Annotated in this window: 52 protein-coding genes and 1 tRNA gene (2 of these 53 running past the window's edge); 29 read left to right on the forward strand and 24 right to left on the reverse strand. The window is 58.4% G+C overall.

The window, feature by feature from the left end:
* On the forward strand, nucleotides 1-447 hold the 3' portion of the coding sequence (locus tag FN806_RS20490) for a COG4223 family protein (RefSeq protein ID WP_185956697.1). 804 nt of this gene lie to the left of the window's left edge; only the last 447 of its 1251 coding nucleotides appear in the window; the start codon falls outside the window, past its left edge; the stop codon is at nucleotides 445-447.
* Between the two features lie 10 nt (nucleotides 448-457).
* A complete protein-coding gene (locus FN806_RS12215) occupies nucleotides 458-1954 on the forward strand; it encodes a heme biosynthesis protein HemY (RefSeq protein WP_142637496.1) in 1497 nt (498 codons plus the stop codon).
* Here the strand turns inward: FN806_RS12215 and FN806_RS12220 are convergent.
* From FN806_RS12220 to FN806_RS12230, 3 genes are read right to left on the reverse strand one after another with little or no spacing between them, the layout of a single operon-like run.
* On the reverse strand, nucleotides 1951-2985 hold the full coding sequence (locus FN806_RS12220) for an ABC transporter substrate-binding protein (protein WP_142637498.1): 1035 nt from the start codon (nucleotides 2983-2985) through the stop codon (nucleotides 1951-1953). The two genes, FN806_RS12215 and FN806_RS12220, sit on opposite strands and share 4 nt — an antisense overlap.
* The gene (locus tag FN806_RS12225; RefSeq protein WP_142637499.1) at nucleotides 2982-4379 is read right to left on the reverse strand and encodes a sensor histidine kinase; all 1398 of its coding nucleotides are present in this window, start codon (nucleotides 4377-4379) and stop codon (nucleotides 2982-2984) included. The genes FN806_RS12220 and FN806_RS12225 overlap by 4 nt, the downstream gene beginning before the upstream one ends.
* Nucleotides 4372-5043 carry a response regulator transcription factor gene (locus FN806_RS12230; protein WP_142637501.1) on the reverse strand — a complete coding sequence of 224 codons (672 nt, stop codon included), beginning with the start codon at nucleotides 5041-5043 and terminating at the stop codon, nucleotides 4372-4374. The genes FN806_RS12225 and FN806_RS12230 overlap by 8 nt, the downstream gene beginning before the upstream one ends.
* A gap of 147 nt (nucleotides 5044-5190) precedes the next feature.
* Here FN806_RS12230 and FN806_RS12235 point away from each other — a divergent pair, with 147 nt between their 5' ends.
* From FN806_RS12235 to FN806_RS12255, 5 genes are all read left to right on the forward strand, one after another.
* Nucleotides 5191-6159 (forward strand): Bug family tripartite tricarboxylate transporter substrate binding protein, encoded by a 969-nt coding sequence (locus tag FN806_RS12235; protein WP_142637503.1) that lies wholly within the window; start codon nucleotides 5191-5193, stop codon nucleotides 6157-6159.
* Between the two features lie 86 nt (nucleotides 6160-6245).
* Nucleotides 6246-6677, forward strand: a complete 432-nt coding sequence (locus FN806_RS12240) for a tripartite tricarboxylate transporter TctB family protein (protein ID WP_142637505.1) — start codon at nucleotides 6246-6248, stop codon at nucleotides 6675-6677.
* A gap of 10 nt (nucleotides 6678-6687) precedes the next feature.
* Entirely contained in the window at nucleotides 6688-8226 is a 1539-nt protein-coding gene (locus tag FN806_RS12245; protein ID WP_142637508.1) for a tripartite tricarboxylate transporter permease, read from the forward strand.
* A 144-nt stretch (nucleotides 8227-8370) separates the two neighbouring features.
* Nucleotides 8371-8823 carry an SRPBCC family protein gene (locus FN806_RS12250; RefSeq protein WP_142637510.1) on the forward strand — a complete coding sequence of 151 codons (453 nt, stop codon included), beginning with the start codon at nucleotides 8371-8373 and terminating at the stop codon, nucleotides 8821-8823.
* A gap of 91 nt (nucleotides 8824-8914) precedes the next feature.
* Nucleotides 8915-9889 (forward strand): hypothetical protein, encoded by a 975-nt coding sequence (locus tag FN806_RS12255; RefSeq protein WP_142637512.1) that lies wholly within the window; start codon nucleotides 8915-8917, stop codon nucleotides 9887-9889.
* A gap of 41 nt (nucleotides 9890-9930) precedes the next feature.
* Here FN806_RS12255 and nadC read toward each other — a convergent pair whose 3' ends face one another.
* The 3 genes from nadC to nadA are packed head-to-tail and all read right to left on the reverse strand — an operon-like array spanning nucleotide 9931 to nucleotide 13409.
* Nucleotides 9931-10785: a carboxylating nicotinate-nucleotide diphosphorylase gene (gene nadC, locus FN806_RS12260; protein WP_142637514.1), complete on the reverse strand. Its 855-nt coding sequence runs from the start codon at nucleotides 10783-10785 to the stop codon at nucleotides 9931-9933.
* On the reverse strand, nucleotides 10782-12350 hold the full coding sequence (locus tag FN806_RS12265; protein ID WP_142637517.1) for an L-aspartate oxidase: 1569 nt from the start codon (nucleotides 12348-12350) through the stop codon (nucleotides 10782-10784). The genes nadC and FN806_RS12265 overlap by 4 nt, the downstream gene beginning before the upstream one ends.
* A 6-nt stretch (nucleotides 12351-12356) precedes the next feature.
* On the reverse strand, nucleotides 12357-13409 hold the full coding sequence (nadA, locus tag FN806_RS12270) for a quinolinate synthase NadA (RefSeq protein WP_142637519.1): 1053 nt from the start codon (nucleotides 13407-13409) through the stop codon (nucleotides 12357-12359).
* Nucleotides 13410-13984: 575 nt separating this feature from the next.
* Here nadA and FN806_RS12275 point away from each other — a divergent pair.
* The 10 genes from FN806_RS12275 to FN806_RS12320 all read left to right on the forward strand — a co-directional run bounded on the left by FN806_RS12275 (nucleotide 13985) and on the right by FN806_RS12320 (nucleotide 24977).
* On the forward strand, nucleotides 13985-15928 hold the full coding sequence (locus tag FN806_RS12275; RefSeq protein WP_185956699.1) for an AMP-binding protein: 1944 nt from the start codon (nucleotides 13985-13987) through the stop codon (nucleotides 15926-15928).
* Between the two features lie 78 nt (nucleotides 15929-16006).
* On the forward strand, nucleotides 16007-16825 hold the full coding sequence (locus FN806_RS12280) for an ABC transporter ATP-binding protein (RefSeq protein ID WP_142637523.1): 819 nt from the start codon (nucleotides 16007-16009) through the stop codon (nucleotides 16823-16825).
* A gap of 77 nt (nucleotides 16826-16902) precedes the next feature.
* A complete protein-coding gene (locus FN806_RS12285) occupies nucleotides 16903-17889 on the forward strand; it encodes a branched-chain amino acid ABC transporter permease (protein WP_142637525.1) in 987 nt (328 codons plus the stop codon).
* Nucleotides 17890-17891: 2 nt separating this feature from the next.
* Nucleotides 17892-18149, forward strand: coding sequence for a hypothetical protein (locus FN806_RS12290; protein WP_142637527.1), 258 nt, complete (start codon nucleotides 17892-17894; stop codon nucleotides 18147-18149).
* Between the two features lie 3 nt (nucleotides 18150-18152).
* The gene (locus FN806_RS12295; RefSeq protein ID WP_142637529.1) at nucleotides 18153-19229 is read left to right on the forward strand and encodes a branched-chain amino acid ABC transporter permease; all 1077 of its coding nucleotides are present in this window, start codon (nucleotides 18153-18155) and stop codon (nucleotides 19227-19229) included.
* Nucleotides 19230-19302: 73 nt separating this feature from the next.
* Nucleotides 19303-20586, forward strand: coding sequence for an ABC transporter substrate-binding protein (locus tag FN806_RS12300; protein ID WP_142637531.1), 1284 nt, complete (start codon nucleotides 19303-19305; stop codon nucleotides 20584-20586).
* Nucleotides 20587-20694: 108 nt separating this feature from the next.
* Entirely contained in the window at nucleotides 20695-21528 is an 834-nt protein-coding gene (locus FN806_RS12305; RefSeq protein ID WP_142637533.1) for an ABC transporter ATP-binding protein, read from the forward strand.
* 19 nt (nucleotides 21529-21547) lie between these two features.
* Complete coding sequence (locus tag FN806_RS12310) at nucleotides 21548-22768, forward strand: phenylacetate--CoA ligase family protein (RefSeq protein ID WP_142637535.1); 1221 nt, start codon at nucleotides 21548-21550, stop codon at nucleotides 22766-22768.
* Nucleotides 22769-22887: 119 nt separating this feature from the next.
* On the forward strand, nucleotides 22888-24555 hold the full coding sequence (locus FN806_RS12315; RefSeq protein ID WP_142637537.1) for an ABC transporter permease: 1668 nt from the start codon (nucleotides 22888-22890) through the stop codon (nucleotides 24553-24555).
* 71 nt (nucleotides 24556-24626) lie between these two features.
* Nucleotides 24627-24977, forward strand: coding sequence for a DUF2794 domain-containing protein (locus FN806_RS12320; protein ID WP_142637539.1), 351 nt, complete (start codon nucleotides 24627-24629; stop codon nucleotides 24975-24977).
* On the opposite strand, the gene FN806_RS12325 is transcribed toward FN806_RS12320, so the two are convergent.
* From FN806_RS12325 to FN806_RS12335, 3 genes are all read right to left on the reverse strand, one after another.
* A complete protein-coding gene (locus FN806_RS12325; protein ID WP_142637541.1) occupies nucleotides 24974-25711 on the reverse strand; it encodes a C40 family peptidase in 738 nt (245 codons plus the stop codon). The two genes, FN806_RS12320 and FN806_RS12325, sit on opposite strands and share 4 nt — an antisense overlap.
* On the reverse strand, nucleotides 25708-27090 hold the full coding sequence (locus FN806_RS12330; protein ID WP_142637543.1) for a leucyl aminopeptidase family protein: 1383 nt from the start codon (nucleotides 27088-27090) through the stop codon (nucleotides 25708-25710). The genes FN806_RS12325 and FN806_RS12330 overlap by 4 nt, the downstream gene beginning before the upstream one ends.
* Nucleotides 27091-27153: 63 nt before the next feature.
* Entirely contained in the window at nucleotides 27154-27543 is a 390-nt protein-coding gene (locus tag FN806_RS12335; RefSeq protein WP_142637609.1) for a hypothetical protein, read from the reverse strand.
* A gap of 144 nt (nucleotides 27544-27687) precedes the next feature.
* Here FN806_RS12335 and FN806_RS12340 point away from each other — a divergent pair, with 144 nt between their 5' ends.
* The gene (locus tag FN806_RS12340; RefSeq protein WP_142637545.1) at nucleotides 27688-28338 is read left to right on the forward strand and encodes a carbonic anhydrase; all 651 of its coding nucleotides are present in this window, start codon (nucleotides 27688-27690) and stop codon (nucleotides 28336-28338) included.
* 104 nt (nucleotides 28339-28442) lie between these two features.
* Nucleotides 28443-28979 carry an SRPBCC family protein gene (locus FN806_RS12345; protein WP_142637547.1) on the forward strand — a complete coding sequence of 179 codons (537 nt, stop codon included), beginning with the start codon at nucleotides 28443-28445 and terminating at the stop codon, nucleotides 28977-28979.
* A 92-nt stretch (nucleotides 28980-29071) separates the two neighbouring features.
* Here the strand turns inward: FN806_RS12345 and FN806_RS12350 are convergent, their stop codons facing one another.
* The 4 genes from FN806_RS12350 to FN806_RS12365 form a co-directional block, all read right to left on the reverse strand.
* On the reverse strand, nucleotides 29072-30409 hold the full coding sequence (locus tag FN806_RS12350; protein WP_142637549.1) for a metal-dependent hydrolase family protein: 1338 nt from the start codon (nucleotides 30407-30409) through the stop codon (nucleotides 29072-29074).
* Nucleotides 30410-30588: 179 nt separating this feature from the next.
* Nucleotides 30589-31611 carry an aspartate-semialdehyde dehydrogenase gene (locus FN806_RS12355; RefSeq protein ID WP_142637551.1) on the reverse strand — a complete coding sequence of 341 codons (1023 nt, stop codon included), beginning with the start codon at nucleotides 31609-31611 and terminating at the stop codon, nucleotides 30589-30591.
* A gap of 111 nt (nucleotides 31612-31722) precedes the next feature.
* Nucleotides 31723-32757, reverse strand: a complete 1035-nt coding sequence (locus FN806_RS12360; RefSeq protein ID WP_142637552.1) for a glycosyltransferase family 4 protein — start codon at nucleotides 32755-32757, stop codon at nucleotides 31723-31725.
* Nucleotides 32758-32780: 23 nt separating this feature from the next.
* The gene (locus FN806_RS12365) at nucleotides 32781-33953 is read right to left on the reverse strand and encodes an MFS transporter (RefSeq protein WP_142637554.1); all 1173 of its coding nucleotides are present in this window, start codon (nucleotides 33951-33953) and stop codon (nucleotides 32781-32783) included.
* Between the two features lie 141 nt (nucleotides 33954-34094).
* Here FN806_RS12365 and FN806_RS12370 point away from each other — a divergent pair, with 141 nt between their 5' ends.
* Complete coding sequence (locus tag FN806_RS12370; protein ID WP_142637556.1) at nucleotides 34095-35237, forward strand: DUF3095 domain-containing protein; 1143 nt, start codon at nucleotides 34095-34097, stop codon at nucleotides 35235-35237.
* Here FN806_RS12370 and FN806_RS12375 read toward each other — a convergent pair.
* The gene (locus FN806_RS12375) at nucleotides 35234-36001 is read right to left on the reverse strand and encodes an aldolase/citrate lyase family protein (protein WP_142637558.1); all 768 of its coding nucleotides are present in this window, start codon (nucleotides 35999-36001) and stop codon (nucleotides 35234-35236) included. The two genes, FN806_RS12370 and FN806_RS12375, sit on opposite strands and share 4 nt — an antisense overlap.
* Before the next feature lie 9 nt (nucleotides 36002-36010).
* Nucleotides 36011-37423, reverse strand: coding sequence for a pyridoxal phosphate-dependent decarboxylase family protein (locus FN806_RS12380; RefSeq protein WP_142637560.1), 1413 nt, complete (start codon nucleotides 37421-37423; stop codon nucleotides 36011-36013).
* Between the two features lie 228 nt (nucleotides 37424-37651).
* Here FN806_RS12380 and hpaR point away from each other — a divergent pair, with 228 nt between their 5' ends.
* The gene (gene hpaR / locus FN806_RS12385; RefSeq protein ID WP_142637561.1) at nucleotides 37652-38104 is read left to right on the forward strand and encodes a homoprotocatechuate degradation operon regulator HpaR; all 453 of its coding nucleotides are present in this window, start codon (nucleotides 37652-37654) and stop codon (nucleotides 38102-38104) included.
* A gap of 616 nt (nucleotides 38105-38720) precedes the next feature.
* Nucleotides 38721-39419: a fumarylacetoacetate hydrolase family protein gene (locus FN806_RS12390; protein WP_142637611.1), complete on the forward strand. Its 699-nt coding sequence runs from the start codon at nucleotides 38721-38723 to the stop codon at nucleotides 39417-39419.
* Here the strand turns inward: FN806_RS12390 and FN806_RS12395 are convergent.
* On the reverse strand, nucleotides 39412-40626 hold the full coding sequence (locus tag FN806_RS12395) for a winged helix-turn-helix domain-containing protein (RefSeq protein WP_142637563.1): 1215 nt from the start codon (nucleotides 40624-40626) through the stop codon (nucleotides 39412-39414). The two genes, FN806_RS12390 and FN806_RS12395, sit on opposite strands and share 8 nt — an antisense overlap.
* A gap of 3 nt (nucleotides 40627-40629) precedes the next feature.
* The gene (locus FN806_RS12400; RefSeq protein WP_142637565.1) at nucleotides 40630-41655 is read right to left on the reverse strand and encodes a LacI family DNA-binding transcriptional regulator; all 1026 of its coding nucleotides are present in this window, start codon (nucleotides 41653-41655) and stop codon (nucleotides 40630-40632) included.
* A gap of 115 nt (nucleotides 41656-41770) precedes the next feature.
* On the opposite strand from FN806_RS12400, the gene FN806_RS12405 reads away from it, so the two are divergent.
* Nucleotides 41771-41847, forward strand: a tRNA-Arg gene (locus FN806_RS12405).
* Nucleotides 41848-42278: 431 nt separating this feature from the next.
* Here FN806_RS12405 and FN806_RS12410 read toward each other — a convergent pair.
* The 4 genes from FN806_RS12410 to FN806_RS12425 all read right to left on the reverse strand — a co-directional run bounded on the left by FN806_RS12410 (nucleotide 42279) and on the right by FN806_RS12425 (nucleotide 46978).
* Complete coding sequence (locus FN806_RS12410) at nucleotides 42279-42566, reverse strand: HU family DNA-binding protein (RefSeq protein WP_142637567.1); 288 nt, start codon at nucleotides 42564-42566, stop codon at nucleotides 42279-42281.
* A gap of 130 nt (nucleotides 42567-42696) precedes the next feature.
* A complete protein-coding gene (locus tag FN806_RS12415; RefSeq protein ID WP_142637569.1) occupies nucleotides 42697-44160 on the reverse strand; it encodes an AMP nucleosidase in 1464 nt (487 codons plus the stop codon).
* Nucleotides 44157-45959: an adenine deaminase gene (ade, locus tag FN806_RS12420; protein WP_142637571.1), complete on the reverse strand. Its 1803-nt coding sequence runs from the start codon at nucleotides 45957-45959 to the stop codon at nucleotides 44157-44159. Before ade ends, FN806_RS12415 begins: the two co-directional genes overlap by 4 nt.
* Nucleotides 45960-46102: 143 nt before the next feature.
* On the reverse strand, nucleotides 46103-46978 hold the full coding sequence (locus FN806_RS12425) for a LysR family transcriptional regulator (protein ID WP_142637573.1): 876 nt from the start codon (nucleotides 46976-46978) through the stop codon (nucleotides 46103-46105).
* Nucleotides 46979-47094: 116 nt separating this feature from the next.
* Here FN806_RS12425 and FN806_RS12430 point away from each other — a divergent pair, with 116 nt between their 5' ends.
* A complete protein-coding gene (locus FN806_RS12430; RefSeq protein ID WP_142637575.1) occupies nucleotides 47095-47850 on the forward strand; it encodes a class II aldolase and adducin N-terminal domain-containing protein in 756 nt (251 codons plus the stop codon).
* 12 nt (nucleotides 47851-47862) lie between these two features.
* A complete protein-coding gene (locus tag FN806_RS12435; RefSeq protein ID WP_142637577.1) occupies nucleotides 47863-48852 on the forward strand; it encodes a sterol desaturase family protein in 990 nt (329 codons plus the stop codon).
* On the opposite strand, the gene FN806_RS12440 is transcribed toward FN806_RS12435, so the two are convergent.
* A complete protein-coding gene (locus tag FN806_RS12440) occupies nucleotides 48849-49790 on the reverse strand; it encodes a GlxA family transcriptional regulator (RefSeq protein ID WP_142637579.1) in 942 nt (313 codons plus the stop codon). The genes FN806_RS12435 and FN806_RS12440 overlap by 4 nt on opposite strands.
* A 77-nt stretch (nucleotides 49791-49867) precedes the next feature.
* On the opposite strand from FN806_RS12440, the gene FN806_RS12445 reads away from it, so the two are divergent.
* From FN806_RS12445 to FN806_RS12455, 3 genes are read left to right on the forward strand one after another with little or no spacing between them, the layout of a single operon-like run.
* Nucleotides 49868-51028 (forward strand): acyl-CoA dehydrogenase family protein, encoded by a 1161-nt coding sequence (locus FN806_RS12445; RefSeq protein ID WP_142637581.1) that lies wholly within the window; start codon nucleotides 49868-49870, stop codon nucleotides 51026-51028.
* Nucleotides 51025-53043, forward strand: coding sequence for an acetate--CoA ligase family protein (locus tag FN806_RS12450; RefSeq protein WP_142637583.1), 2019 nt, complete (start codon nucleotides 51025-51027; stop codon nucleotides 53041-53043). The genes FN806_RS12445 and FN806_RS12450 overlap by 4 nt, the downstream gene beginning before the upstream one ends.
* Entirely contained in the window at nucleotides 53040-53819 is a 780-nt protein-coding gene (locus FN806_RS12455) for a carnitinyl-CoA dehydratase (protein WP_142637585.1), read from the forward strand. Before FN806_RS12450 ends, FN806_RS12455 begins: the two co-directional genes overlap by 4 nt.
* A 6-nt stretch (nucleotides 53820-53825) precedes the next feature.
* On the opposite strand, the gene FN806_RS12460 is transcribed toward FN806_RS12455, so the two are convergent.
* Nucleotides 53826-54458, reverse strand: coding sequence for a class I SAM-dependent DNA methyltransferase (locus tag FN806_RS12460; protein WP_142637587.1), 633 nt, complete (start codon nucleotides 54456-54458; stop codon nucleotides 53826-53828).
* Nucleotides 54459-54547: 89 nt separating this feature from the next.
* Between FN806_RS12460 and FN806_RS12465 the strand changes: the two genes are divergently transcribed.
* Nucleotides 54548-55393: an SDR family oxidoreductase gene (locus FN806_RS12465; RefSeq protein WP_142637589.1), complete on the forward strand. Its 846-nt coding sequence runs from the start codon at nucleotides 54548-54550 to the stop codon at nucleotides 55391-55393.
* A 4-nt stretch (nucleotides 55394-55397) separates the two neighbouring features.
* On the opposite strand, the gene FN806_RS12470 is transcribed toward FN806_RS12465, so the two are convergent.
* A protein-coding gene (locus tag FN806_RS12470; RefSeq protein WP_142637591.1) for a GMC family oxidoreductase crosses the window boundary here: on the reverse strand, nucleotides 55398-56793 show its 3' portion. Its footprint extends 224 nt past the window's final position; only the last 1396 of its 1620 coding nucleotides appear in the window; its start codon lies beyond the right edge, outside the window — the gene reads right to left on this strand; its stop codon occupies nucleotides 55398-55400.

The raw sequence follows: 56793 nt of genomic DNA on the forward strand, positions 1-56793 counted from the left end.
CATGAACAGTTGAATACGGGTCAACCTTATGGCGACCTGATTGCAGAACTGAAGGCCGCAGGCGTAACCGTTCCCGAGGCGCTGGCAGCACCGGCAACCGAAGGTGTCGCGACGATTGCAGCACTTCAGGACAGCTTTGCGCCCGCTGCGCGCACGGCGCTGGCCGATGCGCGGGACGCGGACAAGGGCACCGGAATTGTCGCGTTTTTGCAGCGCCAGACGGGTGCACGTTCGGTTACCCCGCAAGAAGGTGACAGCCCCGATGCGGTCTTGTCGCGGGCTCAAGCCGCTTTGTCGGGCGGAGATGTCTCTGCTGCCCTGGATGAGCTGAAATCCCTGCCCGATGCAGCCAAAGCTGCATTTGAAGGGTGGGAACAGGCGGCCCAGACGCGGGTTTCTGCTGTGGATTCTGCAAATGCGCTTGCCTCAAGCGCGAACTCGAACTGAGGGGCCTGCTATGCTGTGGTCACTGTTTAAGATCCTTGTTTTTGTTGCGATTGTCGGCTTGTTGGCTCTTGGCGCCGGGTTCCTTATGGAAACCAAAGGCGGGGTGCAGATCACAGCGGGTGGCACGGAATACACGCTTGCTCCGCTTCAATCGGTCATTGCGCTAGGCGTGATGATCATTGCGATCTGGCTGTTCTTCAAGCTGCTGACCCTGCTGATCGCCACGCTGAAATTCCTCAATGGGGATGAAACAGCCCTGTCGCGTTATTTCGACCGCAGCCGGGAACAGCGCGGATATCAGGCATTAACCGATGGGATCATGGCGCTTGCCTCGGGTGAGGGGCGGATCGCGATGAACAAGGCCGCCAAGGCCGAAAAGCTGCTGAACAAACCCGAGCTGACCAACCTGCTGGTGGCCCAGGCCGCCGAGATGAATGGCGATACCCAAAAGGCATCTGAAACCTATAAGAAACTGGTGACGAATAATGCCACGCGTTTTGTGGGGGTGCGCGGTATCATGAAGCAGAAGCTGGCCGAAGGCGATGATGACACCGCCCGGAAGCTGGCCGAAAAGGCATTGGCCATCAAGCCACGCCATCAGGAAACGCAAGATATCCTGCTGGGCCTGCAGACCAAGTCGCAGGATTGGGCTGGGGCGCGATCAACGCTGACCGCCAAGCTGAAATCCGGGCATTTGCCGCGCGATGTGTTCAAGCGCCGCGATGCGGTGCTCGCTTTGTCCGAGGCAAAGGGCATTCTGGACGAAAACTCGACCGTAGAACAGCAGGAACAGGCAATCGAGGCCAACCGCCTTTCCCCTGATTTGGTGCCTGCCGCAGCGATGGCTGCCCGTGCCTATATCGAAAAAGGCAAGCCGCGTGCCGCAACGAAGATTCTGAAAAAGGCATGGGAGGCACAGCCACATCCCGATCTGGCCCATGCTTTTGCCGATATTGCACCGGATGAATCACCGGCCGAGCGCATCAAACGCTTTGCGACGTTGACCCGCATACACTCGCAGAATCCGGAAACCTGTCTGATTCTGGCCGAGTTGAACATCGTCGCCGAAGATTTCCCCGAAGCCCGCCGCGCGCTGGGGGATGTGGTCGAAAAACAGGCTGATGCCCGCGCCTACACGCTGATGGCAGCGATTGAACGCGGCGAAGGGGCCTCGGATGTGGTTGTGCAGGGCTGGCTGGCAAAGGCGTTGAACGCGCCGCGCGGGCCGCAATGGGTCTGCGACAACTGCCATGACATTCAGCCGGAATGGGGTCCGGTCTGTCAGAACTGCCACAGCTTTGACACGCTCAGCTGGCAAACGCCTCAAACTCCAGAGATCGCCTCGGCCACCGGTGTTCACATGCTGCCGCTGATCGTTGGCGCGCTTGAGGACAAGGCCGACACCGATATGGATGAGGTCGACGAGGCCGATGAGCCTGAGGTTATTGAGGCAGAGATCGAACCGGTTCGGCCTGATATCGAACCTGCCATCGACGAAAAGACCTAACGCGCACTTTCCACGTCGAAGGCGTCGTTCCACAGCTTAAACAGCTCGGCCCGTCGGTTCTGATCTCTGGCAACCAATAGGGCCGGCGACAGGGCGATGAACCTTCGGGCGCTGGGCGTTAACCCCGTATCGGCTGTGTCCATCTGGGCGACGAGACCCGAAGTTGCCAGCAGGGTTTGCGCCTGTGGCGACAGGAGAAAATCCAAGAATTCCGTGGCGGCTTGTTTGTTCCGCGCCTGGCGCGGGATCATCAGGGCGCGTGACAGGACCAGAGTATAGTCTTCTGGCAGGATCACCCCAATGCCCGGGGCCTTGGCATTGGCAACATAAGACCCCAAAACGTTATAGGCGATCAAAAAGCGCCCATTGGCCACATCGCGGATGATTTCCGCAGAACAGCAAGTGGCCACCGCGTCGATACGTGCAAAACCTTCGATCAAAGAGCCGAAAGTCGTGGCCTCAAGGCTGTCTCCATAGGCAAACAGATAACCCAGACCCGAGGCCGCGATGTCATAGGTTGCCACGCGCCCACGCAGTAGATCCGGCTGGGTTCGCATCATGTCCAGCAGGGCGAACCGGCTGCGTGGGACGTTCTGATCCTGTAACAAGGTCTTGTTGTAGACGATGACGGCGGGTTCGGTGGTGATCCCCCACAGCTCATCCCGCCAGCGTCGCGCGGCGGGCAGGGCATTGGTAAGGTCGGATTGAAACCGGTGTCCGCAGGCCGAATTCACCAGCCAGACCATCTGTTGAATCGCGGATGAGAACACGATGTCTGCAGGATTCTCACCTGATTTACAGACCGTGCGGCTGTGTTGGAACAGAGCGTTAGATCCCCATTGTTCATAAGTGACCTGCAGATTGGGGTTCAGCGCCGTAAATCGTTCGAGCACGGGGGCGATGATCGCAATGTCGGTGGTTGACCGGATCAACATCGGATCCTGACCTGCGCCGAATTCTGCGATGGCTTCTTGGGCGCGCGAAAGCGAAGGAATCAAACTCAGCGCTACAAGGGCTAGGGCTCGGATCATGTGCTGCTCTCATCTGTTCTGGCCGGGAAACTCAGCGCAGCGCGAAACCCGGTTTCATCCCGCCCCATCTCGACTCGGCCGTCAAAGGCCTCAGCGGTGGATTTCACGATGGACAGGCCCAGGCCGGTGCTATCCTCGCCCGAACCTGTGCTGCGATTGAACCGGTCCCCCAGCTGATCGGCGATTATGGTCGCAGGCCCGGACCCCTGATCGCGCACCCACAGAACAGCGCGCGCGCCCTCTTGCGCGGCGCCAATACGGACGGGTGGCAGACCATGACGCAGAGCGTTGCCAAGCAGGTTCTTGGCGGCTTCGCCGATCGAAAAGGCATCGCCATTCACAAGAACTGGCGTATCGCCGATTTCCAGACGCACCTCGATAGTGGGGGCCATCAATTCATGATCGCTGTGTTCCAGCACGTCCAGCGCCACTTCGCGCAGGTCGACGGGCAGCCGCGGGGCGCTGTCGATACGGTGGATCACCATGGCGCGCGACAGCAACTGATCCAGCAGCGTGCCCAGTGACCGGGTGCGCCCCAGCAGCCGATCCAGCGCGCGTGTCCGGGCCGGAGGGTCGGGATCATCCTGCGCAATCTCGGCCTGCACCCGAATCGCGGCCACGGGTGTGCGCAGTTGATGGGCGGTGTCGGCAATCAGGTTTCGCATCGTGTCCACTTGCCGATCCAGCCGCCCCATGAACCGGTTCATTGCGCTTAGCATCACCTGCAATTCGCGTGGCAACCCGTCGCTGGCCATCGGTGTCAGGTCATAAGGATCGCGACGGGTCAGGTCATCGGACAGCGCCTCAAGCGGGCGCAGGGCCGAGCGGGTGACAAACCACGACATGATCAGCAGCAACATTCCGGCCACCGCCATGGGCAGCAAGGCATCGCGCATCAGGCCCACGGTCATGGATTGGCGCGCGCGCAGGGTTTGGCCGACCAGAATTTCCACCTCGCCCGAGAAATCGCGCTCGGCAAACAGGCGGGTAACGCGGACGAAACGGGCGGGTTCCCCGTTCAGATCAGAGGCGAAATAGACCGGCGTGGTGCCGGTTTGTGGCGGCACCTCAATCACGGTGTCCCGGTCCAGCCCGGTGATGAAGGGGCCATCCGGCACCTGTACCGCATAGAAAATCCGGTCATCCGGCGCCTGTGCCAACAGTTGAAAGGCCGAGACTGGAAGATCGACAAAGGGTTGGCCATCTTGAATGCGAACGGATTCGGCAATGTCACTGGCCGCGCCCAGCAGCAGCCGGTCATAGGCCTGCCGCGCAGCAAGGCGACCATTGGCCCAGATCGACAGACCAACCAGAAACCCGCCCAGAATCAGGATCAAAACCACCGCGCTTAGAACGCGGGCCGTCAGGCTGTGGGGCAGGCGCAGCCTAGTCATTCAGACCGATCCGATACCCCACCCCACGCTGGGTGGTAATGCTGATGGCGCTGCCGGTGAATTTTTTGCGGAGCCGTGCGATATACAGCTCGATCGCGTTTTCCCCCACATCGGCGTCTTCGAACCCGTAAAGCGAGTTATACAGCCGTGATTTCGACAGATACTGACCTTCGTGCCGGATCAGGGCGTCCAGGACCGCCGCCTCGCGCGCGGTTAGGTTCAGGCGTTTACCGTTCAGCGTGGCGCTGCGATCCTTGGCGGCATAGATCAGCGGACCCAGCGTGATCTGTTCGCTTTTGCGATCGGCATCGCGCCGGACAAGGGCGCGCAACCGCGCCTCAAGCTCGCGCTGGTCAAAAGGCTTGCCCAAATAATCGTCGGCACCTTTGTCCAAAGCGGCGACACGATCTTCGACCGAAGTCAGTGCTGTCAGCATTAGCACTGGGGTGCGGTCGCCGCTGTCTCGGATTTTGCCCAGAAAGTTCAGGCCGGACCCGTCAGGCAGGTTTATATCCAAAAGCATCGCGTCATAGGTTTGAACTGCGCGGAAATCACCTGCGGATTCGACAGTGGTCGCCAGATCGCAGACAACGCCCGACCGCGCCAGATGGGCTATTACGCCTTCGGCCAGATCTACGGCATCCTCGATCATCAATACGCGCATTGTCCCCCCGCGCCCTGCCCTGAATTTCTGTGACAGGTTCGTGACAGCATTATTCTGTAAACAGTACCAGCCCGCAAGGACAGTCCCTTGCAGGAACAGGTTTCGGTTGCAGGACGCAGCCCAAAAAGACCAGAGGAGGAGACACGAATGAAACTGTTTGGAACAAGCGGCGCGATTGCGGCTGCTGTTTTTGCCCTGTCCGGCGTGAGCGCCAGCGCACAGGAATGTATTGCCCCGGCCAACCCCGGCGGCGGTTGGGATTTCACCTGCCGTCAGGTCGGTAAATCTCTGCAGGATCTGGGTCTGATCGACCAGACCATGCAGGTTGTGAACCTGGCCGGCGGCGGTGGCGGTGTTGCCTTTGCCGAGGTCGTCAACAAGCGCGGCGAGGATAATGAGCTGATCGTAGCGGCCAGCGCAGCCACGGCGACCCGCCTGGCGCAGGGCGCCTATCCAGGCAACACCATGGATCAGGTGCGTTGGCTAGCGGCCATCGGTGCGGATTATGGCGTGATCGCCGTTGCAGCCGATAGCGCGGTTAACACGCTGCCCGACCTGTTGGATCAGATCAAATCCGATCCGACGTCTGTGTCCGTGGCGGGCGGTTCCGCCGTGGGCGGTTGGGATCACCTGAAGGTTCTGATCGCGGCCAATGCCTATGGCATCGAGGACGTACGGTCGGTCAAATACATCGCCTTTGATGGCGGCGGCGAAGCTGTGACCCAGCTGTTGGCTGGTTCGGTTCAAGCCTTTACCGGTGACATCTCGGAAGCCAAGGGTTTTGTCGACTCGGGCGATATCAAAGTCATCGCCGTATTGGCGCCTGAACGTCTGCCCGGCGAATTCGCCGATTTTCCGACGGCCAAGGAGCAGGGCATTGATGCCATCGGCGCAAACTGGCGCGGGTTTTACGCCCCTGGCGGAATGAGCGATGAGGCCTATGGCGATTGGGTTGGTAAGATCGGTGATCTTTACGCCTCGGATGAATGGAAAGAGGTCATGGCCGCCAATGGTCTGGCCCCGCTGGACCTGCAAGGCGCAGCTTTCCAGGATTTTGTTGCGCAATCCGTGGGTCAGATCCAGACCATCTCGAAAGAGATCGGGATCATCAAATAAGACCAGCACTCACCTGAGAGCGGGGTGTCGCGCCGGGCGCGCGGCACCCCGACCAGACCCATACTTCCCTTACATAGGAGATACCCATGAGTGATCGCATATTCGGGGTCTTCGGCATTCTTCTTGCCATCGGCTTTGCCCTGTCAGCGCTGGCGATTGAAGAGAGCTTTCTGTCAGACGCGGTTGGCCCCAAGGCCTTTCCACTGATTGTCGCCGCCATCCTTGGCCTGTCCAGCGCGGTCATCGCGTTGCGCCCGGATGCCGAGCCCGAGTGGCCCGCGCTGGGCCGGCTGGTCGAAGTCGGCGCCGCTGTAGTCGTGATGATCTTCTATGCCGAGCTGTTGCCGGTTCTGGGATTTGTAATCTCTACCGCCTTTGCTGCGGCTTACCTGGCTTGGCGGCTGGGATCTGGTCCGATCGAAAGCGTAGTGGTCGGAATCGGTACTTCTGTCGGTATCTACGTCATCTTCCATCTGGTTCTGGGCCTGTCACTGGCTCGCGGACCATTGGGTTTCTAAGGGGAACGTCATGGAAACTCTTGCATCCCTTGGCGATGGATTCGCTATCGCGCTGACATGGCAAAACCTGTTGCTGGCCCTGTTGGGTTGTTTTCTGGGCACGATCATGGGCGCGTTGCCCGGTCTGGGACCGTCGAACGGCGTGGCCATTTTGATCCCTCTTGCGTTCACGCTGGGGCTGGGCGCGACGCCGTCTCTGATCCTGCTGACCAGTGTTTATTATGGGGCAATGTATGGCGGGAGAATCTCATCGATCCTGCTGAACATCCCTGGGGACGAGCCTGCGATGATGACCTGCTTGGACGGGCATCCGATGGCCAAAAAAGGCCTTGCGGGCGAGGCGCTCTCGCTGTCCGGTATCGCCTCATTCATTGGTGCGTTTCTGGCCACATGGGGCCTGATCTTTCTGGCGCCGCAGCTGGTCAAGATCGCGTTGCTGTTTGGACCGGCTGAGTATTTCGCCCTGTTCGCGCTGGCCTTCATGACGCTGGGCGGCGTGTCCTCGACCAATCAGGCGAAATCGGCTTTTGCCGCTGCGCTGGGCCTTGGGTTGGCGACCATTGGTGTCGATACCCAGACCGGCGTGCCTCGGTTCACCTTTGGCGAAGTGCACCTGTATGATGGGCTGGATTTCCTTGTCGCCATTGTCGGCCTGTTTGCACTGTCCGAAGTGTTCATCTTTCTGGAAAACCGTCATGGCGGATCGGATGCCGCTGGGCGCAAGTTGAATATCGGGCGGCTTTACCCGCCGATGTCGATGATCAAGCAATGCATGCCGACCATGCTGCGCACCTCATTCCTGGGCTTTCTGGCGGGGGTTCTGCCGGGGGCCGGGGCGTCTTTGGGCTCGTTTATTTCCTATTCGATGGAGAAACGGTTGGTCGACAAGGACAACACATTTGGCACCGGTGATCCGCGTGGCGTCGCCGCGCCCGAGGCCGGCAACAACGCCGCCGCCGGGGGGGCCTTGGTGCCGATGCTGGCGCTGGGCGTGCCGGGGTCAGGGACCACCGCCGTGCTGCTGGCGGTTCTGTTGGCGCTGAATATCACGCCCGGACCGCTGCTGTTCACCCAGAACCCGGATGTGGTCTGGGGCCTGATTGCGGCACTGTTCATTGCCAACTTTATGTTGCTCGCGATGAATATCCCGATGGTGGGCCTGTTCACCCGCGTCCTGATGGTGCCCTCGCGTATCCTGATGCCCGTCGTGGCGATGGTCAGCTTTGTGGGTATTTACGGCATCTCGGGGTCCAGCTTTGATCTGCTGGTGATGATCGGGTTCGGTGTCATGGGCTGGGTTCTGCGCAAGCTGGACGTGCCGCTGGTGCCGATCATTCTGGGCACGCTGCTGGGCAACTCGATGGAGAATAACCTGCGCCGTGCGGTCACCATCGACAATGGCAACTGGTGGACGCTGGTTGACAGCCCGCTGGCCATCGGCTTGTGGTCCATTGCCCTGATCGGATTTGTTCTACCTCTGATTGTAGGCGCGCGTGTCAAAGCCAAGATGCATCAGCGCCGCGACGAAGAGGGCGCGATCAGCGACTGACCGCATTGGGCGTCACCGCAAACCGGTGGCGCCCGATTAGGTAAGATTTGGGGTCGCGTATCCTGATCTGAAACAAAAAATTGAAACATTTGGCAAAAACCGCGTTATTGATAGGCACAAAGCTGTTGTGCGAAGGATGCCAGAATGGAACTCAGTGACGAAATCCGCATCGCTGCCCCGCGGGACGTGGTGTATGAGGCGCTGAACAACCCCGATATCCTGCAGGAATGTATCCCCGGCTGCGAAGAGCTGACCCAATCTTCGCCGCAAGACCTTGAGGCAAAGGTGGTTCTGAAAATCGGTCCGGTGAAAGCGCGGTTCGCGGGTCAGGTCACGCTGGATAAATCCAAGGCACCGGACGGATTTTCGCTGCAGGGCGAGGGCAAGGGCGGGGCTGCGGGGTTTGCCAAGGGCGGTGCCGATGTGACCCTGACCGAAGACGGGTCCGAGACGGTTCTTGCCTATACTGCTAAGGTGGATGTCGGCGGCAAGATCGCCCAGCTTGGCAGCCGTTTGATTGCCGGGACTGCCAAGAAACTGTCGGGGAAATTCTTTACCCGGCTCGGAGAGATCGTCTCAGAACAATCCGGCAGCTAGCCAGTTTCGCGCATTTCAGTTGACGGCGACCTCATTCGGCGCAATCACAAGAAAAACTGGCGGGCCAAACCCGAAGCAGGAGGCCAGAGTGATGGATTACGCGCAGCTGGAACGTCTTGAGAAGCGGGTTTCACTCAAGCCCAATGACCGACAGGCCATCCGGCAGCTTGTGACGATGCTGGAATACTCCAACCTACCGAAACAGCATCTGGGCGCCTACAGCAAAGCGCAGCTTGAGGTGACGGGCGGGTTGAAAAAGGGCTGGCAGGCAGCCCTGGTCGACACCGGACGGCAGACCGCCGCCTATTCTGGTTGGATGAAAGCCCTGGACACACAGAATATCCAGTTGGCTGTGCCCATCGCCCAGATCTATGTGGGTCAAACCATCACCATCAATGGCGAGCATGGGAATTGCGGCCAACGCCTGAATTTCTTTGAAGAAACCAAGGTGATTTGTGGACTGTGCCACGAGTGCTACAAGGTGCAGATCCTGCCAGAGAACCTTGAGGGGATGTTTCAGGTCTATTTCTTGCTGCTCAACCTGCAGCTGCCCAGGGACAATGCCAGAAAAAGCATGATTGAGCTGCGCGAAGCGGTCAAGTTTCCCTATAAGGCGTATATCTATTGTGAGTCGATCGCAGAGGCGAAAGAGTGTCTTGCGATTTTCCGTGCCGCACAGGTGGAATTTGAGATCACCGGGGTTCATTCGAAAATATCCCACGGATGTTCTGAATACAGTATGGAATACCCCGAATTTAAGTATTCCGAGGGTGCGGGGGACGACTTTGAAACACCATCCGATTGGAGCGGGATCGAAGAGGCGTATTTCACGGACATTCCGATGCCTGCCCCGGAAAGACCAAGCAATTCCAAACCGATCCTCAGCTTGCGGGACGTTTTTGCCTTTCGGACATGGGTCAGGTTCGCTGAGCTGATCGGTGATAAATCCTGCGAAAAATATGGAACACGTCTCGGCCCGGAGCTGCCTCAGCCCTTCGTCAAGCGTGTACAGGGGCAGGCGCGGGACCGGCACAGGGAAATGGTGGAGCTTTCTGCACAGGGTTAGCAGCTGTAGCCCATGTGCCAGTGCTGACGCGCGACCGTGGTCTAGACCGGAAAGTCCAATCCCAAATCCACGGTGCGCGCCGAATGGGTCAATGCACCTGAAGAGATATAGTCAACACCCGTTGCCGCGATTGAGGCGATGCGATCCAGCTTCACATTGCCCGAGGCTTCGGTCTTGAGCCTGCCATCCACCATCGCCACCGCCTCGCGCAGCATGTCATTGTCCATATTGTCTAACAGGACGACCGAGGCGCCTCCGACCTCAAGCACTTGGGCCAGTTGGTCCAGACGGTCGACCTCGATCTCGACGGCCATCATGTGGCTGGCATGGGCCTTGGTGGCCTCCAGCACCTGACGCACCCCGCCAGCGGCTGCGATGTGGTTGTCCTTGATCAGGATCGCATCTGACAGAGAGTATCGGTGGTTGAACCCGCCGCCATGCAGCACGGCCAGTTTTTCAACCAGACGCAGGCCGGGGGTTGTTTTGCGGGTGCAGGTGACGCGGGCATTTGTGCCTTTAGTTTCAGCCACGAAGCCGGCGGTCTTTGTGGCGATCCCGGTCAGGCGACCGGCAAAGTTCAGGGCCACCCGTTCGCCCGACAGGATTGAGGCGGCCGATCCCTTGATGGTCATCAGCGTATCGCCTGCCTTACAGGGTTGGCCATCGGCAATATGCGTGGTGATGTCCAATGAGGGGTCGATCAGGCGAAACGCCAGCGCCGCGACTTGCATGCCGGACACGACCGCATCCTCGCGCGCGTTCAGGCAAGCATCATAGGTGGTATCCGCCGGGATCACCGCGCGGGTGGTGACGTCGCCATAGCTGCCAAGATCTTCCATCAGGGCAATGCGGATCATCGGTTCAAGGACAAGATCGGGAACGGTAGAGAAGCTCATGATTGCTCCTTGCAGGCCTGCGCGCGGATGGCGAGTGCTTGGGAAAGGTACATTTCGGATCGTTTGCCGGGTCCGGCCGAGGGGTCGGGGAAATCGGATCGTTCATGCGCGCCGCGGCTTTCTTCGCGCGCCAAAGCGCCCGCCGCGATTAAAGTGGCGGTGGCGCACATGTTCAGGAAAGACGGGTTGTCGCTGTTTGCTGCCTCTAGCCGCGCGATGATGCCAAGCGCTTTGATCAGGCCCTTGCGATCACGGATAACGCCAACATAGCGGGTCATGGTCTGGCGCAGCTCTGTCACGGCGGCAGGGTCAGATGGGGTGCCGCCGTCCTGAAAGGTGATTTCCAGCGGCGGCGTCGCGCTAGGTGTTGGCAGGGTCCGGGCGATGCCTTCCGCGCAGATGCGGGCGTAGACCAGCGCCTCAAGCAGACCGTTCGAGGCCAGACGGTTGGCACCGTGCAACCCGGTCGAGGATGCCTCACCGCAGACCCATAAGCCGTCGATACTGGCGCATCCGCTGGTTTCGGTCGCGATGCCACCCATGTGGTAATGCGCAGCGGGGGCAACGGGGATGGGTTCCTGCGCCGGGTCGATGCCATTGCGGGCGCAATATTCGGCGACCGAGGGGAACTGTGCCTTGATCGCCTCGCCCAGAACCTCGCGCGTGTCCAGCATGGGACGGTTGCCCGCCTGAACCTGCGCATAGATGGCGCGGGCGACGACGTCGCGCGGGGCAAGCTCGGCATCCGGGTGGATGGCCTGCATGAACCGCGCGCCATGACGGTTGATCAAAATGGCCCCTTCACCGCGCAGCGCTTCGGTCGCCAGCGGCGCGGGGTCTTCACCTACATCCATCGCGGTGGGGTGGAACTGGACAAATTCGGCATCCGCAATCAGCGCCCCCGCGCGTGCCGCCATGCCAATCACCTGCCCGCGAATACGCGGCGGGTTGGTTGTCAGCGCATAGAGCCCGCCTGACCCGCCCCCGGCCAGCAAAACCGCAGCCCCGCGCAGCATCACCGGGGCTGACCCGCCATTATCCGCACGCTGAATGCTGACGCCGGTAACGCGCCCGTCTTCGACGTCCAGCCCAAGGGCCATGGTGCCCTCCAGAACCTGGATCGACGGGGTTTCGTGCACCTGTTCGATCAGGGCGGCCATGATCTGCGCGCCTGCCTGATCGCCCTTGACCCGGACGACACGGGCAAAGCTGTGCGCGGCCTCGCGCGACAGCACGTAATCGCCGCCCGCGGTCCGGTCGAAAGGCGTGCCCAGCGTGGTCAGGTCCAGAATATAGTCGCGCGCCTGACGCGTCACCAATTCAGCCACCTGCGGATCAACGGTGCCCGCACCGGCATTCACGGTGTCGTCCGCGTGGCTTTCCGGGCTGTCATCAGCGTCCATCGCCGCAGCCACTCCCCCCTGCGCCCAGGCAGAACTAGCACCCTCGCCCAACGCTTCAGGAGAGATCATCACCACCGGATGCGGGGCCAGTTTCAGCGCAGCATAGAGCGCGCCCAGCCCGGCGCCCACGATGATAACGCGGTCGGTGGTGAGGGTTTCCATCTCGGATCAGAGACCCAGCTTTCGCGACAGGTCGATCATCGCCTGCACCGAATGGCGCGCTTTTTCCGCGATCTCGGCGTCAACCTCGACCTGACCTTCCATCGTGTGCAGCACATAGAGGATTTTTTGCAGCGTGATCTTCTTCATGTAGGGGCACATGTTGCAGGGGCCGACAAAGTCGACCTCGGGCAGTTCATCGGCGATGTTCGAGGCCATCGAGCATTCGGTGATCAGCATCGCCTTTTCGGGCTTTTCGGTGCTGACATACTTAATGATCCCGCTGGTCGAGCCAGAGAAATCGGCCTCGGCCACCACTTCGGGCGGGCATTCCGGGTGGGCAATCAACCGTGTGCCCGGATTCCATTTGCGAAAATCGCGCAGGTCCTGGGCGGTGTATTGTTCATGCACGATGCACGAGCCCGGCCAGTACACGATGTTCTTGCGGCTTTCATTTGCCACGTTCTGCGCCAGATATCGATCCGGCGTCATGATGACGGTGTCGGATTCCATCGCATCGACGATCTGAACGGCGTTGGACGATGTACAGCAGATATCGGACGCGGCTTTCACCTCGGCGGTGGTGTTCACATAGGAGACGACCGGCGCGCCGGGGTATTTGGCGCGCATCTCGTCGATTCCCTCGGCGGTGATGCTTTCGGCCAGCGAACAGCCTGCGGCCATGTCCGGCATCAGCACGATTTTCTCGGGGCTCAGGATTTTCGAGGTTTCGGCCATGAAATGCACGCCCGCCTGTACGATCACGTCGGCTTCGACGTCGCTGGCCTTCATCGCCAGTTGCAGACTGTCACCCACAAAATCCGACACGCCATGGAAAATTTCAGGCGTCATGTAGTTATGGCCCAGAATGACCGCGTTCCGCTCTTTTTTAAGCGCATTGATCGCCTTGATATAGGGCGCATAGATCGCGAAATCCGGCGGCGTCACCACCCGGTCCATCCGGGCATAGGTCTCCTGCATTTCCTCAACCAATTCGGTCGAAGGTGTCAGGTCATAATGCTGTGAAAGCACATTGGTGATGCTCTGGTGAGTGACATTCATCTCGGCAGTCCTGCCTTGCGTATTGGGGTGGGAAAGGGGTCGGAATTCGTGCTGCCCGACCGTCCAAGAAAACGGTTGATTTCAAAGGCGCACGCCTCTGATCGCACAATTCGAGCGGTTTTGGTCATGCGATCTGGATCATTCCGCATAACCGATGCCTTCGGTCGATACACATGCATAGCAAATCGGCATGAAAAACCGCTCTGAATATCCTACTCAGTTGCGGGATGCATACGGTGAATTCCAGGCGCGGTAAACATACAAAACCCCAAGCCAATACCGGTATACGTGGATGAATGCGCTTACCTGCTGCAAATTTGCAGTTCGCGGAACAGTTTGTGGTCATCTCGGGTCGGGTCTCTGACGAGGTGTATGACCCGGGCGGCACGGCCCAACTTGTTACATTTCGTAAGAATTGAGAAAACATCAGGCAAAACTTGACGCTGATCGTGTCGACGTCCCTTAATCGGGGCGTTGGCGTCCGGGCCAGACCCGGACCCGCCATTTCCGGCCCGGGGAGGGGCCGGGTGGGGAGGAGAAAAAGATTGACTCAGACGCAGTCAGGCGCTGAAGGGATGCAGTCTCTTCCGGCGCTGCTACACCGCAATGTGACTCAGTTCGGGGATGCCCCGGCCTATCGCGAAAAGGAATTCGGGATCTGGCAATGCTGGACCTGGGCCGAGGCGGCCAAGGAAATCCGCGCCATTGCGCTGGGGTTTCTTGAGATTGGCGTTGAGAAGGGCGACCATATCGCCGTCATAGGCCGGAACCGCCCGGCGCATTACTGGTCGATGGTTGCGGCCCAAATGGTGGGTGCGATTCCGGTGCCGCTCTATCAGGACGCGGTCGCCGAAGAGATGACATATGTGATGGAACATTGCGGTGCGAAATATGTCGTCTGCGGTGACCAGGAACAGGTCGATAAGGTCATCGAGATTCAGGAAAAAGTTCACCAGATCAAACACATCCTCTACACTGACAAGCGTGGCATGCGGAAATATGATCATTCCCAGATGAACGCGCTGGACGACATCAAGGCCGAAGGCAGCGCAGGTCATGCTCGCTTTGATGCCGAGCTGGACGCGCGTATCGCTGCGATCACCTATGACGACACTTGTGTGATGCTGTATACCTCGGGCACCACCGGCAAGCCGAAAGGCGTGGTGCTGTCGAACCGCAATGTGATCGAAAGCGCCAGAAACTCATCCGATTTTGATCACCTGACCCGGAATGAGGACATCCTGTCCTATCTGCCAATGGCTTGGGTAGGTGATTTTATCTTTTCCATCGGTCAGGCCTATTGGTGCGGGTTCTGTGTAAACTGCCCCGAAAGCGCTGACACGATGATAACCGACCTGCGCGAGATCGGTCCGACCTATTTCTTTGCCCCGCCGCGGGTATTTGAAACGCAGCTGACCAACGTCATGATCCGGATGGAAGATGCGGGCAAGCTGAAGCAGCGTATGTTCCACCATTTTATGGCCCATGCCAAAAAGGTGGGTGGGTTACTGCTGGATGGCAAAGCGGTTGGGTTTGGTGATCGGATCAAATACGCGCTGGGCAATCTGCTGGTCTATGGGCCGCTGAAGGATACGCTGGGGTATGGCCGGTTCCGGGTCGGTTATACGGCAGGCGAGGCGATCGGGCCTGAGATTTTCGATTTCTACCGCTCGCTGGGGATTAACCTGAAGCAGCTTTATGGGCAGACCGAGGCGACGGTCTTCATCACCGTGCAGCCCGATGGCGAGGTGCGCGCCGATACGGTTGGTGTGCCCGCGCCAGATGTCGAGCTGAAGATCGCCGAAACGGGCGAGATCTACTATCGCTCGCCAGGTGTGTTTGTCGAATATTACAACAACCCGGACTCGACCGCCTCGACCAAGGATGCCGAGGGTTGGGTGGCCACGGGTGATGCCGGGTTCATTGAGGAAAGCAGCGGTCATCTGCGGATCATCGACCGCGCCAAGGACGTCGGAAAAATGGTCGATGGCTCGATGTTTGCGCCGAAATATGTTGAGAACAAGCTGAAGTTCTATCCCGATATTCTTGAGGTCGTGCTGTTCGGCAATGGCAAGGATCGCTGCGTGGCGTTCATCAATATCGACCTTACCGCCGTGGGGAACTGGGCCGAGCGCAACAACGTTGCCTATGGGTCCTATCAGGAACTGACGGCACATCCGCAAGTGTTAGAGACAATCAAGTCCCATGTGGAAGCGGTCAACAAATCGGTCGCCGCCGATGAAATGCTGTCGGGCTGTCAGGTGCATCGCTTTGTGGTGCTGCACAAGGAACTGGATGCGGATGACGGTGAGATGACCCGAACCCGCAAAGTGCGCCGGGGCTTTGTCGAAGAGAAATTCCACGACATCATCACCGCCCTTTACGACGGGTCTTCAAGCGTTTCGACCACTACCGAGGTGACCTATGAGGACGGCCGCAAGGGCTCGATCAGTGCCACACTTGAGATCGTGGATGCGCCGGTTGTAACGGTCACGCAACACAAGGTAGCGGCGGAATGAAGTCCGGTCCTGCGCCGCTCGACCTATGGTCATCGCCCGCCCGCCATTCCGTGTATTGCGTAAGTCAAGGAGGGGCTGATGTTGGATAGTTCCGAAGGATATGTCACCGAAGACGGCCGCAAGATCGGCGGCGTCGTGATGGAGATGAAGAACATCACTCTGCGCTTTGGCGGTGTGGTGGCGATCAAGGATATCTCGTTCGACATCCGTGAGGGTGAGATCCGCGCCATTATCGGTCCAAACGGGGCGGGTAAGTCCTCGATGTTGAACGTAATCTCGGGGTTCTATGTCCCACAAGAGGGCGAGGTCTGGTTTCACGGGGCCAAGCGCCCTCCAATGCGGCCCTATGAGGTCGCGCGGCAGGGGATTGCGCGAACATTCCAGAACATCGCCCTGTTCGAAGGCATGAGCGTTTTGGACAACGTCATGACCGGGCGCCTGAACTATATGAAGACCAATATCCTGCAGCAGGCTTGGTGGAAGGGTAAGGCCGAGGCCGAAGAGACCGAAAACCGAGAGGCAGTCGAACGGATCATCGACTTTCTCGAAATCCAGCATATCCGCAAGACGCCCGTTTCACGCCTGCCCTACGGCTTGAAAAAGCGGGTCGAACTGGCCCGGGCGCTGGCCGCTGAACCCAAGCTGTTGCTGCTGGATGAGCCGATGGCCGGGATGAATGTTGAAGAGAAAGAAGACATGAGCCGCTTTATCCTCGACGTGAATGATGAATTCGGCACCACCATCGCCCTGATCGAACATGACATGGGCGTGGTGATGGATCTGAGCGATCGGGTGGTCGTGATGGATTACGGCAAGAAGATCGGCGACGGAACGCCTGATGAGGTGCGCAACAATCAGGAAGTCATCGATGCCTATCTGGGGGTGAGCCATGACTGATCTACGGAACGGGCTGAGAAAATTCGACGAATTTTCCGGGATGACGCGCCAGATGAAATCTGTTCGGAGGACATAGGATGCCTGAACAACTCGTATTTGCGATGGAAGTCATCCTCAACGGTCTTATGGCCGGGGTGCTCTATGCGCTGGTCGCGCTGGGCTTTGTGCTGATCTACAAGGCGTCAGGGATTTTCAATTATGCGCAAGGGGTTATGGCCCTGTTTGCCGCGATGACTCTTGTCGGAATCATGAACGGGCAGGTGCCGTTTGCACATCTGATCAATGCGACTTTCGGGACGCATATCCATTACTTTGGCTGGAGTGTCCCTGCGCTGCTGGCGATTATTCTGACTATGGCGGTGATGGTTCTGTTGGCTTGGGCGGTGCAGCGGTTCGTGATGCGCCATCTGGTTGGCCAAGAGCCGATCATCCTGTTCATGGCCACCATCGGGCTGGCCTATTTCCTTGAGGGCGTGGCCGACCTGATGTGGGGGTCCGAGATCAAGACGCTGGATGTAGGCCTGCCGCAGGGCATCAACCTCTGGCTCGATGAGGCGACCTTTAACGTCTTCGGCTATGGGTTCTTCATCGACAATCTGGACATTGTGGCAACGGTAATTGCGGCGCTGCTGGTGGCAGCGCTGGTTGTGTTCAGCCAATATACCAAGCAGGGCCGGGCGATGCGCGCTGTGGCGGATGACCATCAGGCGGCGCTGTCGGTGGGGATTTCGCTGAATTTCATCTGGATCATGGTCTGGTCTGTGGCCGGGTTCGTGGCTCTGGTCGCGGGCATCATGTGGGGCACCAAGTCTGGCGTGCAGTTCTCACTGTCGCTGATCGCGCTCAAAGCGTTGCCGGTGCTGATGCTGGGCGGGTTTACCTCGATCCCCGGAGCCATCGTCGGAGGGTTGATCATCGGTGTGGGTGAGAAACTGTTCGAGTTCGCCATTGGCCCGATGGTTGGCGGTGCGACCGAGAACTGGTTTGCCTACGTGCTTGCGCTGATCTTCCTTGTGTTCCGGCCGCAGGGCCTGTTCGGCGAGAAGATCATCGAAAGGGTGTAGTCATGACCAAGCTCATCGCCATTCTCAACGTGATCGCATGGGCCGGGTTCTGGGCGTTTGGGTATATCGCCCTGACCTCGGACGATCTGACCGACAGCCAACTGACGATCGCCGCGATCCTGGCTTTTGCCGGGTTGGTCACGGGTGTCATGGCCTACATGAAACTTGCGCGCGCCTCAGAGGCGAGCGGATATGCCAAAGGCTCCAGCCAACTGAACACTGCTGCCCGCGACCGGGCGCAGGAAGAATGGGGAAAGTAAGACATGTTTTATCGCGAGGCCGGAGATTTCAAAACCTCTTACGTGGAAGACAGCCAGACCTTTCCGATCAAATTTGACCGGTATCGGTACTATGTGGTGCTGGCAGTGGCATTTGGGATCATTCCATTCATCATCAATGACTACTGGGCGAACGCGCTGCTGCTTCCGTTTCTGATCTATGCGATCGCCGCCATCGGTTTGAATGTATTGGTTGGCTATTGCGGGCAGGTGTCGCTGGGTACCGGTGGGTTCATGGCTGTGGGGGCCTATGCCTGCTACAAGCTGATGACGGCCTTTCCCGAAGTCAGCATGTTCATCCATGTCATCCTTGCGGGCGGGATCACCGCCATTGTCGGTGTTCTGTTCGGATTGCCTTCGCTTCGGATCAAAGGGTTCTATTTGGCCGTGGCCACGCTTGCGGCGCAGTTCTTTCTGGTGTGGCTGTTCAACCGTGTGCCGTGGTTCTACAACTACTCGGCATCTGGGCAGATCAACGCGCCCGAGCGGGATGTGTTCGGCATCATCATCACAGGCCCGAATGCTCCGGCCTGGGCAACCTATCTGTTCTGCCTGATCTTCCTGACCTTCTGCGCCATCATTGCACGGAACCTGACTCGGGGAACGACCGGCAGGACATGGATGGCGATCCGCGACATGGATATCGCGGCCGAGATCATCGGGGTAAACCCGCTCAAGGCAAAACTGACCGCCTTTGCTGTCAGCTCATTTTTTGTGGGTATCGCGGGGGCGCTATTCTTTGCGGTCTATCTGGGCGCGGTTGAGGTTGGCGAAGTCTTTGGCATCCAGAAATCGTTCCTGGTCCTATTCATGGTCATTATCGGCGGATTAGGGTCTATCTTCGGCTCCTTCGCCGGGGCAGCTTTCTTGGTATTGCTGCCGGTTGTTTTGAAGGTGGTCGGTGTCGATCTACTGGGCTGGCCCACTGATATCGTTGCGCATCTCAATCTGGTGATCGTCGGCGCACTCATCATCATGTTCTTGATTCTGGAACCGCATGGGCTGGCGCAGCTTTGGCGTGTGGCGAAAGAGAAACTCAGACTCTGGCCGTTTCCGCACTGACGGGCAGGCCCAAAGACAAGACGGGTGCAAAGCCCGAATTCAACATCGGACCAATCAAGGGAGGAGACACCCGATGAAGACGAAACTGGCAACCCTGGCGCTGGGCGCCATGATGGCCGCAGGTCCGGCCATGGCCGACCTTGTGTTCCCGTCGCTCAGCTATCGGACGGGACCATATGCGGCAGGCGGTATCCCGTTTGCTGACGGCTATGCCGATTATTTCACACTGCTCAACGAGCGTGATGGCGGCATCGGAGGTGTTTCGGCCAATGTGATCGAATGCGAAACCGGCTATAACACCGAAAAAGGCGTGGAATGCTATGAATCCACAAAGGGCGAAGGCGCCTTGGTATATCAGCCATTGTCGACCGGCATTACATACCAGCTGATCCCAAAAGTGACCGCAGATGGCATTCCGCTGCACACGATGGGCTATGGCCGGACCTCTGCTGCGAACGGCAAGGTATTCAGCCACGTGTTCAACTATCCGGCCAACTACTGGAACGGAGCGTCGGGCGCGATCAACTATCTGCTGAGCGAAAACGATGGTGACCTGAACGGTAAGAAAATCGCACTGGTCTATCACAACTCGGCCTATGGCAAGGAACCGATCCGCACGCTGGAGACTCTGGCTGAAAAGCACGGGTACGACCTGACGCTGCTGCCTGTTGACCACCCCGGTCAGGAACAGAAATCGCAGTGGCTGCAAATTCGCCGCGAAAAGCCTGATTATGTAATCATGTGGGGCTGGGGCGTGATGAACCAGGTCGCGGTGCAGGAAGCTGCGAACATCCGCTTCCCGATGGAAAACTTCATCGGTGTCTGGTGGTCTGGCGCTGAATTTGACGTGCAGCCCGCGGGCGACAAGGCAAACGGCTATAAGGCACTGACCTTTACCGGGCTGGGCATGGACTATCCGGTCTATGAAGATCTGCAGAAATACGTGGTGGATGCAGGCAAAGCGGCGGGTGCGGGCGATCAGCTTGGCTCGGTTCAGTATAACCGCGGTCTCTATGCCGCCATGCTGGCCGCTGAAGCTGTGAAGACTGCGCAGGGAATCCATAATACCGCTGATATCGACGCATCCATGATGCGCGATGGTATGGAGGCGCTGGAAATGACCAACGCCAAGATGGAAGCGCTGGGCATGACCGGTTTCGGGCCTGAATTCTCGGTCTCGTGCGAAAATCACGGCGGACCCGGCCTTGTCGGCGTTGTGCAGTGGGATGCTGCGGCCGGAACCTGGAACCCGGTTCAGGACTTCCAGCCGACCGATGCAGATGTGATCAACACGTTGATCGAAGAAGATTCTGCAGCCTATGCAGCGGAAAACAACATCACACCCGGGTGTGAATAAATGGCTGGCCCCGGTCTTGATCCGGGGCCGCGAAACTGACCAGAGCGGCGGGCAGCCGCCGCTCTATCCCAACGGTCCCTCTCGGGACAGGCATGAGGACACGCGCTGATGCTGGATGCGGCACAAACCACTGACGTGCAGGAGGAAACCCTGCTTGAGGTCAACAATATCGAGGTGATCTACAATCATGTGATCCTTGTGCTGAAAGGCGTCAGCCTAACGGTGCCCAAAGGGGGCATTACGGCCCTGCTGGGCGGCAACGGGGCAGGCAAGACCACCACACTCAAGGCTGTGTCGAACCTGCTGCATTCGGAACGGGGCGAAGTCACCAAGGGATCAATCAAGTATCGCGGGACCAGCGTGCATGAAAGTGAGCCTGCCGATCTGGTGCAAAAAGGCGTCATCCAGGTGATGGAGGGTCGCCATTGTTTCGAACATTTGACGGTCGAGGAAAACCTGCTGACCGGCGCCTATACCCGCAAAGATGGTAAGGCCGCGATCCAACAGGATCTGGACCTTGTTTACACCTATTTCCCACGTCTGAAGGAACGCCGCCGCAGCCAGGCGGGTTACACGTCGGGCGGAGAGCAACAGATGGTTGCGATGGGTCGGGCGCTGATGTCGCGGCCCGAGACGATCCTGCTGGATGAGCCGTCCATGGGACTGGCCCCGCAGCTTGTCGAAGAGATTTTCGGCATCGTCCAAGATCTGAACGAAAAAGAGGGCGTCTCGTTTCTGCTGGCCGAGCAGAACACCAATGTGGCGCTCAGGTTCGCACATTACGGCTATATTCTTGAATCCGGCCGCGTGGTGATGGATGGCCCAGCTGCCGAACTGCGCGAAAACCCCGATGTTAAGGAATTCTATCTGGGCATGTCGGATGACGGCCGTAAAAGCTTCCGCGATGTGCGCTCATACCGCCGCCGCAAGAGGTGGCTGTAGGCGGATGGAGGATTTGGCGATGACGAAATTCTACGATGCGCTAGAAACCCGCTCGGCCGACCAGCGCGCCTCTGAACAGGCTGAGGCGTTGCAGGTACAGATCAGGCGCGCGAACTCGGCTCCGGGGTTTGCAGCGCATATGGCGGATGTTGATACAGCAGCTGTAAAGTCGCTGGACGACCTTGTTAAGCTGCCAGTTCTGCGCAAGTCCGATATGGCTAAGGCGCAGGCGTCGCGCCCGCCCTTTGGTGGGTTTACCGTCAAACCGGCCCGGCATTTCCATCATGTTTTCCAGTCGCCCGGCCCGATCTATGAGCCCGGCAGCACCGATCACGACTGGTGGCGGATGGGGCGGTTCCTGCACGCAGCAGGTGTCGGGCCCGGAGACATCGTTCAGAATTGCTTTGGCTATCACCTGACCCCTGCGGGCATGATCTTTGAAAGTGGTGCGCGGGCGGTGGGGGCTGCGGTGCTGCCTGCCGGCACAGGCCAAACCGAACTGCAGGTAACCGCCGCGCGCGATGTCGGCTGCACCGCTTATGCGGGCACACCGGATTACCTCAAGGTCATATTGGACAAGGCCGATGAGATGGGCGTGGCACTGGATTTCGTGACTGCCGTTGTTGGCGGCGGTGCTTTGTTCCCGTCTTTGCGTCAGGAGTACGCCAATCGCGGTATCGCCTGTCTGCAATGCTATGCCACCGCCGATCTGGGCAGCATCGCTTATGAAAGCCCCGCGATGGACGGGATGATCATTGATGAGCATGTCATCGTCGAGATCGTCACCCCCGGAACCGGAAACCCGGTCGCGCCGGGTGAAGTGGGTGAGGTTGTCGTGACCTCACTGAACCCCGATTATCCGCTGATCCGGTTTGCCACCGGTGATCTGTCGGCGGTTCAACCTGGTCAGTCACCTTGCGGTCGTACCAACATGCGCATCAAGGGCTGGATGGGACGCGCGGATCAGACAACCAAGATCAAGGGTATGTTCGTGCGCCCTGAACAGGTCGCGGCGCTGGTCGACAAGCATGATGAAATCGTCAAGGCGCGCGTCATTGCCGCCCGCCAGGGTGAGATGGACACGATGACGGTTCAGATCGAAAGCGCCGGCGGAAATGACTTGGCTTATGCGAAATCCGTCGTCGAGGTGCTGAAGCTGAAAGGCGCGATCGAAGTCGTGGCGCCGGGATCGCTGCCGAAAGATGGTTTGGTGATCGAGGATCAGCGCGTCTACGAATGAAGGCTGTGCAATTCTGCGGCAGCATGTTTCGCAGATTTGTTTCGCTGCCCACTGGTGTTTCCGAGCGTTTTGGTCGATTAAAGACGGACTCTGCGCCTTAGCCAGTTAAAGCCGGGATCATGGCCGATATCGAAATCTCTGAGCACGGACGGCGCAACCGCGGCGCTGTAGGTACACGCCTCGTCGGCGTAGTGGCCTGCCTTGTGGCGGCAGCCTGTCTGTTGCCGATGTTTGCGGTTGTTCTGGCCGCTACGACGGGCGGCACGGATACGGTTTCGCATCTCCTGGAAACTGTTCTGCCCGGCTATGCTATGACGACGCTGATACTGGTCGTGCTGGTGGCCACGGGCACGTTTTCCATCGGCGTGGGCGCAGCTTGGCTCGTGACGATGACGCGGTTCCCTGGCGTGCGCATTCTGGAAATTGCGTTGGTGCTGCCGCTGGCCTTTCCGGCCTATGTGCTGGCCTATGCCTATACATTCATTCTTGATCACCCGGGCATTGTCCAGACCACCCTGCGTCAGGTAACGGGCTGGGGCCCGCGCGACTATTGGTTCCCCGAGATTCGGTCGACCGAGGGTGCGGCGGTGATGTTGATCTTGGTCTTGTATCCTTACGTCTACCTGTTGGCCCGGGCCGCTTTTCTGCAGCAGAGTGCAACGGCCTTTCTGGCAGCGCGCGCGTTGGGCAAAAGTCCGTGGCTGGCCTTTTGGCACGTGTCGCTGCCAATGGCGCGTCCCGCGATTGCGGGTGGCGTGCTGCTTGCCATCATGGAAACCATCGCCGATTTCGGCACCGTGGCCTATTTCGGGGTGCAGACATTTGCCACGGGTATCTATACCAGTTGGTTTTCGATCGGTGATCGGGTGGGTGCGGCGCAGCTGGCGCTCTGCCTTCTGGGCTTTGCGCTGGTCATGGCCGTGGCAGAACGGATGCAGCGCGGGAAGGCCAAATACTATCAGGCAGGCAAAAGCCACGCCTCGCTACCATCCGCCCGGCTGAAGGGCTGGCAAGCGGGCGCGGCTTTTGCCCTGTGTGCCATACCGGTGCTGTTCGGATTTCTGTTGCCGGTGTTCATTCTGGTTCAGATGGGGATGGAGTCCGAACAGAACCTTCTGTCACGGCGCTATCTCGGGTTCATTCAGAATTCGCTGACGCTGGCCGGTGTGGCGGCGTTTGTTACGGTCTTTGCGGCCATCAGCGTTGGGTTCTTCCAGCGATTGCGGCCGGGGAGGGTGTCCTCTGGTGCCGGGTACATGGCGCGGCTGGGCTATGCGGTTCCAGGCGGTGTGATCGCCGTCGGGCTGATGGTGCCTTTTGCCAGTTTCGATAACGCACTGGATGCATGGATGCGGCAGAATTTCGACCTGTCGACCGGGTTGCTTGTTACCGGTTCGATCTGGCTGTTGGTAGCCGCTTATATGGTGCGGTTTCTGGCCGCCGCGCTCAGCGCATATGAGGGAGGGCAGAGCACGGTGCATGCCAATATGGATGCGGCCTCGCGGTCTTTGGGGCAGACGCCGCTAGGGACGTTGCGCCGGGTGCATTTGCCGATTCTGACGCCATCTCTGCTGACAGCGCTGTTGATCGTCTTTGTGGACGTGATGAAAGAGCTTCCTGCGACCCTGATCATGCGGCCTTTCAATTTCGATACGCTGGCGGTGCAGGCCTATAGGCTGGCATCAGACGAGCGGTTAGAGGGCGCTGCTGTGCCCTCGCTGGTCATATTGGCAGTGGGGTTGCTGCCGGTGATCCTGATCTGTCGGCAAGTCGGGCGACAGCGTTAGACTTGACCAAAAAACCACACCTATTTGCGGATGGGCTTGATTCGAACGCGTTTTCCGGCAAGGCTTGAACCATGAACATGCAGCCTCCCAGCCGGTTTTCTGCAAACTCGACCCAGATGCCCGTCGCGTTCGATCGGCACGAGATGTCCCAAATCCTTTCTGTCTATGGCCGGATGGTCGCCGCCGGAGAATGGCGCGATTACGGGATCTCGAACCTGCGTGATATGGCGGTGTTTTCCATCTTCCGCCGCACGGCAGAGCATCCGATTTATCGGGTCGAAAAAGATCCGCGTTTGCGCTCCCGGCAAGGCATGTATTCGGTGGTCGGTATGGATGGCCGCATCCTAAAGCGCGGCCATGATCTGCGCACGGTGCTGCGGGTGTTGGAGCGCAAGCTGATACGGTCGGTTGACCTGGATTAAAGCCTTTTATGGGCGGTTACCGGCCCATCGCCCTGGTCCAGAATGCGCGTGATTGCAGCATCCATCGGCTCAAAGGTCACGTCCATGTGGAACGCATTTGCGTGCAGCAGCATATTGTCGCCGTAGACCCAGGCCACATGCCCTTTCCAGAACAGCAGATCACCGCGCTGAGCGGGTGTGCCAGGGGTCAGCGCCTGACCCAGATCACGCTCCTGGTCGCCACTATCACCGGGGCAGGGAAGCCCACAAGCCAGCATTCCGGCCTGAACCAGACCTGAACAATCAAGCCCGAACCGGCTGTTGCCGCCCCAAAGATAGGGCGTTCCCAGAAACAGTTCGGCCACGGCGACCGGATCGGTCAGGGTGACGTTGATCTGTTTGGCGTGTATGGCCGGGATAAAGCCTAGCTCCGTCTCAATAAATCCATTCTGTTCGGACATTGTCTGAACCTTGCTGCCAAAGCTTAACGAGGTTCGGTCCCGGGATTTCATGTTCGGTTGCTCATATGCATGTGTTGATGGTGCCGTGATCCAGTGGGTGGCAGGCACATCTGGGGCCAGACAGTCTGACCGGACCCAGCCCGCATAGCCGTCCTTGTCCGAGGTGATCCGGCTCCAGCCGTTGTTCTCTTCATGCGTGCAAACACCATCCCCATACAAAAGCTGGCGATCGCGGGGCCCGTCGGGGTCACGCATCAGGTCAACGACCGGCTGTATGATGCGCTGCCGGGTCATAGGCCCAAAATCTCGGGCAGGGCCGTCAGAAGGGCGCGGGGGCCTTGGCCGAACCCGCCCTTGCTGCGTCCGGGTTCCTTGCTGCGCTGCCACGAGAAGATGTCGAAATGCATATAGGGGCTGTCACCGACAAATCTGCGCAGGAACAGCGCGGCGGTAATCGAACCGGCGAAACCACCTGCCGGAGCGTTATCCAGATCGGCAATGCCGGGTTCAATCAGACCCTCATAGGGGTTATGGAATGGCATGCGCCAGACAGGATCGGCTGCTCTGCCTGCGGCGCGGTTCAAGGCATCAGCCGCGGCATCGTTGTCGGTATAGAATGGTGCAAGATCGGCGCCCACCGCCACACGTGCCGCCCCGGTCAGTGTCGCCATCGAGATCACCAAATCCGGCTCGCCCTCATCCGCCAGCGCCAATGCGTCGGCCAAAACCAAGCGCCCTTCGGCATCGGTATTGTTAATCTCAACCGTCAGCCCCTTGCGCGAGGTCAGGATGTCGCCGGGCCGGAAGGCGTTGCCCGCAACCGAATTCTCAACCGCCGGGATCAGCACCCGCAGTTGCACGGGCAGCTCCAGCGCCATTATCATCCGGGCCAGCCCCAATACATTTGCGGCCCCGCCCATATCTTTCTTCATCAGCCCCATCGAGGCGCCGGGTTTCAGGTTTAGCCCTCCAGTGTCAAAGCAGACGCCCTTGCCGACAAGGGTCAGCTTTGGGCCTGTCACGCCCCAGTTCATCTCAATCAGACGGGGCGCTTGTGCGGCGGCGCGGCCAACCGTGTGGATCATGGGGAAGTTCTGCTCTAGCAGGGCATCGCCCAGAACAACCTCGAAAGAGGCGCCGAATTCCTGCGCCAGGGCTTCGGCTGCGCTATGAAGCTGTTCCGGCCCCATATCAGAGGCCGGTGTATTGACCAGATCGCGGGTCAAGGCCTCGGCCCCGGCCAGAACCTCTAGCCGGGCGGCGTCGATGCCGTCGGGGGCAACCAATCGGGCCTTGGCCGGGGATTGGCTGGCATAGCGGTCAAAGGCATAGCCGGTCAGCAACCACCCCAGGCATTCGGTTTCGAGATCCGCTTGGTCTATGCCCGATGCGATGTGATATGTGCCTTCGGGCAGGGCTTCGGCGGCGGCGGCCAGCGGAAACCGCTTGCGGGCCCGACCTGTGGCTGTGCCATACCCCGCCAAAGCAGACTGTACCGCACCGTCAGCGCCGGGAATCAGTAAGACCTGACCCAGTGCACCAGTAAATCCACTGATCTTGGCCCAGGTCGTCACGGCTTCGGGCTGGCCCGCCAGCCAGTCGTCCAGATCCGGCTGGGCAATGACTTGAAGGGGGACAGATGCGTCCGACGATGGAGCGAAAGACAGGGTCATGGAAATCTCGACTGTTGTGGCTTATGCCCAACCTAGCCGTCCATGGACCGTCCGCAAGCCCTGTCAGACCGAAAGATCTTGCTGATCCCAGATCACGGTCAGCGATTTCTCACCCACTCTGATCAACCGCGACAGCGTGGCCCCGGCGGCGACCGAGTCGCCCGCATCCACATTCTGCGCCACATCATTCGCCACACGGGCCAGCGCCATCATTCCGATCTGTTCGGCAATGGCCACAATGGATCGCGCACATTTGCGCAGCCCGGCCCAGTCACGCTGTCTCCAGAACCGCTCGCAATTCGACAGGCGCACCGCCAATTCCTCGACCGTGCGACACAGCACGTCCAACGCGTTTTTCTCACCCAGTTGTCGATACAGCCCATTCAGACGATCCGAATCCAGCCGCACTGTTTCTTTGTGTTCAAGCGTGACGATCTTATCCACCACATTCACCCCAATTCCATACGCCCCCACGGCATAGCCCGAATGTGGTGCGCAATTCCTTTGCAAAACCTTGCCATGGGGCAGGATAATGGCTCGAATTTTCTTCGAATTCAGGTTACAGCAGTCCACCGAGACACGAACAGGGACACAAGAATGGAATTCGCCAAACCTTTGCCAAACTATCTGGTCAATCGGTATCATGGCTGGAAAGCCACCACATATTCGGAAAACCAGGTCTGGTATCGCCGTCTGGCCACCGAAGGGCAGCGTCCGCGGGCCATGGTGATTTCCTGTTGCGACAGCCGGGTTCATGTCACCTCGATTTTTGGGGCGGATCAAGGTGAGTTCTTTATTCACCGCAATATTGCAAACCTGGTTCCGCCTTATGCGCCCGACGGTGATCATCACGGTACCAGTGCTGCCATCGAATACGCGGTGACTGCGCTGAAAGTGGCGCATCTGATCGTGCTGGGCCATTCCCAATGCGGTGGTGTGCAGGGCTGTATCGACATGTGCAAGGGCCAGGCACCACTGCTGGAAGCCAAAGAAAGCTTTGTTGGTCGCTGGATGGATATCCTCAAACCAAAATATGATCTGGTTGCCGATATCGAAGACAGCACCGACCAAGCGCGCCAGTTTGAACGGCAGGCGGTTGTTGCTTCGCTCGAAAACCTGATGACCTTCCCCTTCATCTCCGCGGCGGTAGAGAGCGGCTCGCTCAGCCTGCACGGTTTGTGGACAGATATCGGTGAAGGTGGCCTTCAGTGTTATGATCCCGGCGAAAAGAAATTCGTGGTCGTCTGACCCGGCGGATTTTCGACAATTTCAGGCAGCGCGGATCAGACAACTGATTCCGCGCTGTTTTTTTGATATGTTTGGGATGTCATTTTAGGGATTCGGAGCATTTCATGCGATTGATCAAACGTGTTCTTGTCACCTTACTAGTCTTGATTCTGGTTCTGGTAGGGGTGTCCTTTATATTGCCAGGCAAGGCAGAGGTTTCGCGTAGCATCACGATTGATGCGCCGCCCGAGGTCATCTTTCCTTATGTCAACTCCATGCAGGAGACCGAGAAATGGTCGCCATGGTTATCTCGTGATCCCGAGACGAAGCTGACCTATGGCGGGCCTGATTCTGGGGTCGGGAATGTGCTGAACTGGTCGTCGGATCACCGGCAGGTCGGCACCGGTTCGCAAGAGATCACCGAAAGCGTTGAAAACCAGATGGTCAGAACCGCCTTGGATTTTGGTCCAATGGGCACTGCCATTGCCATGTTTGAACTGCAGCCGGAGGGCAGCGGCACCAAAGTGACCTGGGGGTTTGAATCCGAATTGGGTATGAATCCCATGTCCCGCTGGATGGGGCTGATGATGGATAAATGGGTTGGCGGAGATTACCAGCGCGGGTTGGATAATCTGAAAACGCTGGTCGAGGGGCAGGGGTGATTTAGAGGACCCCGAGGTGTATTCGGATGGCGGCTTTGAGCCCAAAGCAGTCGTTACAAAATTGGCTTTGAGCAAAGGACTTCATCTGGAACTCAGTCCAGCGTGTTCTTGTAGACTTTGCCGTCTTTCATGATCAGATCGAAATTCTCATGCGGGTCTGCGATCAGGTCGATATCTTGCAGCGGATTGCCGTCCACAAGGATTAAGTCGGCATAAGCGCCCTTTGCGATTACACCCAAATCGCCTTGTTGATAGGGGTGGCGCGGGCCTGAGAGTTTGAGCAGTTCAGCATTGGTTGAAGTCGCCATTTTCAGCACCTCGTATGGCGTGTACCAGCGCTGCAACTTGGCAAGGAACGCGCCTTGACGTTCGGCCAGTTTGGGATCGAACAGGATGTCGGTGCCGAAAGCGACTTTCACGCCAACTTCTTTCGCCGTTTTGTAGGTGAAATCTGTACCGTTGGTGACGTCGATCCATTTCTGCTGGCTAACAGGGTCGTCGAAAGAAAAGCCATCCTCGTCATCCAGAAGAGGCTGCACTGACAACCACACGTCGTTGTCGCGCATCAGTTCCATCGTTTCGCGGCTCATCAAGAAGCCATGCTCGATGGACTTAACGCCAGCGGCAACGGCTATCTCCACTGCCTCGTCCGTGAAGACATGAGATGCAACATAGGTGTTGTAGGTGTCAGCCACCTCTACGAATGCCTCGATTTCGGCCTTGGTGTATTGGCGTACATCCAGAGGGTCATAGGTAGATGACACCCCGCCGCCGGTGGAAATCTTAAGCTGGGTCGCGCCCATGCGCATGATCTCACGCGCGCGTTTGACCACTTCCGGAACACCATCAGCCTGCGCCATCAAACCAACGCTGTACCAGTACCATTGCGAATCCGCGCCGTTCGTCGGAACCGCTTGGTAGGGGCGATAGTCAAAGTGGCCGCCGGTTTGTGTCACGGGCGGGCCGGACGGCAGGATACGAGGGCCTTCGATCTCGCCTGCGTCAATCATCCGTTTTATGGCAAATGAATTGCCGCCAACGTCGCGCACCGTAGTGAAGCCGCGCATTAATGTGCCTTCGGACCCGATGGCACCCCGCACCGCGACCTCAAGAATATCGCCGGTCACAACCACGCTCTGCGGATTGCAGCAGTAAAGCGTGTGCCAGTGTACGTCGATCAGGCCAGGCATCAACGTGCGTCCACCGCCGTCGATGACGATACCATTGGCGACGGCGAGGGGTTCTGAGGACACATCTGTGATCAGATTGTCGGTTACAACGACATTGGCATTTGCAATCATTTCCTCATTCACACCATCAAACACGTTGACGTTTGTGAACAGTATCGGTCCCCCATCCTGGGAGAGCGCTTGCGAACTGGTTATTGCAAGAGCAATCGACGAAACTGCGGCAAGTTTGGGAAAATGCATTCGAAATTCCTCAGAAAATTCTGTCGGATAAACCATCTCAGCGGAAGCAAGATTTTTCAAGCATTACCTCGCTTTTCTCCAAGGTCGGCTTTGTCCGCCTAGCCGACGTTCAATAAAAAAAACCCCGCTGACCATGCAGCGGGGTTTACTTAATCAATGCTAAGGGTTGTGCGTATCGCTCACCCCTTCTTCAGGACCTCACGGCCCAGCAATTCGGCGATTTGTACCGCGTTCAGCGCTGCGCCCTTGCGCAGGTTGTCACTGACGCACCACAGGTTCAGGCCGTTCTCGATGGTTGAATCCTGACGGATGCGGCTGATGAAGGTGGCGAAATCACCTGCGCATTCGATCGGCGAGACGTAGCCGCCCGGTTCGCGCTTATCGATCACCATGATACCTGGTGCTTCGCGCAGGATGTCACGGGCTTCGTCTTCGTCCAAGAATTCCTCGAACTCGATATTCACGGCCTCTGAATGGCCGACAAAGACCGGAACGCGGACGCAAGTGGCTGTAACCTTGATCGAGGGATCGACGATCTTCTTGGTTTCGACAACCATCTTCCACTCTTCTTTAGTTGAGCCGTCTTCCATGAAGACGTCGATCTGCGGAATGACGTTGAAGGCGATCTGCTTCTGGAACTTGTTCGGCGGAACTTCGGTGGTGGGGTTGTAGATGGCTTTGGTCTGATCCCACAGCTCATCCATCCCTTCTTTGCCCGCGCCGGAAACCGACTGATAGGTCGACACGACGACGCGCTTGATCTTGGCGCGATCATGCAGCGGTTTCAGCGCGACAACCATCTGCGCGGTCGAGCAGTTGGGGTTGGCGATGATGTTCTTGTTCTTATAGTCGTGGATCGCCTCGGGGTTACATTCCGGCACGATCAGCGGAATTGCAGGGTCATAGCGATACAGGGACGAGTTGTCGATCACCACGCAGCCAGCCGCCGCCGCCTTGGGGGCGTAGACCTTGGTCGCCTCGGATCCCACGGCAAACAGCGCCATGTCCCAGCCGGTGAAATCAAACGTGTCCAGGTCTTTGGTCGTGAGTGTCTTGTCGCCAAAGCTTACTTCGGTTCCCAGCGACCGACGGCTTGCCAGCACGGCAAGTTCATCGATGGGGAACTGGCGTTCTGCCAGAATGTTCAGCATTTCGCGGCCCACATTACCTGTGGCGCCGACGACTACGACGCGATAGCCCATTTCATGTCTCCAAAGTTAAGGACGCGCGTTCATAGCCGCGTTGCAGCAAAGAAAAAAGAGGTTTCACGGGATATTTCCCCCAATGACACCGATTTGACGCGGTGCATCGCCTCAGGCGTCGGTTAGAAGCCGTTCATAGAGCGCTACCAAGGTCTTTGCCTCGCCGTAGATGTCGAAATTCTGTTCCACATGGACGCGGGCGGCGCTGCCGGATAGCGCCAGCGACTCGGAGTTCGACAGCATTTCAGCGGCGGCATCAGCCAGGGCGGGAATGTTCCCCGGTTCGACCACTTGGCCCAGTGAGGGGTCGGTCACGATCTCTGCAAAGGCACCGACATCGGTTGCCACCACAGGCACGCCGCAGGCCATCGCCTCGAGCGGGGTCAGACCAAAGCCTTCCCAGCGTTGCGGCGCGATGAACAAGTCCAGCACCTGGTACCACTCGGCGATCTGATCCACAGTGACCTCGGGTTTGAATAGGATGCGGTCAGACAGGCCCGCCTTGGCGACCTTGTCTTTCAACTCGGCCAGAAAGCCGGTGTGTTTTTCGGTCGCGCGGCCCATGACGATGCCATGGACGTCTTCGAAACGGCCACAAAGGTCGATCATCGCATCGACGAAAGCATCGGTGCCTTTCTGGTGCCGGATACGGCCATAGCACCCAAGCAGCAGACCACTGGGCAGGCCAAGTTTGCCCCGCAGGGCGGCTTTGTCCGCGGGCGGGGTGAAATTCTGCAGGTTGATGCCATGCATGATGACCTGCGCGTCCCGCTCAAGATATCCGGCGGTTTTGCGCGAGGTGGCAACCACCGCGTCCATCTGGTCGATCAGCCATTTGGTATAGCCCGTATGCGACCGCTGCGAGGCGCTGGTGAATAGCAGTTTCAGGCGCAGACGAAAGACATTGCGCAGGAACAGGCCCAACAGCATCTCGGTATTGCGGCGCGCATGCCAGACGCGCGTGGTCTTGCGCGACAGAAAGGGCAGGCGGCCCAGCGGGATATGGGGCAGGTCGGCTGGAAGGCCCGGTCCGGTGGCGGCGATGTCGATCCATTGCACCTGCAAAGGCACCAGCCGCGCAATCGTCGCGGTCACGCCGGACAGCCTGCGTTTGAGGTTGGGTGCGATGACAACAGGGTCGGACATGGGCTCTCCCGATGGTTCCAGCGTCAGTCAACGCTGTCGCGGCTGAATAGGTAAATCACGCATCCAATGGCAAGCGTGACTGCAAAAAAGCCGAATATCGCTGTGTAGGGCGCGGTTGGACTGATGTCCACTGTCGCGGCATGGACGCGGCCGGTGACAAATTGCGCCAGTCCCACTCCGCCGATGCCGAACAGATTCAACAGGGTCATGCCACGCCCGACCAGATGCGGCGGCACGAAGGCGCGGCCATGGGCCATGATGACCGGAAAGCTGGCGCCCATGAAACCGATCACCGCCATCAGACTTACTGACACCCAGACTGCCATGTCGATCCACAGGCACAACAGCCCCAGCGCCGCCGCGCCCAAGGCATTGCCGCCAAAGATCACCCATTTCCGTGTGCCCAAAAGCCGGTCCAGTGGCCCATAGGCAAAGGTGCCGGCAATCATAGCCGCCCCCATGACCAGCGTCGCGGTTCCGATCTGCGTGGTGCTGAGGGCTAAAACGTCGTTCAGATATGGACCCGCCCACAGGCCTCGTGTCGCAGCCGCCGGGGCGTAGGCCACCAGCATCAGCGGCAGGATGGCCCACAGGGCAGGTTCTTTCAGCAGGTCCAGCACTGATCCGCGATGCTCGGTCTCAACCGGTTTCGGGTCGTGTACGCTGATCCAGATGCCCGCTGCGATAATGGCCGAAACGACGGCCAGTGTAGCCATTGTGGCGCGCCAGCCCATCAGTTCGACCGCAAGTGCTGTGGGGTAGGAGGCCACAAGATTGCCGACCGACCCAACGCCCAGCATGATGGCTGCTAGCGTGGCAAAGCGGGCGGGCGGGTATTCGCGGGCAAAGATGTAATAGGAAGCCATCAGAACGGGCGAGCACCCGACTCCGATCAGCCCCATCGCGATTGCGATATGAAACGGGGTGCTGGCCACTGCAAACAACGCAGCGCCGCCGGCGCCGCCTGCCAGCAACAAAACCGCAGCCGTCAAACGCGGCCCGATCCGGTCCAGCGCCCAACCCACTGGCAGTTGCATGGCGGCAAAGACCAGAAACCAAAGCCCCGAAGCAAAGGCCAGATCTTCGGGCCTTGCCCCGATGTCACGCCCCAGATCGACGCTGAGCACGGCAAGAAAGGCACGAAAAAATTGGCTGAGCACATAGCCCAGACACAGAACCACCAGTCCGGTTTTCATGAGACGCCTCTTTCGCCCAACCCGCCAGCAAATGCTTGGCATGTCCCCGTGATATGTACAAGCGCGTGTGCTATGATGTTTTCAGCGGACATCGAACAAATTTGGGCTATCTGAAGGTCTATTCATATTGTCGAGGAACCAATGAAAGACGCACAGGCCGCATTTTATGACAGCCTTCCGCTGTTGCGGGACTTTAACAATCTGACCGATCCTGAACGCTTTACCGCGGTGCCGACGGAATGGGTTCTTGGTGTTGCGGATGTGGTGGATTCCACCGGTCAGATTGGGCGGGGCCGATATAAGGCGGTGAACATGGTGGGGGCCGCGGTGATCTCGGCCATGATCAATGCGCTGCGCGGGCAAGAATTTCCCTATGTCTTTGGGGGTGATGGTGCCGGGTTCGCCGTACCGGCAAGCGCGGCAGAGGCAGCACGTAGCGTTCTGGCCGATTTGCGACGCTGGGCAGAAGAAGAGTTCTCGATCGCGTTGCGTGGGGCCGTCGTGCCCGTCGCCGAAATCCGGCAGGCGGGCAAGGATCTTCGGGTTGCGCGTTATGCGCCATCCGAGGGGGTGGATTATGCGATGTTCTCGGGCGGTGGTCTGGCCTGGGCCGAGGCCGAGATGAAAGCAGGCCGGTTTGAGGTTCCGTACGCAGCCCCTGGTGCGCTGCCGGATTTGACCGGGCTGTCTTGCCGTTGGTCCAACAGCAAGGCGCAGAATGGTCAGATTGTCTCGGTGGTGGTGCAGCCAACTGCCCGCGCAACCGAGACCGATTTCGCCGACCTATCACGGGCTGTTCTAGTGGCCGCTGAAGGATTGGACCGGTCCGGCCACCCGATGCCGGAAAGCGGCCCTCCGATCCGCTGGCCTCCGCCTGGTTTGGCGCTGGACGCCCATGTTTCCCGTGCGGGTCGCAATCTGTTGGTACAGAAAATCAAGCTGTTGGCGCAGAATTTGATGATCGCACTGCTGTTCAAATCCGGCAAGCGATTGGGTAATTTCGAGCCTGGTCACTACAAGCGCACGGTCAGTCGCAATGCGGATTTCCGCAAATTCGATGACGGTCTTAAAATGACGCTGGATTGTGACCCGGCAACCTTGAAGCAAATTCAGACCGTTCTTGAACAGGCTCGGAAACAGGGCAGCATCCACTATGGCTTGCATGCACAGGACGAGGCGATGATGACCTGCTTTGTCCCCTCGGCCACCCGTGACGATCACGTACATTTCGTCGATGGTGCCTCGGGCGGGTATGCTCAGGCGGCCTCGGCGATGCGGGCTTAGGCCTTCCACCTTGCGGCCAGGGCACGCGCCGCCTGTGTCAGCAGCATCACGTCGATCCCCACCGCCTGGAACTGGGCGCCCATGTCCTTATAGGCCTGCGATGCCTCATCCGTGACACCAAGAATGCCCGGGGCTTTGCCTGCTGCAACGATGCGCTTCATCGCGTCGGCGATCACCGCCTGGACCTCGGGCGCGGCGCTGTTTCCCTGAAAACCCATGTCAGTGGACAGGTCAGACGGACCGATAAACACGCCATCCACGCCTTCTACCTGTGCAATGGCATCCAATGCGGCGATACCGGCGCGGTTTTCCACCTGTAACAGCAGACATATCTGATCGTCTGCGGTCTGAATGTAGTCCTGAACCGTTCCATATTGCGTTGCGCGTGAGGCCATCGCGCCGACGCCTCGCACACCTTGGGGCGGATAGTGGCAGGCACGTACCAGATCGCGCGCCTGTTCAGCACTTTCCACAATCGGTACCAGGATTGTCTGAGCACCTGCGTCCAGCACCATCTTGATCAATGCGGTGTCGCCCACCGGGATTCGCACGACGGGATGTGTCGGACTGGCGGCCAGCGCGATCAGCTGATCCCGGATGGACCGGATATCATTCGGCGCGTGCTCACCGTCGATCACCAGCCAGTCGAATCCGGCAGTGCCCATGATCTCGGCTGTTACCGCCTCAGCAAAGCTGGACCAACACCCAATCAGATGGTCGCCGTTTTTCAGGGCTTGTTTGAACGTGTTGACGGATGCGGACATGTGGAACCTCTAGTTTAGCGAGCGGGCGATTTCAGTGATCACGTCAAATGCCATTTGGACGTCTGCCTGCGTGGTTTCAAACTGACCGGCCTGAAAGCGGATCACCAAGTCGCCATCAACGCGGGTTTGAGTCAAGTAAATGCGGCCATCATCATTGATCGCATTGACCAGCCGTAGGTTCAGATCGTCCAGATCGGTTGATCCAGGGGGGGCATAGCGGAATGTCCACAATGACCACATAGGGTTAGTGGTGATTTCGAAATCGGATTCAGCTTTCAGCCGGTCATGCAGAGCCACTGACCATGTTATATGATTGCGCAACCTTTCACGTAGCCCTTCCAGACCATAGGCGCGGATGACGAACCACAGTTTCAGGGCTCGGAACCTGCGGCCCAGCGGTACCGACCATTCAGAATAATTTATGATCCCGTCCTTGCCGTGGGTCTTCAGGAATTCCGGGCTGATCGCGAGTGTCCGTACCAGATCATCGGGGTCCTTCAGAAAATGGGCGCAGCAATCGAACTGAACACCCAGCCATTTATGCGGGTTGAACACGATGCTGTCGGCTTGCTCGACTCCCTCCCAGTAATGGCGGTATTCGGGGCATATCATGGCCGAGCCAGCCCAAGCTGCATCGACATGCGAATATAGCCCGTATTTTTGCGCAATCTTCAGACATTCCTCTACTGGATCGGCCGCGCCGGTTCCGGTGCCGCCGACGCAGAGGATCACGCCGGTTGGTTGATAACCAGAGTCTAAATCGGCTTGGATTGCTGTTTCCAGCGCCTGTGGGTCCATCCCGCGCCAGTCGCCTTGTATGGGCACCCGCACCAGATTTTCCTGCCCGATCCCCGCAACCCATATGGCACGATCAACCGAGGTATGGACCTCGGCCGAGCAATATACGCGCAGCGGTTTCTGTCCGAACAACCCTTGTTGGTTGCCCTGCCAATTCAGCGCCTTTTCCCGCATGGTCAGCACAGCGGCCAGGGTCGCGGACGAGGCGGAATCCTGAATGACACCTGCAAAGCCCGTGGGCAGATCCAGGGCCTGCCGCAACCAATCCATCATCCGCGTCTCCATCTCGGTCGCGGCGGGGGATGTCTGCCACAACATGCATTGCGGAGCGATGGCGCTGGTTAGAAACTCGGCCAGAACCGACGGGGCCGAGGCGTTTGCATTAAAATAGGCAAAAAAGCGAGGATGTTGCCAATGGGTAATCCCAGGCATCACGATCTGTTCGAAATCGTGAAAGATTTCCTCCATCGCCTGGGAGCGCTCGGGAGGGCGCGCGGGTAAGGCGTTAAGAATATCACCGGGTTCCGTTCTGGCCCGAACCGGATTGTCGCCGACAGTCAGATGGTAATCCTGTGCCCACTCAGCAATCTTGGCGCCCCAATCCGAGAATTCATCCCAGTTCATTTTATCTTCCAATCTTCTCTGAACACCGCTTTCGATCCTGTGCCAGTGATGAATATCCGGGTTGAAACGTCAACGCCCTTTGCAGGAATCCAGTGGTCTGAGATTTTTCTGAACATGTTTCCGCAGAGAGAAATGGAATAATTTAGGCTCTAATAAGCGATAAATGCCTGGAGTTCCAAACACGGAAAGGTCAGTTGAAGAATGAACCGAATTCGGCCAGAATTTAACATGGCTCATGAAATTCCATTGACGTCCCGGTCTTTGCCTATTGCGCTGCTGCGCGCGAGGGAACGGGTTATGGGGCCTATCCGTAGAATGCTTGTAGAGGCGGGCGTAACCGAGCAGCAATGGCGGGTTCTGCGGGTGCTGGAAGAGGAAGGCCCGCAAGAGCCCACCCATATTGCTGACCGTGCCTGTCTGCTTTTGCCCAGCCTGACCCGCATTCTGCAAAAGCTTGAGGCCAAGGGCCTTGTCGTGCGGAAAAGCCATCCGGTCGACAAGCGCAGGCAGATAGTTGAGATCACGGTCAAAGGGGCAGGGATTATCCGGGATAACATCGACTATACGTTGCTTTTGGCTGAAGAAATCCGCAACACGCTGGGACCAGAGCGGCATGAGGCGTTGCTGGATCTTCTCAACGATCTGCACCAGTTGAAATTACAATCAGATTCTCGGGACTAACAGTGTGTGGGCCCCGCCAGAGGGCCTTTGTGACCTCTCTGGCGGAGTGGCCAGGCCCGAGTGGACCATGTGCCTGGCCTACAGCCGGATACGAGGGGTGTTCAAACGATCCGGCAACGTTTCAGAGAACATCAGACCCCGAAAATCGGGGTTTCTCAGGCGCAAACTTACCCAGGGGGATGGGTGTTTGGCCGTGGTCCTCTGAATACTCGCACCCGGATTTCAGCGATTTCTGCCGTCCACGCGGGTGTCTTCGCAAGAAGGCGGAGGATTGGTGGTCCGCCGCCTTTGTGAGTGGTGACGTCTCAGTGCTGAACGCTTTCTATTAGCAACAAGCTAGCGCGATACAGCGGTTTTCCAAGGTTTGACGGCTAAAATCTGAATGAGCTGTCGCAGTGTTTTCAGTCGCATGTTGAAAGTAAGCCCAGCGCCATAAGTAGCCATGTCTGCGAATTTTGAAACACGCGCAGGCTTACCGGTTCGATTTGGGCAAGCCTGTGCCGAATCATCACCGAATTGTCGGCAAAAACCGGCGTGCGGGTTTCCAAGGATTGCGACTTGCTCTGGTTTATGCCCTTTAATATCCACTTTAACTAACCTGTGTTATGGCGGCATGATGATGGGTAGCCTGTTCTCTATTCCTGATCCGATCGCTTTGCCGGTTACCGGCGAGGACGACACATACCCGGTTGGGCGAATCTTTTGTGTGGGCAGGAACTATGCCGCACATGCGGCTGAAATGGGACATGAGGTCGACCGTGAGGCCCCTTTCTATTTCACCAAGGCCGCTGCAAACGCGGTCCTGTCTGGGGTGACGACGGCTTATCCTCCGGGGACCGAAAATTTCCACCATGAGATGGAGCTGGCTGTTGCAATCGGAAAGCCGGTTTTTCAGGCTGATACTTCTCAGGTGCAGAAAGCGGTGTTTGGCTTTGGCTGCGCCCTGGACATGACCCGACGTGATCTGCAAATTCGCGAGCGCAACAAACAGCGCCCTTGGGATCTTGGAAAAGATTTCGAGAATGCAGCCGTATTTGCCCCTCTGACCCGCGTGAGCGATTGGCAACCCGACCCGCAAAAACGCATCATTTTGCGCGTTAATGGCGAAACCCGGCAGGACGCAACCTTGGATGAGCTGATCTGGTCGATTGACGAGATCATAAGTCACATGTCCGGCTATTATCATCTGCGACCAGGGGATTTGATCCTGACCGGAACGCCGGCCGGTGTAGGGCCGGTTCATCCCGGAGATTCACTCGAGGGTGAGATTGACGGGTTGCAGCCGGTCAAATTGAGTATATCAGACCCTAAATAGGGTCTTTTTGCCAATTCTCGGCAAATTCTATGTCATCCAACCCGGCAAAGCGACGAACCCGGTCCAGTTCGGCCTGTAGGCGGCGCGTGCGGGCATCTGACCACCGTACTGTTCGTTCTGGCCACAGGGCGCTGACCCGCAGCACCGATTGATCGCGATGGGCCTTCATGTCGATCCGGCCAATCAGCCGGTCGCCTTCAAGAAGCGGGAAAACATAATAGCCATAGGTACGTTTAGGGGCAGGAACAAAAACCTCGATCCGGTAGTGAAACCCAAACAGTCGCTGCGAGCGGTCACGGTCCCGCAGCATCGGGTCAAACGGGCTGAGCACCCTGATCCGACCCGGCGCAGGGGCGATCTGCGCGGCCTGTTCCGCGATACCTGGACGTGCGAACAGCTTTCTGGCCTGGCCATTGGCACATTCGATCTCGATCTCTTCGACATGGCCCTCGGTCAAGGCGGTTTTGCACCAGCTTCGGGCTTCTGCGGTGCTGACCGTATCCCAAAACGCCGCCAATTCGCCCGAGGTCGCAAACCCCAGCCGGTCAAGTGCCGCATGGCACAGCCAATCCACGGTATGTTCGGCGTCACACGGCATGTTGCCGGGGCAAAGATGCGTCTCGATCACCCGTTCGGTCAGGTCATAGCGTTTCTGAAACCCCTGCCTGCCGATCACCGTCAGCGCGCCCGAGCGCCACAGGAACTCCAGCGCGGTTTTCGACGGGTGCCAATCCCACCAGCCGCCCGAGCCTTTCTTTTCGTCTTTTCCCACATCCGATGAGGAAACCGGCCCATGATCGCGGATATGCTGCAGGACGGTTTCGAACTGCTGCTCGAACCCATCCCTCCGCCAGTTTTTCCAGCGCGATTTCAGCAGGTTGGCGTCGCGTTGAAACCGCAGATGCCAATGGGGGTAGAACTCCATCGGGATAACGGCCGCGTCATGGGTCCAATGTTCGAACAGCCCGCGATCCCGTTCATACACATGCTTGAGGTTTTTGGCGCGATAGGCGGGCCTGCGCGAAAACAGGATCATGTCATGGGCGCGGGCGACCGTGTTGATACTGTCCAGCTGAACAAATCCCAGACGTCTGATCAGTTCGAGCAGGTCAGACCCTTTCGCAGCCCCGCTCGGCTGCTCTGCCAGTGCGTGCCGGTCCATGAACAGGGCGCGGGCCGCCCGATTGTTCAGCCTTTGCATCGCCATGGGTCAGCGGCGTTTCAGCGTATCGCCATAACTGATCTTGGGGGTCAGAGTTATGCGGTTTTCGACCTCGGAAGTGGGATCGGAAAGCTGAACGGCGATTATCTCGGCTGCCTTGCGCCCAATCTCGTGTCGACATGCATCCATTGTGGCCAGCTTGCGCGGCAGACCCTGTAACAATTCGACATTGTTGAACCCTGCCAAACCGATCTGGCCTGGAATGTCTATCCCCTGGTCCAACAGATACAGCAACCCGCCAGCACCAATCATGTCGTTGGAATAATACAGGAAATCCAGATCCGGTGAGCGTTCCAACATGGCTTGAGTCATCTCGCGGCCTTTGGCCAAGGCCGAGCCCCCGGAATAAAACTCGCGGTCTTCGATCTCGATCCCATGCTTGCCCAGCACTTCGGTAAAGCCTTCGAACCGTTTCCGAGCGCGGTGATCCAGGGGCATTTTGGTGCCCATAAAGCCGATATGTTCATAGCCCGCTTTCAGGATCGCCTGTGCCATCTCACGTCCAGCGCGGCGATGGGAAATCCCGACCATCGCGTCCACCGGCTTACCATCGGTGTCCATGATCTCGACCACCGGAATCCCCGCCGAATCCAGCATGGCGCGTGCGGCATCGGTATGTTCCAATCCGGCGATGATCACGCCCGAGGGCCGCCACGAGAGCATCTCGTACAGGACTTTTTCCTCTTTTTCGGGCAAATAATCGGTGACGCCGACCACCGGCTGCAGCTCGGTATCCTCAAGAATCTGATTGATGCCGGTCAGCACCTCGGGGAACACCATGTTCGACAGTGACGGGATGATCACTGCCACAAGGTTCACCCGGCTTGAGGCAAGCGCACCAGCGATTTTGTTCGGCACGTATCCCAGCTCTTTTGCTGCGGCCAGAACGCGTGTGCGGGTCGCATCCGACACGTCACCCCGATTGCGCAGAACCCGGCTGACCGTCATCTCAGACACTCCGGACGCTTCAGAAACATCACGAAGGGTGAGTGGGCGTTTGTTTTCTGTTGTCACGGGGTGCACCTGCGTTGTTGTTTTGTCCGATGGTAGCGTGAACAGGACGCATTTTACAACTGCCCTTCAAAGCCGATGACAACCTGAAAAAACCACGCTACAGAGAGTTTTGCGCGGCCCCGTGGCTCAACTGGATAGAGCAGCCCCCTCCTAAGGGGCAGGTTGCAGGTTCGAATCCTGCCGGGGTCGCCAAGTTATCTAATGAAATCACTTATTTTCCAAATTTTAGACAATTCATTCGCTTCGAAAGATGACACATGACTAAAAAATGGTTCGGATGAGCCAATCAAAATATCCATCGCCGAGAATGAATTTCTTTTGGGGCGAGTGCGGCAAAACAAATTACTGGTCCGAAAGTCGACCGGATATTGTCCATTCTTGCTCTGTGACGGGGCCAGCCTCGCGAATTTGTGGCATTCGCCAGCTAAGGCCACCGGTCCTGTTGCGCACCCAGTTAATGAGCGCGGCGCTACGTTTATTCTTCGCTGATCTCAGATTGCATAACACCAGGCTGACCACGGCCGGCCTTCCAAAGCCTTACAAAAAACTGGCTTCAATAGGGGGGTAAAAGAAAAAGGGCCCCCAAGCGGCGGCCCTTGATCGTTTTGCAGTGAAAGCTGGGATCAGCCGTTCACGCTGTCCTTCAGCGCCTTCGCAATGGTCATTTTGACCACTTTGTCGGCTTCTTTCTTGAACTGCTCGCCGGTGGCAGGGTTACGCACCATGCGCTCGGGGCGCTCGCGACAGTAGATTTTGCCGACACCAGGCAGGGTCACCGCGCCGCCCGCCGACACTTCGCGGGTGATCAGGCCGGTCATGGCCTCCAGCGCAGTGTTCGCAGCTTTCTTGTCGGTTCCCATTTCCTCAGCGAGAGCAGCAACCAGCTGAGTCTTTGTCATAGGCTTTGCCATTTCTTGGTCTCCTTAACGTGCCCGATAAATAGGGCCTCACCGCGTAACTGTAACGGGATATTGTAGGTGAACACAACGAATAGTAGCGTCGAAAACCCTAAAAATAGGGGGAATTCGTTGCTTTTTTGCTTCAGAGAAAGGCCGTTTCATCAAAGGAACGCAATTTCCGGCTGTGCAGGCGCTCCAGCGGCATGCCCCTCAGGTGCTCCATCGCACGAATTCCGATCGCGAGATGGCGGCTGACCTGCGTGGTATAGAAGGCAGAGGCCATGCCAGGAAGCTTTAATTCGCCGTGCAGCGGCTTGTCTGAAACACAGAGCAACGTGCCATAGGGAACACGGAACCGATAGCCGTTGGCGGCAATGGTCGCGCTTTCCATATCCAGCGCGATTGCCCGTGATTGGCTGAGCCGCTGTACCGGGCCGGACTGGTCGCGCAGTTCCCAGTTGCGGTTATCGACCGAAGCAACGGTGCCTGTGCGCATGACCCGTTTCAGCTCATAACCTTCCAGCTCGGTGACCTCGGCTACAGCCTGTTCCAGCGCAACCTGAACCTCGGCCAAAGGCGGAATCGGCACCCAGACTGGCAGGTCATCATCCAGAACCTTGTCTTCGCGCAGATAGGCATGGGCCAGAACAAAATCGCCCAATGCCTGTGTGTTGCGCAGCCCGGCACAGTGGCCAACCATCAGCCAGGCATGCGGGCGTAGCACGGCGATATGATCGGTCGCGGTTTTGGCGTTCGACGGACCGACGCCGATATTGACCAGCGTGATACCCGATCCATCCGCCCGCTTTAGGTGATAGGTCGGCATCTGCGGCAGCTTCAGGGGTTGTTCCAGCACTCCGCCTTCGGTGGTAATCTCGACATTTCCGGTCGAGACAAAGCTGGTGTAGCCGCTATCTGGATCGGCCAGCTGCGCGCGGGCATAGTTTTCGAATTCCGAGACGTAGAATTGATAGTTGGTGAACAGCACATGGTTCTGGAAATGACTGGGATCAGTCGCAGTGTAATGCGCCAGCCGGGCCAGTGAATAGTCGACCCTTTGCGCAGTAAACAAAGACAGCGGGCCGTCTTCTTCCTCGTGGTTATGGACGCCATTGACGATGTCGTCATGGGTGGTTGTCAGGTCCGGTACGTCGAATACATCGCGCAGGGTAAATCCCGCGGCGCCCTGATGCGGAACGATCAGATCGGGATTGTTGGCCACGGCGAAATGAACCGGAATGGGTGTGTCCGAGGCCCCGATCGTGACCGGCTGGTCATGGTTTCTGATCAACAGGGCAATCTGTTGGGTCAAATAGGACCGGAACAGATCTGGCCGCGTTACAGTGGTCGAGTGGATGCCCGGTTCCGAGACGTGACCAAAACTTAGCCGGCTGTCGACCCGCGCATAGGAGGAGGTTTTGATGCGAATTTCCGGGTAATAGGCTCTGAAGCGTTCAGTTGGTGCTCCGTTCTCGATCACATTGGCAAAGTTCTCGCACAGGAAGCTGGTGGCTTGCTCGTACAGTTCTTCCAACCTTGCGACCGCGGCTGCGGGATCGGTGAAGTTCTCGGGCGCGGGGGCCTTAGGTGCTCGTATTATTGTCATGCAAGGGGTTCCAAAAGATCGATCTTTTCAAATTTGCGCACATCCACCAGCCCGACATCCGAGATCCGCAATTCTGGGATCACCACCAGGGCCAGCAATGAGTGCTGCATATAGGCGTTGTTCAGTTTACAGCCACAGGCCTGCATGGCCCGAACCATTTGTTCGGCCTTGGCGGCCACTTCGACTGCCGGGCTATCAGACATCAGTCCAGCGATGGGCAGTTCCACCAGCGCCAGTTCCTCACCGTCTCGGAAAATGGTGATGCCACCGCCGATCTCGGCCAGCCGATTTGCGGCAAGGGCCATCTGTTCGCGGTCGGTCCCAACAACAATCATATGGTGACTGTCATGGGCAACGGTCGAAGCCATTGCCATGCGCCCCTGATATCCAAACCCCGAGACAAAGGCGTTTGTGACCCCGCCCGTTGCGCGGTGGCGTTCGACAAGCGCAATCTGGCAGACCTCCCCCTCGGCTTCAACCAGGCCGCCAATGATGGGCAGTTCGGCCTTTAGCGCTTTGGTCGGGGCCTGGTTTTCGACCACACCAATCACATTGGCCTGAACGCGGTTCGCCCCTTTGGGGGCCTCGATCTGAAAATCCGCGCTGGTCAGGGCATGGCCCAGATGCACGGTGTTTCGAGCGGCTGCAGGCCAATTCAGATGCGGGCAGTCCACAGTGATCTTGCCGTCCTCTGCCACGATTTGGCCGCGCGCTATGACAAGCTCGATGGGCAGGTCCTTCAGGTCCGAGCTGAGGATGATATCCGCCCTGCGCCCGGGCGTGATCGAGCCGATATCGCGTTCCAACCCGAAATGCGTGGCTGTGTTGATGGTCGCCATCTGCAACGCGATCAACGGATCACAGCCGCAGGCAATCGCATGGCGCACCACGCGGTTCATATGCCCTTCATTGACCAGTGTGCCGGAGTGGCAATCATCCGTGCACAGGATGAAGTTGCGCGGATCCAGCCCTTTCTCGGTGATGGCGGTAATCTGACTTTCGACGTCATACCAGGCCGATCCCAACCGCATCATCGATCGCATCCCCTGACGCACCCGCGCGATGGAGTCGGCTTCGCAGGTGCCTTCGTGGTCATCCGCCGGGCCGCCTGCCACATAGGCAGCAAAGTCAGGCCCTAAATCAGGCGAAGCATAGTGCCCGCCAACGGTTTTCCCTGCCCGTTGGGTCGCGGCAATCTCGGCCAGCATCTTGGGATCGCCATGAATGACGCCTGGGAAATTCATCATCTCGCCCAGTCCGATGATGCCCGGCCAGTTCATCGCCTCGGCCACGTCTTCGGGGGTGATCTCATAACCGGTGGTCTCAAGCCCTGGCGCCGATGGCGCGCAAGAAGGCATTTGGGTGAAAATGTTAACGGGCTGCATCAGCGCCTCGTCATGCATCATACGAACGCCGTCCAGGCCCAGCACGTTGGCTATTTCGTGCGGGTCAGTGAACATGCTTGTCGTGCCATGAGGGATAACGGCCCCCGCAAATTCGGCCGGGGTCAGCATCCCTGATTCGATATGCATATGCGCGTCGCACAGGCCGGGCAGCATATACCGCCCCGCTGCCTCGATGATCCGGGTGTTCGGGCCGACGCAGTGCGAAGCATCGGGGCCAACATAGGCGATACGTCCTTCGACAATCGCGATGTCATGATCGGGCAGGGCTTCGCGGCTGTGCACGTTAACCCAGATCCCGCTGCGGACAACAAGGTCAGCGGCTTGACGCCCTGCGGCGACAGCGATCAAACGGGGGGCGGTATCGGGCCAGCTTGGGAAAGGTGTGAATTCCATGGCCCAACTTTCCCGAACGCACGGAAAGGTGCAACCCCTGCTCGGCAGTTATCATGATTCCGTCATGCAGCGCGTCAGCGCTGTTGTGCCTAGCCCCGTGAAGGTCCCGTAAGAGCCGCTATGTTAGGCAGGAGAGCCACAGCCTAGCCAGAGAACGTTTTCGCAATCTCGCGCCGGACCCATTCGGCAAAGGCAATCGCTCCAGGTGACTCTTCTGCCTGAGGCGACAGCAACAGGTAATAGGCCTCTGGTACAACTGCGCGATATTCGAATGGTGCAACCAATCGACCTTCATCAATCAAGTCGCGCGCGATTGTGTCATGTGTCAGGCACAAGCCACCCCCGGCCATCGCAACCGACAGGCTGACCAGATAGGTGGTGGAATATGTGATTGGAGGTTTTTCCCAAATTAGACCCTGATCTTCGATCCAATTCTGCCAATTCGACAGCAGGTTTGAGCAGTCATACAAAGGGGTTCGCTGTAGTGTATCCAGCGACACCTCATAGCCCGGCGCGCAAACCGGATAATAATGATCGGATCGCAGCAGTTCGGTTCGCACCGTGTCCGAAGGTCTGAGCGAAAATCGAATTTCTACCGCAGCCCCCTCCGCCATTTCCCGGGGCTCCCACAACTCGGTGAATATGTTCAGCTGTACAGACGGGTGTTCGGCCTGAAACATTGGAAGGCGGGGGGCCAGCCAGTTGACCGCAAAAGTGATGTTGCATTGTACCTGCACCGCGTTCTGCTGGGCCCCGGTCACGGCCCGCGTTCCGCGCAGTAATGTGCGAAATGCCTCACGCACGACAGGGAGATAGCTGATCCCGGCCCCGGTCAGTTCAAGTGCGCGGGGACGGCGCAGGAAAAGCGGTTGGCCAAGATAGGCCTCAAGCGACTTGATTTGCTGGCTGACTGCACTTTGTGTCATGTTCAGGTCGCGCGCTGCCGCGGTAAAGGACAAGTGGCGGGCCGCGGCCTCGAAAGTCCGAAGCCAACCCAACGGGGGCAGCTGTTTTTGCATGGGCATAACCTGGCCATTAGTTCAGCTTATGAAATAGGCGCGATTTTTTCGTTGGTCAATTTTTTCTACTGCGGGCACGATTTTCCAATCAAGCAATCCGCTGACAGGAGACGGAAATGAGCGTTGCCAGCTTGCGCCCCAATATTGACCATTGGCCTGAACGTGTGGATCTGGCGGCTACATTTCGATGGGCTGAACGTCTGAATATGCACGAAGGGGTCGCAAACCATTTTAGCTTGGCGGTGAATCAGGACGGCACACAATTCTTGATGAACGCCAATCAGATGCATTTTGCACGAGTAAAAGCATCGAACCTGCTTTTTCTGGATGCCAAAGACGCTGATGTCATGACCCAACCCGGCGCACCGGACCCAACTGCATGGGGCCTGCATGGTTCGATTCACCGGCACTGTCCTCATGCCCGCTGTGTAATGCATGTGCATTCCATCTTTGCCACGGTTCTGGCCTCGTTGGCCGACAGCACATTGCCGCCGATCGATCAGAACACCACTACGTTTTACAACCGTTATGTAGTCGATCACGAATTTGGTGGACTTGCTTTCGAAAGCGAGGGGGAACGTTGCGCAACCATGCTGGCAGACCCAAAAAAGAAAGTCATGATCATGGGTAACCATGGGGTTTTGATTTTGGGCAGTAACCCGGCAGATGCCTTTAATAGACTCTATTATTTCGAGCGCGCTGCCGAAACGTATATCCGTGCCTTACAGACGGGCCAACCCCTGCGCGTTTTGTCAGACGAGATTGCGGAAAAGACCGCGCAAGAGTTGGAAGATTATCCGGATCAGGCCGAGGCACATCTGCGTGAGATCAAGGCGCTGTTGGATGCTGAAGGCTCGGATTACGCAAGCTGACGAGAGACCCGGATGACGGATTCTGATCAAAATCCCGAAGCAGCCCGCTGGCACTATCACCCTCAGGGGCCGGTGGCTTTGAACCCGTTGTTCAACTGGCCACCCCGCCCATCAGCGGTGTTGAGGTGGTATGGTGGCGCGTGGCTGCAAATTACTTCTCTGACGCTGTGCATGGGGCTTGCTGCAACGGTCTATGTGCTGTTTTTCCCGGGGTTAGAGACGATGAAGACCTTCCAACCCGGCTGGATGTTCCGTATCTGGTTGCTGAACATGATGCCACAAATTCTGGTCGCGGGCGGGCTGCACTGGTGGCTGTACATGCGCAAGGGGCAGGGCATGTACAAGAAATTCGACCGCCGGAACCTGACCCGGGATAACGGGACCTTCACTTTTCGCAATCAGGTCTGGGACAATATCTGGTGGACCTTGGGCAGCGCCATGACCGTCGCCACGATCTACCAATGGGGTATCTACTGGGCAATGGCAAATGGCTATGTCCCCACGGTCACATGGTCCGCCGCACCGGTCTGGTTTGTGATCTGGATGTCGCTAATCCCCATGTGGTCGGGGCTGCATTTCTATTGGGTGCATCGGCTGGAACATCACCCCAAGCTCTATAAACATGTCCACGCCGTGCATCACCGCAACGTCAATATCGGGCCGTGGTCGGGGATATCAAATCACTGGTTTGAGAACCTGTTGTACTTCACCACCTATTTCATCCACCTGATCGTGCCGTCGCACCCGATACATTTGTTATTCCACGCCTATTTCCAGCAGGTCAGCCCGGTTCTGTCCCATTCCGGGTTCGAAAAGCTGAAAGCCGGGGAGACCGAGGCCGCCCGCGCAGGCGATTTTTTCCACCAGCTGCATCACCGGTATTTCGAGTGCAACTATGGCACCTCAGAGATCCCGTTCGACAAGTGGTTTGGCACCTATCATGACGGCTCAGCCGAGGCGACGACGCGCACGCGGGCTTATAAAAAGCAGATGTATACCTAGCCGACCCGTAGGGCACGGGGGGTGATCCCGAATTCGGCTCGGAAGGCGCGGGTCAGGGCGCTGGGATCATCGTATCCGGCCCGCAGGGCGATCTCGCTGACAGTCAGGTCGGTTTCTGCCACCAGCTTCCGCGCCAGATTCAGGCGCAAGCGGCGATAGACCTGGGCCGGACCCGCCCCCAGTTCGGATTGCATCCTTGTGGACAATGCCTTGTGTGAGCGCCCGACCTGTCGGGCGATATCCGTAATGGGCAGCGGGGTTTCAAGATTTTCCTGCATCAATGCCAAGGCCTTGTTCACATACCCACTGGTTGCCCCGACCCCTCCAGAATGCGACCGAGCGGAATCGCGGGTCATGAACAACTGCGCGACTTCCAGGGCCAGTGCCTGCCCGTGGTCCTGACCGATCAGATGCAGCACAAGGTCAAACGCGGCCATGGCGCCGGAACAGGTGATGCGGTTCCGGTCGATGACATAGCGCTCGCGCTGGGCGTCGACCTCGGGGAATCGCTCGGTAAAGCTGGTTAGCTCTTCCCAATGGATGGTGGCGCGATACCCGTCCAGCAGTCCGGCCAGCGCCAGCAGCCAGCTTCCTGTGTCCAGCCCAGCCAGAACGTCATAGCGATTTGCGGCGGATCGCAATCCGGTCAGCGTCGGCCAGCCGCCATGCGCGCGAAACCCATAGGATGGCATCACCATCAATGTACCGCCGCGGGCAGATTGCAGTCTTGCGTGCGGCGTAACCTGCAACCCCGAGGATGATGTGACCGGCCCTTCTGTCAGCGACAGGAATTCCCAGTCATACAGTTTTCGTCCAGCCAGCGAATTGGCCGCACGCAGGGGTTCGACGGTGTTGGCAAGGCAATGGTTTGAAAACCCATCAAAAAGCAGAACCCCGAATTGCTGCATCGCGGCAGGCGATTTTGTCCATCTTCGCATGGTTAACGTCTATTTCTGCACGATGAACTTTGCAACCCGGGCCACGATATCGCAAGCCCCAGATGTGGAGACCGCAGATGCAATATGGCCTGACCGACGAGCAAGAGATGATCGCCGCGACTGTTCGCAGTTTCGTCGAGAAAGAGATCTATCCACATGAAGAGCTGGTTGAACGTACCGGCGAGGTTCCCCAGGAAATAGCAGATGAGATCAAGCGCAAGACAACCGAATTGGGTTTCTATGCCTGCAATTTTCCAGAAAGCGTCGGATGTGCCGGGCTGAACCATCGGGAATTTGCACTGGTCGAGCGCGAACTGGGCCGGGGTTCGATGGCCTTGAACCACTTCTTTGGCCGTCCGCAAAACATCCTGATGGCCTGCGAGGGCGAGCAAGTCGAACGCTATCTGATGCCCGCAGTTCGGGGCGAAAGGATGGATGCACTGGCGATGACCGAACCAGGTGCAGGTTCGGATGTGCGTGGTATGAAATGTGCCGCAATCCGAGACGGCGGAGATTGGGTCGTCAACGGGACCAAACATTTCATCTCGGGCGCGGAGCATGCCGATTTCATCATCGTTTTCATCGCGACGGGTGAAGATCAGACGCCAAAAGGTCCAAAGAAACGGATCACAGCCTTTCTTGTGGATCGCGGCACGCCGGGATTCACCATCCGGGACGGGTATAAATCGGTCAGCCACCGGGGCTATAAGAACATGGTCCTGGATTTTGACGATTGTCGCCTGCCCGACAGTCAGGTGTTGGGTGAGGTCGATGGCGGGTTCGAGGTGATGAATACTTGGCTTTATGCCACCCGCATCACCGTGGCGACCATGTCGGTCGGACGCGCACGTCGCGCCTTTGACTATGCGCTGGACTATGCAGCCACGCGTGAACAATTCGGTCAGAAAATCGGCAAGTTCCAGGGCGTGTCATTCCAGATCGCTGACATGATCACCGAAATCGATGCCGCTGACCTGTTGACGCTGGCAGCGGCCGACCGGCTGGACAAAGGGCTGCCTGCAAACCGCGAGATTGCCTCGGCCAAGCTCTATGCGTCCGAAATGCTGGCACGGGTGACTGACGCCGCGATTCAGGTACATGGCGGCATGGGGCTGATGGACGATTACCCGCTGGAACGGTTCTGGCGCGATGCGCGTGTCGAACGCATCTGGGACGGTACCAGCGAGATTCAGCGTCACATCATCAGTCGTGAGCTGTTGCGGGCACTTGGCGCATGACAACGGCGCTGGCACGGGCGTTGAACCCCAGCTCCATTGCTGTGATCGGTGGTGGGGCTTGGTGCACGTCAGTCATTCAACAGGCGCGCAAGTTCGGGTTTCAAGGCGATATCTGGCCGGTCCACCCCAAAGCCGCCGAGGTCGCCGGAGAGCGCGTTTTTGCGCGGCTCGAGGATTTGCCCACGGCCCCGGATGTGGCCTTTGTGGGCATCAATCGTCATGCAACAATCGAGGCGGTTCAGGCGCTGGCAGCGATCGGGGCAGGGGGTGCGGTTTGTTTCGCGTCGGGGTTCACCGAGGCGCGAGCCGAGGATGATCTGGGCGCCGATCTGCAGGACCAGTTGATTGCAGCCGCCGGGGAAATGCCTGTTCTGGGTCCCAATTGCTATGGTTTCGTCAACGGGCTGGATCAAGTCGCAGTCTGGCCGGATCAGCATGGGATGCAACCGGTGGAACGAGGCGTAGCGATCCTGACGCAAAGTTCGAATATTGCAATCAACATGACCATGCAACGCCGGGCCCTGCCGCTGGCGTTCATGCTGACCTGCGGGAATCAGGCGCAGACACATCAGGCTGACGTTGCCTCAACACTTCTGGACGACGACCGGATCACCGCTATCGGTGTTCATATCGAGGGGTTTGGCGATCTGCGAAAATGGGAGGCTTTGGCCGACAAGGCACGCAGACGGGGCGTATCGGTCGTTGCTTTGAAAATGGGCCGCTCGTCCCATGCGCAGGCGGCGACGATTTCGCATACCGCGTCTTTGGCAGGTGGTGATGCGGGCGCGCAGGCGTTTCTGGACCGGTTGGGAATCGCACGGTTGGACGACATTCCCAGCTTTTTGGAATGTCTCAAGCTGTTGCATGTTACGGGGCGATTGCGCGGCAGCGGGTTGGGTACCATCAGCTGCTCGGGCGGTGAGGCCAGCCTAGCCGCAGATATGTCCGAGGGGCGCGATCTGCATTTCCCGCCATTGACCAAGGTGCAGCAAGCTGACCTGCGCGCAGCTTTGGGGCCCATGGTGGCGTTGGCGAACCCGCTGGACTACCACACCTATATATGGCGCGATACCAAAGCGATGACCCGCGCGTGGTCGGCGATGACCGGGCCGGAACAAGCCATTACCATTGCGATTGTCGACTATCCTCATACCGACGCATCGGATTGGGAATGTGCCACCCAAGCGGCGTTGAACTGCGCCGCCCAAACCGGGCGACCTTTTGCCGTTGCCGCGACCCTACCAGAACTTTTGCCAGAGGAAGTGGCGCAGCGCCTGCTGGTCGGCGGTGTGGTGCCATTTGCCGGTCTGCATGAAGCCTTGGCTGCGGTTGAGGCCGCCGCGCGGCCGGTTGCGGCACCGGCTGATCCGGTACTGTTGCCCTCGCAGGCTGAGGCAAACCATGTCTTGACCGAAGCAGAGGCCAAACGGGCGCTGGCAGATCATGGTCTGCGGATTCCTCAATCCGTAGTGACGCGTCAGGACAAGGCTGCGCATGCTGCATCGAATCTGACGGCTCCATTCGCGGTCAAGGGCGTCGGGCTTGCGCATAAATCCGAACACGGTGCGGTGCGCCTTGGCGTCGGCTTGGACGATCTGAGCGCGGTTGCGACCGAGCTTGGAACCGACGAAGTTCTGATCGAAGAGATGGCCCAAGGCGGTGTTGCCGAGTTATTGATCGGCGTCACCCGTGATCCGGCCCATGGCTATGTTCTGACGCTAGGGGCTGGAGGCGTGCTGACCGAAATTCTGCGCGACAGTGTTTCAGTGCTGATCCCGTCATCCCGGGACGTGGTCCGTCAGGCGCTGGGCAAGCTGAACTGTGCGCCGTTGCTTGCGGGGTATCGCGGTAAACCGGCGGCGGATACCGAGGCGATCCTGAATGCAGCCGAGGCTGTGCAAGCCTATGTTATTGCCAATGCAGCCCATGTCAGCGAAGTTGAAATCAATCCACTCATCTGCAATCCCGATGGCGCTGTGGCCGTGGATGCTCTGATCCGAAAGGCACGTATATGAACCCGGTTAAAACCAAGCGCGATGGCGCGATTCTGCAGGTCACTCTGGACCGACCCAAGGCAAATGCCATTGATCTGGCCACCAGCCGGGTCATGGGTGAAGTGTTCCGCGAATTCCGCGATGATCCTGAGTTGCGCGTGGCCATCCTGACCGGTGGTGGCGAAAAGTTCTTTTGCCCGGGGTGGGACCTGAAGGCCGCCGCGGACGGAGACGCCGTGGACGGAGATTATGGAGTCGGCGGTTTTGGCGGGCTGCAGGAATTGCGGGATATGAACAAGCCTGTCATCGCCGCGGTGAACGGGATTGCCTGTGGTGGAGGGCTGGAACTGGCGCTGAGTGCGGATATGATCATCGCTGCAGAGCATGCCAGCTTTGCCCTGCCCGAAATCCGGTCGGGCACCGTGGCCGATGCGGCCAGTGTAAAGCTGCCAAAACGCATCCCCTACCATATCGCGATGGAACTGCTGCTGACTGGCCGCTGGTTCGATCCGGTTGAGGCAAAAGGGTGGGGCCTGATCAACGAGATCGTCCCAGGTGATCAGCTTTTAGACCGGGCATGGGAACTGGCCCGTTTATTGGCCAGCGGCCCCCCGCTGGTTTACGCGGCGATCAAAGAGATCGTGCGCGACGCCGAAGATTCCAAGTTTCAGGATGCCATGAACCGGATCACCGGGCGGCAGTTGCCGACGGTGGACATTCTATATGGTTCTGAAGACAACCTCGAAGGCGCGCGCGCCTTTGCCGAGAAACGCGACCCGGTCTGGAAAGGGCGCTGAGCGGGTTCAGATCTTCTCGAACATTGCGATAAGGGCGGTATCGTCCCGGTTGGGCCCGGCAGCCAGGTCGCCGTAGATTCGAACTTCGGGCAGGGACAGGTTTTGTATCTGCCCATGGGCAAGCTGGTGCAGTGCGTCAGCAAATCCCAGAGATTCGTAGTGTTTCGCGTTAATCGACAGAGCGAATTGCGCGCCTGTCCGGGCCACGTTCAACAGCGCGGGCAGGGCCTCGGGGCCGAGATGGCCATGGGTAAATGTGCCCGAGGACACAATGCCCGAATAGCTGTCGCGCGGCACCGGGATGCCCTGGTTCAGGTCAGCCTCAATCGCGTCGCGGTAGATGTCTTTGCGCAGGGCCTGATCCAGCATCTCGGCGCTGATATCGGTGGCGTCGATCGGACCAACGCCCAACCCGGCCAGTACCGCACCGCAAAGCCCGGTGCCTGCACCGACATCCAAAACCGGACCCTGTCCCCCGGCGCTGACAAAGGCGCGGGCGGTGTGGATATGCAACTGATAGTCCTCGCGCGCCGCAAAACCGTCATCATAGTCGCCGGCCCATTCGGCATAAAGCCGTTTGTGGTCCTCGGGGCTGTCTAGCGCATAAGCTGCATGCAGGTCGGGCGATTTTGTACTCATGACTCATGAAAGGCGTATGTGGGGATTCGAATCAAGTATCCAGTGGCGGGTGCTTGCATCTTGGACCATTGGCGATCATCAAGAAGGATATGGTTAAGACACTCTTTTCATTCGGTCACGGATATTCGGCGCAGGCCCTGTCGCGGCATCTTGAACCGGCGGGTTGGCGCGTATTCGGAACTACGCGCGATCCGGCGCAATCGGGTGCGGTCCGCGCATCCGGTGCCGAACCGGTGATCTGGCCCGGTCAGACGGTTGATTTGGACGGGGTAACACATCTGTTGATTTCGACCGCGCCGAATGCGGGCGGAGATCCAGTGCTGGCGGCGCTTGGCGACAAAATCGCTGACCGCGCAGGTCAGTTCGATTGGGTCGGATACCTTTCCACAACCGCAGTCTATGGGGACCACAAAGGCGGTTGGGTGGACGAGGCGACCCTTCCTTCACCAATGGCCGAGCGCGGCAGGTGGCGCGTCCGGGCCGAGACACAATGGCAAGACATTCCGGGCCTGCCCGTCCACATCTTTCGCCTTGCCGGGATATATGGCCCCGGGCGCGGCCCATTTTCCAAACTTAAACGGGTGGGAATGCGCCGCATAATCAAACCGGGGCAGGTGTTCTCGCGCATCCATGTGGCGGACATCGCGCAGGTGCTTGCGGCGTCGATGGCATCGCCAAACCCAGGTGCGATTTACAATGTCTGTGACGATGAGCCGGTGCCGCCACAGGATGTCATCGCCTATGCGGCTGAGCTGCAAGGCCTGCCTCTGCCCGCTGCGGTTCCGTTCGACCAGGCCGATATGTCCCCGATGGCCCGAAGTTTCTATAATGAAAACAAGCGGGTCAGGAATGACCGGATCAAGGATGAACTGGGTATCCGGCTTTTGTATCCGGATTACCGCGCTGGACTGCAGGCCCTGATGAAGGACGGCTGAGCCCTTATCGGGCGGTGGCTTTGATCAGGTCCGCGGCTTTCTCGGCGATCATGATGGTTGGGGCGTTGGTGTTTCCCGAAACCAGAGTAGGCATGACCGATGCATCGACCACGCGCAGCCCCTCGATCCCGCGCACGCGCAGTTCGGGGTCAACCACGGCCATCGCATCCACACCCATTTTGCAGGTTCCGACCGGGTGATAGATCGTATCGGCGCGAGCGCGAATATGGTGCTCCCAATCCGCATCGGTCTGAGCGTCATCCATGCCGTACATCGCTTTGTGCCGGAATTTACTGAAGGCCGGCGCGTGCAGAATGTCTTTGGTCATACGCGCGCCCTTGATCAGCGTGTCCAGATCGCGGTCATCGGACAGGTAAGCCGGATCAATGGCCGGAGCGGCAAAGGGATCGGCGCTGTGCAGCCCGACCGTGCCACGGCTTTCGGGGCGCAATTTGCACACATGGCAGCCGAACCCATAGCCATAATGCAGCTTCCTTGCATGATCATCGGCCAAGGAAATGACGAAGTGCAGCTGGATGTCGGGGCGATCCAAATCCGGGGAGGTTTTCAGAAACGCGGCGCCCTCGGCAAATGGTGTGGCCGCCATCGACTTGCCGGTCTTACGCCAGCGCCAAATATGTCCTGCGAAATTCAGTGCGGCAGCGACACCGATGCCGAATGTGTTGGTGTCCCGGGTTTTATAGAGCAGCGTGAAATCCAGATGGTCCTGCAGGTTCTTGCCAACGCCCGGCAGGTCGTGCCGCACCTCGATCCCATGTTTGACCAGATCATCAGCGGCACCAATCCCGGATAGCTGCAACAACTGCGGAGTTTGAAGTGCACCGGCGCAAACCAGAACCTCGCGCCTGGCGGAGACAGTGATATCCGCACCTTTGGCCTTTTTCCTGTACACCACACCGGTGGCCCGCTTTCCTTCAAAGGTCAGCTCTTTGGCATGGGCGTCGGTAATGACCGTCAGGTTCGGGCGGTCCATGACCGGAAAGACATAGGCCGCCGCTGCCGAGCATCGCTCGCCATTCTTCGACGGGTCGTGAAACTGTGTGACCTGATACAGACCAACGCCCTCGTTATCGCCCCGGTTGAAGTCCCGGCTTCGGCGGTGCTGCATCTGTTCGGCAGCTTCAATAAAGGCACGCGTGATCGGGCGCGGCTGTTTCTGGTTTGACACGTGCAGAGGGCCGCTGTCGCCGTGATGGTCGTCGGCGCCATCTTCGTTATGTTCGGACATCTTGAAATAGGGAAGGACGCTGTCCCAGTCCCAACCGGCACAGCCCAGTTCAGCCCAGCCATCATAGTCCTGACGCTGACCCCGGACGTACAACATTGCGTTAATCGCGCTGGACCCGCCCACCGTCTTGCCGCGAGGCTGATATCCTTTG

It is taken from the genome of Ruegeria faecimaris (assembly GCF_900182615.1).
In the GTDB taxonomy this organism is placed as follows: domain Bacteria; phylum Pseudomonadota; class Alphaproteobacteria; order Rhodobacterales; family Rhodobacteraceae; genus Ruegeria; species Ruegeria faecimaris.

Excerpts from the sequence above, each read along its gene's own strand:
- FN806_RS12215 (WP_142637496.1), top strand. The coding sequence starts at position 458 with ATGCTGTGGTCACTGTTTAAGATCCTTGTTTTTGTTGCGATTGTCGGC.
- FN806_RS12220 (WP_142637498.1), bottom strand. The coding sequence starts at position 2,985 with ATGATCCGAGCCCTAGCCCTTGTAGCGCTGAGTTTGATTCCTTCGCTT.
- FN806_RS12225 (WP_142637499.1), bottom strand. The coding sequence starts at position 4,379 with ATGACTAGGCTGCGCCTGCCCCACAGCCTGACGGCCCGCGTTCTAAGC.
- FN806_RS12230 (WP_142637501.1), bottom strand. The coding sequence starts at position 5,043 with ATGCGCGTATTGATGATCGAGGATGCCGTAGATCTGGCCGAAGGCGTA.
- FN806_RS12235 (WP_142637503.1), top strand. The coding sequence starts at position 5,191 with ATGAAACTGTTTGGAACAAGCGGCGCGATTGCGGCTGCTGTTTTTGCC.
- FN806_RS12240 (WP_142637505.1), top strand. The coding sequence starts at position 6,246 with ATGAGTGATCGCATATTCGGGGTCTTCGGCATTCTTCTTGCCATCGGC.
- FN806_RS12245 (WP_142637508.1), top strand. The coding sequence starts at position 6,688 with ATGGAAACTCTTGCATCCCTTGGCGATGGATTCGCTATCGCGCTGACA.
- FN806_RS12250 (WP_142637510.1), top strand. The coding sequence starts at position 8,371 with ATGGAACTCAGTGACGAAATCCGCATCGCTGCCCCGCGGGACGTGGTG.
- FN806_RS12255 (WP_142637512.1), top strand. The coding sequence starts at position 8,915 with ATGGATTACGCGCAGCTGGAACGTCTTGAGAAGCGGGTTTCACTCAAG.
- nadC (WP_142637514.1), bottom strand. The coding sequence starts at position 10,785 with ATGAGCTTCTCTACCGTTCCCGATCTTGTCCTTGAACCGATGATCCGC.
- FN806_RS12265 (WP_142637517.1), bottom strand. The coding sequence starts at position 12,350 with ATGGAAACCCTCACCACCGACCGCGTTATCATCGTGGGCGCCGGGCTG.
- nadA (WP_142637519.1), bottom strand. The coding sequence starts at position 13,409 with ATGAATGTCACTCACCAGAGCATCACCAATGTGCTTTCACAGCATTAT.
- FN806_RS12275 (WP_185956699.1), top strand. The coding sequence starts at position 13,985 with ATGCAGTCTCTTCCGGCGCTGCTACACCGCAATGTGACTCAGTTCGGG.
- FN806_RS12280 (WP_142637523.1), top strand. The coding sequence starts at position 16,007 with ATGTTGGATAGTTCCGAAGGATATGTCACCGAAGACGGCCGCAAGATC.
- FN806_RS12285 (WP_142637525.1), top strand. The coding sequence starts at position 16,903 with ATGCCTGAACAACTCGTATTTGCGATGGAAGTCATCCTCAACGGTCTT.
- FN806_RS12290 (WP_142637527.1), top strand. The coding sequence starts at position 17,892 with ATGACCAAGCTCATCGCCATTCTCAACGTGATCGCATGGGCCGGGTTC.
- FN806_RS12295 (WP_142637529.1), top strand. The coding sequence starts at position 18,153 with ATGTTTTATCGCGAGGCCGGAGATTTCAAAACCTCTTACGTGGAAGAC.
- FN806_RS12300 (WP_142637531.1), top strand. The coding sequence starts at position 19,303 with ATGAAGACGAAACTGGCAACCCTGGCGCTGGGCGCCATGATGGCCGCA.
- FN806_RS12305 (WP_142637533.1), top strand. The coding sequence starts at position 20,695 with ATGCTGGATGCGGCACAAACCACTGACGTGCAGGAGGAAACCCTGCTT.
- FN806_RS12310 (WP_142637535.1), top strand. The coding sequence starts at position 21,548 with ATGACGAAATTCTACGATGCGCTAGAAACCCGCTCGGCCGACCAGCGC.
- FN806_RS12315 (WP_142637537.1), top strand. The coding sequence starts at position 22,888 with ATGGCCGATATCGAAATCTCTGAGCACGGACGGCGCAACCGCGGCGCT.
- FN806_RS12320 (WP_142637539.1), top strand. The coding sequence starts at position 24,627 with ATGAACATGCAGCCTCCCAGCCGGTTTTCTGCAAACTCGACCCAGATG.
- FN806_RS12325 (WP_142637541.1), bottom strand. The coding sequence starts at position 25,711 with ATGACCCGGCAGCGCATCATACAGCCGGTCGTTGACCTGATGCGTGAC.
- FN806_RS12330 (WP_142637543.1), bottom strand. The coding sequence starts at position 27,090 with ATGACCCTGTCTTTCGCTCCATCGTCGGACGCATCTGTCCCCCTTCAA.
- FN806_RS12340 (WP_142637545.1), top strand. The coding sequence starts at position 27,688 with ATGGAATTCGCCAAACCTTTGCCAAACTATCTGGTCAATCGGTATCAT.
- FN806_RS12345 (WP_142637547.1), top strand. The coding sequence starts at position 28,443 with ATGCGATTGATCAAACGTGTTCTTGTCACCTTACTAGTCTTGATTCTG.
- FN806_RS12350 (WP_142637549.1), bottom strand. The coding sequence starts at position 30,409 with ATGCATTTTCCCAAACTTGCCGCAGTTTCGTCGATTGCTCTTGCAATA.
- FN806_RS12355 (WP_142637551.1), bottom strand. The coding sequence starts at position 31,611 with ATGGGCTATCGCGTCGTAGTCGTCGGCGCCACAGGTAATGTGGGCCGC.
- FN806_RS12360 (WP_142637552.1), bottom strand. The coding sequence starts at position 32,757 with ATGTCCGACCCTGTTGTCATCGCACCCAACCTCAAACGCAGGCTGTCC.
- FN806_RS12365 (WP_142637554.1), bottom strand. The coding sequence starts at position 33,953 with ATGAAAACCGGACTGGTGGTTCTGTGTCTGGGCTATGTGCTCAGCCAA.
- FN806_RS12370 (WP_142637556.1), top strand. The coding sequence starts at position 34,095 with ATGAAAGACGCACAGGCCGCATTTTATGACAGCCTTCCGCTGTTGCGG.
- FN806_RS12375 (WP_142637558.1), bottom strand. The coding sequence starts at position 36,001 with ATGTCCGCATCCGTCAACACGTTCAAACAAGCCCTGAAAAACGGCGAC.
- FN806_RS12380 (WP_142637560.1), bottom strand. The coding sequence starts at position 37,423 with ATGAACTGGGATGAATTCTCGGATTGGGGCGCCAAGATTGCTGAGTGG.
- hpaR (WP_142637561.1), top strand. The coding sequence starts at position 37,652 with ATGGCTCATGAAATTCCATTGACGTCCCGGTCTTTGCCTATTGCGCTG.
- FN806_RS12390 (WP_142637611.1), top strand. The coding sequence starts at position 38,721 with ATGATGGGTAGCCTGTTCTCTATTCCTGATCCGATCGCTTTGCCGGTT.
- FN806_RS12395 (WP_142637563.1), bottom strand. The coding sequence starts at position 40,626 with ATGGCGATGCAAAGGCTGAACAATCGGGCGGCCCGCGCCCTGTTCATG.
- FN806_RS12410 (WP_142637567.1), bottom strand. The coding sequence starts at position 42,566 with ATGGCAAAGCCTATGACAAAGACTCAGCTGGTTGCTGCTCTCGCTGAG.
- FN806_RS12415 (WP_142637569.1), bottom strand. The coding sequence starts at position 44,160 with ATGACAATAATACGAGCACCTAAGGCCCCCGCGCCCGAGAACTTCACC.
- ade (WP_142637571.1), bottom strand. The coding sequence starts at position 45,959 with ATGGAATTCACACCTTTCCCAAGCTGGCCCGATACCGCCCCCCGTTTG.
- FN806_RS12425 (WP_142637573.1), bottom strand. The coding sequence starts at position 46,978 with ATGCAAAAACAGCTGCCCCCGTTGGGTTGGCTTCGGACTTTCGAGGCC.
- FN806_RS12430 (WP_142637575.1), top strand. The coding sequence starts at position 47,095 with ATGAGCGTTGCCAGCTTGCGCCCCAATATTGACCATTGGCCTGAACGT.
- FN806_RS12435 (WP_142637577.1), top strand. The coding sequence starts at position 47,863 with ATGACGGATTCTGATCAAAATCCCGAAGCAGCCCGCTGGCACTATCAC.
- FN806_RS12440 (WP_142637579.1), bottom strand. The coding sequence starts at position 49,790 with ATGCGAAGATGGACAAAATCGCCTGCCGCGATGCAGCAATTCGGGGTT.
- FN806_RS12445 (WP_142637581.1), top strand. The coding sequence starts at position 49,868 with ATGCAATATGGCCTGACCGACGAGCAAGAGATGATCGCCGCGACTGTT.
- FN806_RS12450 (WP_142637583.1), top strand. The coding sequence starts at position 51,025 with ATGACAACGGCGCTGGCACGGGCGTTGAACCCCAGCTCCATTGCTGTG.
- FN806_RS12455 (WP_142637585.1), top strand. The coding sequence starts at position 53,040 with ATGAACCCGGTTAAAACCAAGCGCGATGGCGCGATTCTGCAGGTCACT.
- FN806_RS12460 (WP_142637587.1), bottom strand. The coding sequence starts at position 54,458 with ATGAGTACAAAATCGCCCGACCTGCATGCAGCTTATGCGCTAGACAGC.
- FN806_RS12465 (WP_142637589.1), top strand. The coding sequence starts at position 54,548 with ATGGTTAAGACACTCTTTTCATTCGGTCACGGATATTCGGCGCAGGCC.